Origin of the sequence: Congzhengia minquanensis (assembly GCF_014384785.1) — a bacterium.
GTDB classification, from domain to species: Bacteria; Bacillota; Clostridia; order UBA1381; family UBA9506; genus Congzhengia; species Congzhengia minquanensis.
This window is the reverse complement of sequence record NZ_JACRSU010000006.1, coordinates 1-56076: the sequence shown is the minus strand read 5'-3', so window position 1 is coordinate 56076 and position 56076 is coordinate 1. Positions and strand designations below refer to the sequence as shown.

63 protein-coding genes and 6 tRNA genes (1 of these 69 only partly in view) are annotated in these 56076 nt (G+C 45.9%); 45 read left to right on the top strand and 24 right to left on the bottom strand.

Annotated elements, in window-relative coordinates; translation table 11 throughout:
- The 3 genes in view from hydE to H8698_RS12760 are tightly spaced (each overlapping or abutting the next) and all read left to right on the top strand, a layout consistent with a single transcriptional unit that may run on beyond the window.
- On the top strand, positions 1 to 236 hold the 3' portion of the coding sequence (gene hydE, locus H8698_RS12770) for a [FeFe] hydrogenase H-cluster radical SAM maturase HydE (protein WP_249313835.1). Its footprint begins 835 nt before the window's first position; the window shows 236 of its 1071 coding nt (coding positions 836-1071); its start codon lies off the left edge, out of view; its stop codon occupies positions 234 to 236.
- Positions 233 to 760: a M48 family metallopeptidase gene (locus H8698_RS12765; protein ID WP_249313834.1), complete on the top strand. Its 528-nt coding sequence runs from the start codon at positions 233 to 235 to the stop codon at positions 758 to 760. The genes hydE and H8698_RS12765 overlap by 4 nt, the downstream gene beginning before the upstream one ends.
- Complete coding sequence (locus H8698_RS12760) at positions 757 to 1512, top strand: AAA family ATPase (protein ID WP_249313833.1); 756 nt, start codon at positions 757 to 759, stop codon at positions 1510 to 1512. Before H8698_RS12765 ends, H8698_RS12760 begins: the two co-directional genes overlap by 4 nt.
- A gap of 64 nt (positions 1513 to 1576) precedes the next feature.
- Here H8698_RS12760 and H8698_RS12755 read toward each other — a convergent pair whose 3' ends face one another.
- From H8698_RS12755 to H8698_RS12740, 4 genes are read right to left on the bottom strand one after another with little or no spacing between them, the layout of a single operon-like run.
- A complete protein-coding gene (locus H8698_RS12755) occupies positions 1577 to 2761 on the bottom strand; it encodes a galactokinase (RefSeq protein WP_249313832.1) in 1185 nt (394 codons plus the stop codon).
- Between the two features lie 17 nt (positions 2762 to 2778).
- Positions 2779 to 3177, bottom strand: coding sequence for a hypothetical protein (locus H8698_RS12750; RefSeq protein ID WP_249313831.1), 399 nt, complete (start codon positions 3175 to 3177; stop codon positions 2779 to 2781).
- On the bottom strand, positions 3134 to 3901 hold the full coding sequence (locus H8698_RS12745) for a pseudouridine synthase (protein ID WP_249313830.1): 768 nt from the start codon (positions 3899 to 3901) through the stop codon (positions 3134 to 3136). The genes H8698_RS12750 and H8698_RS12745 overlap by 44 nt, the downstream gene beginning before the upstream one ends.
- A 34-nt stretch (positions 3902 to 3935) precedes the next feature.
- Positions 3936 to 5075, bottom strand: a complete 1140-nt coding sequence (locus tag H8698_RS12740; protein WP_249313829.1) for a D-alanyl-D-alanine carboxypeptidase family protein — start codon at positions 5073 to 5075, stop codon at positions 3936 to 3938.
- A gap of 328 nt (positions 5076 to 5403) precedes the next feature.
- On the opposite strand from H8698_RS12740, the gene hpf reads away from it, so the two are divergent.
- The 3 genes from hpf to H8698_RS12725 all read left to right on the top strand — a co-directional run bounded on the left by hpf (position 5404) and on the right by H8698_RS12725 (position 7389).
- Positions 5404 to 5946, top strand: a complete 543-nt coding sequence (gene hpf / locus H8698_RS12735) for a ribosome hibernation-promoting factor, HPF/YfiA family (protein ID WP_249313828.1) — start codon at positions 5404 to 5406, stop codon at positions 5944 to 5946.
- Positions 5947 to 6018: 72 nt separating this feature from the next.
- Positions 6019 to 6483, top strand: a complete 465-nt coding sequence (gene smpB / locus H8698_RS12730) for an SsrA-binding protein SmpB (protein WP_249313827.1) — start codon at positions 6019 to 6021, stop codon at positions 6481 to 6483.
- A gap of 27 nt (positions 6484 to 6510) precedes the next feature.
- Positions 6511 to 7389, top strand: a complete 879-nt coding sequence (locus tag H8698_RS12725) for a sugar phosphate isomerase/epimerase family protein (protein WP_249313826.1) — start codon at positions 6511 to 6513, stop codon at positions 7387 to 7389.
- Positions 7390 to 7442: 53 nt separating this feature from the next.
- Here the strand turns inward: H8698_RS12725 and H8698_RS12720 are convergent, their stop codons facing one another.
- Positions 7443 to 8618 (bottom strand): S-layer homology domain-containing protein, encoded by a 1176-nt coding sequence (locus H8698_RS12720; protein ID WP_249313825.1) that lies wholly within the window; start codon positions 8616 to 8618, stop codon positions 7443 to 7445.
- Positions 8619 to 8838: 220 nt separating this feature from the next.
- Between H8698_RS12720 and H8698_RS12715 the strand changes: the two genes are divergently transcribed.
- The 20 genes from H8698_RS12715 to H8698_RS12620 all read left to right on the top strand — a co-directional run bounded on the left by H8698_RS12715 (position 8839) and on the right by H8698_RS12620 (position 23376).
- Positions 8839 to 8913, top strand: a tRNA-Gly gene (locus H8698_RS12715).
- Positions 8914 to 8922: 9 nt separating this feature from the next.
- Positions 8923 to 8999: transfer RNA gene (locus tag H8698_RS12710), tRNA-Arg, on the top strand.
- Between the two features lie 18 nt (positions 9000 to 9017).
- Positions 9018 to 9094 (top strand) — tRNA-His (locus H8698_RS12705).
- A gap of 62 nt (positions 9095 to 9156) precedes the next feature.
- Positions 9157 to 9233, top strand: a tRNA-Gln gene (locus H8698_RS12700).
- An 11-nt stretch (positions 9234 to 9244) separates the two neighbouring features.
- Positions 9245 to 9320, top strand: a tRNA-Gln gene (locus tag H8698_RS12695).
- Positions 9321 to 9343: 23 nt separating this feature from the next.
- Positions 9344 to 9419: transfer RNA gene (locus tag H8698_RS12690), tRNA-Lys, on the top strand.
- 315 nt (positions 9420 to 9734) lie between these two features.
- Positions 9735 to 10232 (top strand): phage neck terminator protein, encoded by a 498-nt coding sequence (locus H8698_RS12685; RefSeq protein ID WP_249313824.1) that lies wholly within the window; start codon positions 9735 to 9737, stop codon positions 10230 to 10232.
- Positions 10233 to 10277: 45 nt separating this feature from the next.
- The gene (locus H8698_RS12680; RefSeq protein ID WP_249313823.1) at positions 10278 to 11240 is read left to right on the top strand and encodes a DUF3383 family protein; all 963 of its coding nucleotides are present in this window, start codon (positions 10278 to 10280) and stop codon (positions 11238 to 11240) included.
- A 54-nt stretch (positions 11241 to 11294) separates the two neighbouring features.
- Positions 11295 to 11747 (top strand): phage structural protein, encoded by a 453-nt coding sequence (locus tag H8698_RS12675; protein WP_249313822.1) that lies wholly within the window; start codon positions 11295 to 11297, stop codon positions 11745 to 11747.
- A gap of 63 nt (positions 11748 to 11810) precedes the next feature.
- Positions 11811 to 12119, top strand: a complete 309-nt coding sequence (locus H8698_RS12670) for a hypothetical protein (RefSeq protein WP_249313821.1) — start codon at positions 11811 to 11813, stop codon at positions 12117 to 12119.
- A 178-nt stretch (positions 12120 to 12297) separates the two neighbouring features.
- A complete protein-coding gene (locus H8698_RS12665; protein WP_249313820.1) occupies positions 12298 to 15321 on the top strand; it encodes a phage tail protein in 3024 nt (1007 codons plus the stop codon).
- A 3-nt stretch (positions 15322 to 15324) separates the two neighbouring features.
- Entirely contained in the window at positions 15325 to 15972 is a 648-nt protein-coding gene (locus H8698_RS12660; protein ID WP_249313819.1) for a phage baseplate protein, read from the top strand.
- Between the two features lie 4 nt (positions 15973 to 15976).
- Positions 15977 to 16312 carry a phage baseplate plug family protein gene (locus tag H8698_RS12655; RefSeq protein WP_249313818.1) on the top strand — a complete coding sequence of 112 codons (336 nt, stop codon included), beginning with the start codon at positions 15977 to 15979 and terminating at the stop codon, positions 16310 to 16312.
- Positions 16305 to 17237 carry a phage protein gene (locus H8698_RS12650; protein ID WP_249313817.1) on the top strand — a complete coding sequence of 311 codons (933 nt, stop codon included), beginning with the start codon at positions 16305 to 16307 and terminating at the stop codon, positions 17235 to 17237. The genes H8698_RS12655 and H8698_RS12650 overlap by 8 nt, the downstream gene beginning before the upstream one ends.
- Positions 17237 to 17644 (top strand): hypothetical protein, encoded by a 408-nt coding sequence (locus H8698_RS12645; RefSeq protein ID WP_249313816.1) that lies wholly within the window; start codon positions 17237 to 17239, stop codon positions 17642 to 17644. Before H8698_RS12650 ends, H8698_RS12645 begins: the two co-directional genes overlap by 1 nt.
- 18 nt (positions 17645 to 17662) lie before the next feature.
- Positions 17663 to 18055 (top strand): contractile injection system sheath initiator, encoded by a 393-nt coding sequence (locus H8698_RS12640; RefSeq protein ID WP_249313815.1) that lies wholly within the window; start codon positions 17663 to 17665, stop codon positions 18053 to 18055.
- Positions 18046 to 19293: a baseplate J/gp47 family protein gene (locus tag H8698_RS12635; RefSeq protein WP_249313814.1), complete on the top strand. Its 1248-nt coding sequence runs from the start codon at positions 18046 to 18048 to the stop codon at positions 19291 to 19293. The genes H8698_RS12640 and H8698_RS12635 overlap by 10 nt, the downstream gene beginning before the upstream one ends.
- Entirely contained in the window at positions 19268 to 19903 is a 636-nt protein-coding gene (locus H8698_RS12630; RefSeq protein ID WP_249313813.1) for a hypothetical protein, read from the top strand. Before H8698_RS12635 ends, H8698_RS12630 begins: the two co-directional genes overlap by 26 nt.
- 15 nt (positions 19904 to 19918) lie before the next feature.
- On the top strand, positions 19919 to 21373 hold the full coding sequence (locus tag H8698_RS12625) for a hypothetical protein (protein WP_249313812.1): 1455 nt from the start codon (positions 19919 to 19921) through the stop codon (positions 21371 to 21373).
- Positions 21374 to 21459: 86 nt separating this feature from the next.
- Positions 21460 to 23376: a hypothetical protein gene (locus tag H8698_RS12620; RefSeq protein ID WP_249313811.1), complete on the top strand. Its 1917-nt coding sequence runs from the start codon at positions 21460 to 21462 to the stop codon at positions 23374 to 23376.
- Positions 23377 to 23538: 162 nt separating this feature from the next.
- On the opposite strand, the gene H8698_RS12615 is transcribed toward H8698_RS12620, so the two are convergent.
- Positions 23539 to 24195 carry a hypothetical protein gene (locus tag H8698_RS12615; protein WP_249313810.1) on the bottom strand — a complete coding sequence of 219 codons (657 nt, stop codon included), beginning with the start codon at positions 24193 to 24195 and terminating at the stop codon, positions 23539 to 23541.
- 43 nt (positions 24196 to 24238) lie between these two features.
- On the bottom strand, positions 24239 to 24676 hold the full coding sequence (locus tag H8698_RS12610; protein WP_177679116.1) for a helix-turn-helix domain-containing protein: 438 nt from the start codon (positions 24674 to 24676) through the stop codon (positions 24239 to 24241).
- 334 nt (positions 24677 to 25010) lie between these two features.
- On the opposite strand from H8698_RS12610, the gene H8698_RS12605 reads away from it, so the two are divergent.
- Together H8698_RS12605 and H8698_RS12600 are read left to right on the top strand one after the other, a co-directional pair.
- Positions 25011 to 25217, top strand: coding sequence for a hypothetical protein (locus H8698_RS12605; protein ID WP_249313809.1), 207 nt, complete (start codon positions 25011 to 25013; stop codon positions 25215 to 25217).
- A 13-nt stretch (positions 25218 to 25230) separates the two neighbouring features.
- Entirely contained in the window at positions 25231 to 25470 is a 240-nt protein-coding gene (locus tag H8698_RS12600; RefSeq protein WP_249313808.1) for a hypothetical protein, read from the top strand.
- Positions 25471 to 25506: 36 nt separating this feature from the next.
- Here H8698_RS12600 and H8698_RS12595 read toward each other — a convergent pair whose 3' ends face one another.
- Positions 25507 to 25692 carry a hypothetical protein gene (locus H8698_RS12595; protein ID WP_249313807.1) on the bottom strand — a complete coding sequence of 62 codons (186 nt, stop codon included), beginning with the start codon at positions 25690 to 25692 and terminating at the stop codon, positions 25507 to 25509.
- A gap of 84 nt (positions 25693 to 25776) precedes the next feature.
- On the opposite strand from H8698_RS12595, the gene H8698_RS12590 reads away from it, so the two are divergent.
- The 3 genes from H8698_RS12590 (at position 25777) to H8698_RS12580 (ending at position 26896) form a co-directional block, all read left to right on the top strand.
- Positions 25777 to 26229, top strand: a complete 453-nt coding sequence (locus H8698_RS12590) for a DUF1492 domain-containing protein (RefSeq protein WP_249313806.1) — start codon at positions 25777 to 25779, stop codon at positions 26227 to 26229.
- 45 nt (positions 26230 to 26274) lie between these two features.
- A complete protein-coding gene (locus H8698_RS12585) occupies positions 26275 to 26457 on the top strand; it encodes a hypothetical protein (protein ID WP_177679107.1) in 183 nt (60 codons plus the stop codon).
- A gap of 106 nt (positions 26458 to 26563) precedes the next feature.
- Positions 26564 to 26896 (top strand): hypothetical protein, encoded by a 333-nt coding sequence (locus H8698_RS12580; RefSeq protein ID WP_249313805.1) that lies wholly within the window; start codon positions 26564 to 26566, stop codon positions 26894 to 26896.
- A 42-nt stretch (positions 26897 to 26938) separates the two neighbouring features.
- On the opposite strand, the gene H8698_RS12575 is transcribed toward H8698_RS12580, so the two are convergent.
- The gene (locus H8698_RS12575) at positions 26939 to 27457 is read right to left on the bottom strand and encodes an ECF transporter S component (RefSeq protein ID WP_249313804.1); all 519 of its coding nucleotides are present in this window, start codon (positions 27455 to 27457) and stop codon (positions 26939 to 26941) included.
- A gap of 127 nt (positions 27458 to 27584) precedes the next feature.
- Between H8698_RS12575 and metF the strand changes: the two genes are divergently transcribed.
- From metF to H8698_RS12560, 3 genes are read left to right on the top strand one after another with little or no spacing between them, the layout of a single operon-like run.
- Entirely contained in the window at positions 27585 to 28445 is an 861-nt protein-coding gene (metF, locus tag H8698_RS12570; RefSeq protein WP_177679101.1) for a methylenetetrahydrofolate reductase [NAD(P)H], read from the top strand.
- Positions 28442 to 29119, top strand: coding sequence for a vitamin B12 dependent-methionine synthase activation domain-containing protein (locus H8698_RS12565; protein WP_249313803.1), 678 nt, complete (start codon positions 28442 to 28444; stop codon positions 29117 to 29119). The genes metF and H8698_RS12565 overlap by 4 nt, the downstream gene beginning before the upstream one ends.
- A gap of 5 nt (positions 29120 to 29124) precedes the next feature.
- Positions 29125 to 31530: a homocysteine S-methyltransferase family protein gene (locus H8698_RS12560; protein ID WP_346726849.1), complete on the top strand. Its 2406-nt coding sequence runs from the start codon at positions 29125 to 29127 to the stop codon at positions 31528 to 31530.
- Between the two features lie 38 nt (positions 31531 to 31568).
- Here H8698_RS12560 and H8698_RS12555 read toward each other — a convergent pair whose 3' ends face one another.
- Positions 31569 to 32702: a serine hydrolase domain-containing protein gene (locus H8698_RS12555; protein ID WP_249313802.1), complete on the bottom strand. Its 1134-nt coding sequence runs from the start codon at positions 32700 to 32702 to the stop codon at positions 31569 to 31571.
- Positions 32703 to 32826: 124 nt separating this feature from the next.
- Here H8698_RS12555 and serS point away from each other — a divergent pair, with 124 nt between their 5' ends.
- Genes serS through H8698_RS12540 form a run of 3 tightly spaced genes read left to right on the top strand, consistent with a single transcriptional unit; the run spans position 32827 to position 36908 of the window.
- Positions 32827 to 34122: a serine--tRNA ligase gene (serS, locus tag H8698_RS12550; protein ID WP_249313801.1), complete on the top strand. Its 1296-nt coding sequence runs from the start codon at positions 32827 to 32829 to the stop codon at positions 34120 to 34122.
- Between the two features lie 59 nt (positions 34123 to 34181).
- The gene (locus H8698_RS12545; protein WP_249313800.1) at positions 34182 to 36146 is read left to right on the top strand and encodes a stalk domain-containing protein; all 1965 of its coding nucleotides are present in this window, start codon (positions 34182 to 34184) and stop codon (positions 36144 to 36146) included.
- A 48-nt stretch (positions 36147 to 36194) separates the two neighbouring features.
- Positions 36195 to 36908, top strand: coding sequence for a carbon-nitrogen hydrolase family protein (locus H8698_RS12540; RefSeq protein WP_249313799.1), 714 nt, complete (start codon positions 36195 to 36197; stop codon positions 36906 to 36908).
- A gap of 112 nt (positions 36909 to 37020) precedes the next feature.
- Here H8698_RS12540 and H8698_RS12535 read toward each other — a convergent pair whose 3' ends face one another.
- The 12 genes from H8698_RS12535 to yabP all read right to left on the bottom strand — a co-directional run bounded on the left by H8698_RS12535 (position 37021) and on the right by yabP (position 44834).
- Positions 37021 to 38079, bottom strand: coding sequence for a uroporphyrinogen decarboxylase family protein (locus H8698_RS12535; RefSeq protein WP_249313798.1), 1059 nt, complete (start codon positions 38077 to 38079; stop codon positions 37021 to 37023).
- 36 nt (positions 38080 to 38115) lie between these two features.
- Complete coding sequence (locus H8698_RS12530) at positions 38116 to 39273, bottom strand: stalk domain-containing protein (RefSeq protein ID WP_249313797.1); 1158 nt, start codon at positions 39271 to 39273, stop codon at positions 38116 to 38118.
- An 8-nt stretch (positions 39274 to 39281) separates the two neighbouring features.
- A complete protein-coding gene (locus H8698_RS12525) occupies positions 39282 to 40043 on the bottom strand; it encodes a DUF6076 domain-containing protein (protein WP_177680078.1) in 762 nt (253 codons plus the stop codon).
- Positions 40044 to 40137: 94 nt separating this feature from the next.
- Positions 40138 to 40866 (bottom strand): SigB/SigF/SigG family RNA polymerase sigma factor, encoded by a 729-nt coding sequence (locus H8698_RS12520; protein WP_249313796.1) that lies wholly within the window; start codon positions 40864 to 40866, stop codon positions 40138 to 40140.
- A gap of 12 nt (positions 40867 to 40878) precedes the next feature.
- A complete protein-coding gene (gene spoIIAB, locus H8698_RS12515; protein WP_488153825.1) occupies positions 40879 to 41325 on the bottom strand; it encodes an anti-sigma F factor in 447 nt (148 codons plus the stop codon).
- Positions 41322 to 41672, bottom strand: coding sequence for an anti-sigma F factor antagonist (gene spoIIAA, locus H8698_RS12510; RefSeq protein ID WP_249313795.1), 351 nt, complete (start codon positions 41670 to 41672; stop codon positions 41322 to 41324). The genes spoIIAB and spoIIAA overlap by 4 nt, the downstream gene beginning before the upstream one ends.
- Before the next feature lie 180 nt (positions 41673 to 41852).
- On the bottom strand, positions 41853 to 42563 hold the full coding sequence (gene rsmG, locus H8698_RS12505; RefSeq protein ID WP_249313794.1) for a 16S rRNA (guanine(527)-N(7))-methyltransferase RsmG: 711 nt from the start codon (positions 42561 to 42563) through the stop codon (positions 41853 to 41855).
- Positions 42541 to 43125 (bottom strand): hypothetical protein, encoded by a 585-nt coding sequence (locus tag H8698_RS12500; protein ID WP_249313793.1) that lies wholly within the window; start codon positions 43123 to 43125, stop codon positions 42541 to 42543. Before H8698_RS12500 ends, rsmG begins: the two co-directional genes overlap by 23 nt.
- A 76-nt stretch (positions 43126 to 43201) precedes the next feature.
- Positions 43202 to 43645: a S1 RNA-binding domain-containing protein gene (locus H8698_RS12495; RefSeq protein ID WP_249313792.1), complete on the bottom strand. Its 444-nt coding sequence runs from the start codon at positions 43643 to 43645 to the stop codon at positions 43202 to 43204.
- 62 nt (positions 43646 to 43707) lie between these two features.
- Entirely contained in the window at positions 43708 to 44013 is a 306-nt protein-coding gene (locus H8698_RS12490) for an FtsB family cell division protein (RefSeq protein WP_249313791.1), read from the bottom strand.
- A 10-nt stretch (positions 44014 to 44023) separates the two neighbouring features.
- Positions 44024 to 44524, bottom strand: a complete 501-nt coding sequence (gene yabQ / locus H8698_RS12485; protein ID WP_249313790.1) for a spore cortex biosynthesis protein YabQ — start codon at positions 44522 to 44524, stop codon at positions 44024 to 44026.
- A gap of 28 nt (positions 44525 to 44552) precedes the next feature.
- Positions 44553 to 44834 carry a sporulation protein YabP gene (gene yabP / locus H8698_RS12480; protein ID WP_177678511.1) on the bottom strand — a complete coding sequence of 94 codons (282 nt, stop codon included), beginning with the start codon at positions 44832 to 44834 and terminating at the stop codon, positions 44553 to 44555.
- Positions 44835 to 44992: 158 nt separating this feature from the next.
- On the opposite strand from yabP, the gene H8698_RS12475 reads away from it, so the two are divergent.
- From H8698_RS12475 to metA, 8 genes are all read left to right on the top strand, one after another.
- Positions 44993 to 45865, top strand: coding sequence for a class I SAM-dependent methyltransferase (locus H8698_RS12475; RefSeq protein WP_249313789.1), 873 nt, complete (start codon positions 44993 to 44995; stop codon positions 45863 to 45865).
- Between the two features lie 20 nt (positions 45866 to 45885).
- On the top strand, positions 45886 to 46578 hold the full coding sequence (locus H8698_RS12470) for a response regulator transcription factor (protein WP_177678507.1): 693 nt from the start codon (positions 45886 to 45888) through the stop codon (positions 46576 to 46578).
- A 1-nt stretch (position 46579) separates the two neighbouring features.
- On the top strand, positions 46580 to 48031 hold the full coding sequence (locus tag H8698_RS12465) for a sensor histidine kinase (protein ID WP_177678505.1): 1452 nt from the start codon (positions 46580 to 46582) through the stop codon (positions 48029 to 48031).
- Positions 48031 to 49104, top strand: coding sequence for a metallophosphoesterase family protein (locus H8698_RS12460; protein ID WP_249313788.1), 1074 nt, complete (start codon positions 48031 to 48033; stop codon positions 49102 to 49104). Before H8698_RS12465 ends, H8698_RS12460 begins: the two co-directional genes overlap by 1 nt.
- Complete coding sequence (locus H8698_RS12455; protein ID WP_249313787.1) at positions 49094 to 51187, top strand: ATP-binding protein; 2094 nt, start codon at positions 49094 to 49096, stop codon at positions 51185 to 51187. The genes H8698_RS12460 and H8698_RS12455 overlap by 11 nt, the downstream gene beginning before the upstream one ends.
- Before the next feature lie 20 nt (positions 51188 to 51207).
- Positions 51208 to 52482 carry an O-acetylhomoserine aminocarboxypropyltransferase/cysteine synthase family protein gene (locus tag H8698_RS12450; RefSeq protein WP_249313786.1) on the top strand — a complete coding sequence of 425 codons (1275 nt, stop codon included), beginning with the start codon at positions 51208 to 51210 and terminating at the stop codon, positions 52480 to 52482.
- A 75-nt stretch (positions 52483 to 52557) separates the two neighbouring features.
- A complete protein-coding gene (gene tyrS, locus H8698_RS12445; protein ID WP_249313785.1) occupies positions 52558 to 53781 on the top strand; it encodes a tyrosine--tRNA ligase in 1224 nt (407 codons plus the stop codon).
- Between the two features lie 35 nt (positions 53782 to 53816).
- Complete coding sequence (metA, locus tag H8698_RS12440) at positions 53817 to 54734, top strand: homoserine O-acetyltransferase MetA (RefSeq protein WP_249313784.1); 918 nt, start codon at positions 53817 to 53819, stop codon at positions 54732 to 54734.
- 56 nt (positions 54735 to 54790) lie between these two features.
- Here the strand turns inward: metA and H8698_RS12435 are convergent, their stop codons facing one another.
- Positions 54791 to 55261, bottom strand: coding sequence for a hypothetical protein (locus tag H8698_RS12435; RefSeq protein ID WP_177679444.1), 471 nt, complete (start codon positions 55259 to 55261; stop codon positions 54791 to 54793).
- Between the two features lie 18 nt (positions 55262 to 55279).
- Positions 55280 to 56076 (bottom strand): RHS repeat-associated core domain-containing protein (locus H8698_RS12430; RefSeq protein WP_249313783.1); only part of this gene is annotated, 797 nt, incomplete at its 5' end.

The window sequence follows — 56076 nt, the reverse complement described above, 5'->3', positions numbered from 1 at the left end:
CTTTGGGCACGCTGGACGAAATGGGGCGGGAAAAAGCGGTTTTGGCTGGTGCTAACGTGGTAATGCCCAACCTTTCGCCGAAAAATGTGCGGGAAAAATATATGCTCTACGATAACAAAATCAGCACTGGGGACGAGGCGGCGGAATCTCTTGCTTCCCTTGCCCTGCGCATGGAAAAAATCGGATATGAAATTGTTTCCGCCCGGGGCGACTTTGCGGGTTTTAAACGCAAATGATGCGGACAGCGGCGGACGTTTCGTTTACTCTCACGCGGAAAAATGTGAAAAACATAAATCTCCGGGTGACGGAGCGGGGCGTGTTTGTGTCGGCAGGCAGGCATGTTCCGCTAGCTGCGGTTGACGGATTTGTTGCGCAAAAAGCGGACTGGATTCAAAAAGCCCTGCAAAGGATTGCAGCCCGGAAAAAGAACATAAATGCAGAGGCCGCGCCGCCGGCTTGCCAGTGCGAAGCAATTTTCGCACCTTTTGTTGCCCAGGTTTGGGAACTGTTTCATGACAGAATGGAGCAAAAACCGAAAATTAAAGTAAAGCATATAAAAAGCGCGTGGGGCATTTGCCATTTTAAGGATGGATATATTACGCTGGCCGCACGGCTGGCAAACATGCCGCCTGCAGCCATTGAATATGTGGTGCTGCACGAGTTTGTCCATTTTTTTGAGCCAAACCATGGGGCGGGATTTCATAAGATGATGGCGCAGTTTATGCCTGACTATCAAGCGCGGAGGAAACTGCTGAAATGAACGGAAGATTTATTGACAGCATTCAACTGAAAAGGGAAATTGGGCGGGGGTCCTATCTGAGAGAAATTCCTGCGGTACAGTTTTTAATGAGGAATCACACAGTTGTGTTTGACAGCGATGTGACGTTTTTTGTTGGAGAGAATGGAACGGGAAAGTCTACGCTTTTAGAAGCGATTGCCGTGGCTTTTGGTTTTAACGCCGAGGGCGGCACAAAAAACTTCAGTTTTTCTACGAATCAAACTCATTCAGAATTGTGCGACTGTCTGACTATTTCTCGGTCGAAATTTGCAAGGGACGGTTTTTTTCTTCGTGCAGAAAGTTTTTATAACGTTGCTACAAACATTGAGGAGATGGACCAAGAGCCTGCCGCTGCACCGCCTGTGATTGACAGCTACGGTGGCATATCTCTGCACAAACAGTCCCACGGGGAAAGTTTTCTGTCGCTGGTTCAAAACAGGTTTGGCGGTAACGGTGTGTATATTTTAGACGAGCCGGAAGCGGCCCTGTCGCCGGCAAAGCTTTTAACGCTGATTGCTGAAATTAATTTGCTGGTGAAGAAAAATTCGCAGTTTATCATTGCAACACATTCTCCCATGCTGATGACCTTTCCCAATGCGAAAATCTATCAGTTTTCAGAGGAGGGCATTCAGCCTGTTACATACAGCGAAACGGAGCATTTTCAGCTTACCAAACGGTTTTTAAACAGCCCTGGGCAAATGCTTGATATTTTGTTGGATGACGGGGACGGTTAAATTTGCAGTAAAAAAAGCGGCCTGTTTCATGAAACAGGCCGCTTTTTTTACTTTAAAAGAATAATTATTCAAACAATTCCCGTCCGCCGTCGCCAATGCCAAACCGGTAGAACGAGGGTGCATAACCGATTTTTTCAGTATATGCCGCGCCGACCTTTTCCATAAAGCTGTCAACCGCTTCATCTTTCACTAAAGATACGGTGCAGCCGCCAAAGCCTGCGCCGGTCATTCTTGAGCCGATTGTGCCGTCAATTTTGCGCGCTTCCTTTACTAAGGTGTCGAGTTCAATGCCGGTTACCGCATAATCGTCGCGCAGGGAGTCGTGAGAGGCGTTCATCAGCGCGCCGAACGCAATCAGGTCGCCTTTTGCCAAAACGTTCACGCTCTTTAGCACCCGGGCGTTTTCATTCACCACGTGACGCACGCGCTTTAATACGGTTTCGTCTGTAATGAGGTGTGCGTGCTTTTCAAACACCTCCGGCGTCAGCTCGCAAAGGAACTTTAAGTCGGCAAGTTCTGTCTTGAGCATGCTAAGGCCTTTTGCACACTCTTCGCACCGCTCGTTATATTTCGAGTCGGCCAGGCTCCTTTTTTTGTTGGTGTTGGAAATGACAATGGAATAGCCTTTCATGTCCAGCGGAATATGTTTAAATTCTAACGTGTCACACTTTAATAAAATTGCGCAGTCTTTTTTGCCCATGGCGGAAGCAAACTGGTCCATAATGCCGCAGCTTACGCCGACATATTCGTTTTCGGCCTTTTGAGAGTAACGCGCCATTTCTATCATATCTACAGGGACGGTAATACCCTTTTTTTCGTTCGACAGGGTGGCAAATGCCAAGGCCGTTGCAACCTCAATGCCAGCCGAGCTGGAAAGCCCGCCGCCGTGAGGAAGCGTGTCGTCAAACAACATGTCGCAGCCGGAAATAGCAAACCCATCCTGCTGCATCACATATGCCACGCCGGCCTGATAGTTTCCCCATTTTAAATTTTTATAGTCTGACAGATTCTTTATATCTAATGTCACCAATTCGTCTAAATCTGTTGCCTTTAAGCGGATAATGCCGTCGGTGCGTTCCCTTAATGCAATCACCGTGCCCTGGGTTAACGCCGCAGGAAAAACGAAGCCTCCGTTATAGTCAATGTGCTCGCCAATTAAGTTCACACGGCCGGGCGATGCAAAAAAACGAATGGTTCCGCCGTCTCCGTAGGTGCATGTGAACGCTTTTTTCAGTTCGTTTAATGTCATAAAATTCTCCTTATTATTTACTGTTCTTCGTTTTCGCAGGTAAAATACCCCTCAAGCGAAAGCTCGTACATCTTTTTTGCCTCGCCTGCGCTTTTTTTAAACCGCAGCATTTTATAAAGGTCAAACATAGCGGGGTTAGAGCCATAAACCGTTTTCATGCCGCGCAAATCAGCAAGGTTTAAAAGCGATTTCATAAGCCCCAGCACCAGATTTAAATCCTCCACATATTCGCCCGACACCACGATATGGTCTAAAAACACGCGGTAGTCTTTCATGGAGAGGGCGCCCAGGGCCAAAATCGTTCCGTTTTCCCGGGCGGTCATTACAATGGTGCCGGTTAAATCAATGTTTGCGCCCTGGGAGGACAAAAATTTATGAATGTCTGTTTTGTCTTCTTCCGTTTTTATCGTTATCATTTTTATCACCGCCGCAAAGTAGTTTTTGTTCTGCTTCTGTTAAATGACGCCATTTTCCCAAAGGCAGGTTTCCCAGTGCAACGCCGCCTACGCTTACACGCTTGAGCCGCAAAACAGGAAATCCGACAGCCTCGCACATTTTTCTTATCTGACGGTTTTTCCCCTCTGTTAACGTAATGTTAAGCTGCGCGGTACGTTCTTCGGTCTTTGCCAAATCCACCCGCGCCGGGGCGGTGACATATCCGCCGATGTCTACGCCTGCACGCAGTTTTTTTATGTCTTCAAACTCGGGAATACCCGAAACCACGACCTGATATTTTTTTGCAACGTGCTGGGCGGGGTGCGTAAGACGGTATGCAAAATCGCCGTCGTTGGTTAAAAACAAAAGCCCCTCGCTCAAATAGTCCAGCCGTCCAACGGGGTAGAGCCTTGCGTCAATGTCTGCCACAAGCTCTGTTACAGTCGAGCGGCCCCGCTCGTCTTTGGCAGTGGCAATGTAACCTTTGGGCTTGTTGAGCATGATGTAATACAGCTTTTTTTCTGGCAGCAAACGGGTTCCGTCTAAAAAAACCTTGTCGTTGTCGCTGTCTACCTTGGTGCCCAGCTCTGTTACGACCTGTTTGTTCACCCTGACGCGGCCGGACAAAATCAGTTCCTCCGCTGCCCTGCGGGACGCGGCCCCGCAGCGGGCGATATATTTTTGTAGTCTTTCAGGGCGTGCCATTGCCATCCTCCGTATTGTTTTCATTTGAATTTCATTATACACCAAATTTTACCTTGACGCAACCAGAAAGCAGTAATTTTTTAAAATATTTTAGAAACAAATCGTCTTTTTCTGCTTCTTTAAAGCCAACATCCGCCGCGGCAATTAAATTGATGGTGTCTAAAAGCGTATCCTGATAATAAATTTCCACAGCGCCGATGACCTCGCCTTTTGTTACCGGCGCTGTGATAGAGTCTGGCAGTTTGCAGGTAAGGCGTGCGTTTTTAAATTTGGTGTCGGGGCTTTCTGAAAGGTAAAAGTCCCGTTCGGCGGTAAGCTCTAAAGACTGGCTTGTGCCGTTTTTCACTGTGATGGAGTTCACCGTCATTCCAGCGGCAATTAAGGGAAAGCACACGGTGTTTTCAAAGGCGAAGTTAAGCATGTTGGTGTGGTCGTTCCAGTCGTCCGGTGCGTTTAACGTTACCGCCACCACCTGTTTTCCGTCCCGCTTGGCAGAGGAAACCAGACACCGTCCCGTCTTTTTCGTGAAACCTGTTTTCACGCCGACACAGCCTTGATACATGTTCAGCATTTTATTGTGGTTGGTTATGGTTTGCGTGCCGTCGCGAATGGTTTTCGATTTTGTTGCCACAATTTCTGCGAAGGTTTCGTTTTTTAATGCCTCCCGGGCGATTAAGGCCAAATCATAGGCCGTGGTGTAGTGGCCGTCTTCGTCCAGCCCATTTGGATTTTTAAAGCTGGTATTTTTCGCGCCGATTGTTTTGGCGCGGGCAGTCATTAATGCGGCAAACTCATCAACCGAGCCTGCCACGTGCTCGGCAATGGCAATGGCTGCGTCGTTTCCGGACTGGAGCATGAGCCCATAGAGCAAATCCCGCAGGGTTACCTTGTCGCCGGCTTTTAAGTAGAGGCTTGTTCCCTCCGTTCCGGCGGCGTTTTTGCTCACGGTAACCAAATCGTCCAGACCGCTGTTTTCCAGTGCGACCAAAGCGGTCATAATTTTCGTGGTGCTGGCCATGGAGTGGCGCTCCCGGGCATTTTTTTCGAATATGACACGGCCTGTCTGCGCGTCTAACACACAGGCATATTGGGCCGAAACAGACAGAGCCGAAACGGTTGGCTGTGAAAAAGAAAAACACAGCAGAAATGCAAAAAGAATACTTGATTTTTTCAAATAGAATACCCCCCGCTATAAACTAATTCAGTATATGAGGCCAAAAGATTAAATATTTGTTAATCCAGTAAAAAATACGTTGAATTTTTTCTATAATGTGGTATAATAAAATCAAACAACAGGGAAAGTTTTAGTATGAATAGTTAAATAATTTACAATCTGCTTGTAGAAAGTGCACAAAGGTGTAGATATAATATCTGTTTCAGATTTAGGAATGAATGGAACCTGAAGTGGATATTTATACTAAAGAAGCACGAGTAAATCGTGTTTTTACCGCTGCCGTGTTTTTTGCTGCGGTAAGCAAAAAATCAAAAAGGAGTGGATGGTAATGAAAATCACAATTACAGGAAAGCAAATCGGATTGACAGACGCCTTAAAGGCAAGAGTGGAAGACCGGTTTTCCAAACTCGACAGGTATTTTTACAAGGACACGGAGGCGTTTGTAACGCTCAGCGTGCAGCGTGAAGACCAGGTTGTGGAAGCCACAATTCATTCCGGCAGCCTTATGCTGAGGGTGGAGGAAACCACCACGGACATGTATACGTCAATCGACAATGCAGTAGACATTTTAGAGCGCCAACTCCGCAGAAATAAAACCAGGCTTGAAAAGAAAATGAAGAAGGAATATGTTGAAAACGTAGCGTTTGATAAGATTTTAGACTATCCTGAAAATTCTACAGAGCCTGAGGGTGACATTAAAATCGTAAGGTCGAAAAAAATTGAGAGCAAGCCTATGACACCGGAGGAAGCGGTTTTGCAGATGGAACTCATTGGCCACAACTTCTTTATTTTTACCAACGGCGAAACGGGAGAGGCCAACGTGGTTTACCGCCGGAAAAAAGGCGATTATGGTTTAATTGAAGTAGATTAAAAATAAAACGGTATACCGCCCGGACAAGGGCGGTATATTTTTGACAGGACTAAGATAAAAAGGGGGAGTTTCATGGAACATAAATCAAAGAAACTCATTAGCAATAACAAAAAGGCGTTTCACGACTATTTTGTTGACGAAAAAATTGAGGCCGGCATTGAGCTGTTTGGTACGGAGGTAAAGTCTGTCCGTGCGGGAAATGTGAATTTAAAAGACAGCTATGTTTCGCTGCGTACCGGAGAGGCTATTTTAATTGGTATGCACATCAGCCCCTACGAGCAAGGCAACATTTTTAACCGCGACCCCTTAAGGGACAGGCGGCTGCTGCTTCACAAAAAAGAGATTATGCGCCTGATTGGAAAAACGAAAGAAAAGGGATATTCGCTCATTCCTCTGTCGGTTTATTTTCTGGGCAGTAAGGTAAAAGTGGAATTGGGCCTTGCCCGGGGCAAAAAGGCCTATGACAAGCGGGAGTCTATTGCCGAGCGCGACGCAAAACGCAGCATGGACCGGGCCGTGAAAGCGCGCATGAATTAAAAAGACATTTTTGAGGAGGAACACAAGATGCACGACATAAAAATTGGAACACTGATTTCTGCCGACAAGGTGGAAAGTGTTATGCCAAAACTTATTTCCTATGGATTTGAGACTTTTTCCATTACCTTTTGGAAGACGCTGGGAGGCTGTGACCTAGTGAAACTGGCAGACAGTGTGAAACGCATTTTAGCGGACACGGACTGCACTATTTCCAGTATCGGCCTTTACGGGAACCCGCTGGTGAACACGGAAGAGGGCAGTCAGGCGAATGAGGGCTTAAAACAGCTGATTGACTGCGCGTCTCTTTTCGGGACAGACCTTGTGGCGGGGTTTGCCGGCAGGCTGCCGGACAGACCGGTTGAAGAATCTGTTCCGAAATTTCAAGAGGTGTTTGCGCCTCTTGCTCAACGGGCAGGGGAGAAAGGACTTAAAATTGCCTTTGAAAACTGCAATATGGACGGTGACTGGAATCGGGGAAGCTACAACATTGCGTTTTCCCCTGCGGCCTGGGAGCTGATGTTTGAGGCGGTGCCCTACGACAATGTAGGACTTCAGTGGGAGCCGTGTCACCAGATGGTGCAGCTTGTTGACCCCATTCCGCAGCTTCGTAAGTGGGTGAAGAAGATTTTTAACGTTCACGGAAAAGACGCCACCATAGCCTGGGACATTGTGAAAGAGCAAGGCATTTGCGGAAAAGAAAAGTTTGTTTGGCACAGAACGCCGGGCTTCGGCGACAGCAACTGGACAGATATCATCTCAATTTTGCGCATGAACGGTTATACTGGCAGCATCGACATAGAAGGGTTTCACGACCCGGTTTATAAGGGAGATTTGGAATATACCGGGCAGGTTTACGCCTTAAACTACTTAAAAAAATGCCGCGGCGGCGAGTTTGTTACACTTTAACGGCATGAAAAAAGCGCTCCGTGATTGGGGCGCTTTTTTGCATTTTAAGATAATTATTTAGTATTTTCCATAGGACGCAGAAGGTTTACTACAATACTGTAGCCATAGGTTACGTCGGGGGCCCACTTGCCGCCAAGCTGTTCCACGTTTTTCACCGTGCCGCGCCATGCCATTGAGTTTAAAACATAATAGCGGTCGTGAGGTTCGCCCACAGGAGCGATTCCAGTATATTGGGACATATGGTTAAAATGCGCCCGCACGCCGTCGTCTGGCGTGGCAAAAGTTTCGTGGTCTTCTGGTTTGTCACCGGAAGGATTTTTAATTTTAATTCCCGCCCAGTTGTTCTGTTCGGGCTTTACCTGGCCGGTATACTTTCCAAAAGCGGTTTCTTTAGCAGCTTGTCCATACAAAATCTCCGGCCGCATACCGGTAATTTCGCCGTATTTCCAATAATAATCTGCAATATCAATAAACCGTTGATGGGCGCCGTTGTTCTGTGCCCACTTTTTTGCCTGTTCTAAAGTTACTTTGCTTTCACCCACAATTGGTGTTTGGGTGATATAAAGGTTTTGAGAGTTGCGGTCTTTATAGTTGATTGCACGGTATAGAATTACTGCGGCTTCTGCTCTTGTAACATCGCCCTTGGGGCGGAGCAGGCCATCTGCCCCTTTTACAATTCCGCGCTCTGCAGCAATTGCCACCGGCGTGGTGAGGCTGGAGGTGATGTCGCTGCCGTCGGTAAAATTTGAGGAAATGATATTTTTATCCAAAAGGTTTTTTTCATCAGAACCGATTCCTAATGCCATTGAAACGGCATAGGCACATTTTTCACGGGTATAATTTTCTGCCGGGTTAAAATTGCCGGAACCAAAACTGTCGTCTGCCAAATAATTTTTTGCGGTGTTAATATAGCTGGCAGACCAACGGTCTTTTGCTACATCGCTGTAGCCTGTGTCGGCGCCCTCAATGAGTTCAATATCTAACGCTAAAACAAGCATTTTTGCAAATTGTTCTTTTGTTACAGCGGAAGACGGCGCAAAGGATTTGCCGTCCATTCCGGAAAGCACGCCGCGTTTCACCAATTCGTCAATGGCCTCTTCAGCCCACGAAAAGTTTGCGTCAATGTCTACAAAACTGTTGTTTTTTGAATTATTTCCAGCAATGGCGTGAAAATTCATGGTGATAAAAACAGTGATTACAAAACACAAATAAATTATTTTTTTCTGCATCGTCTTACCCTCTTTAACATAGTGTAATTTTTAAAGCCTGTACAATAAACTATATTCATAAAAACAAGATATATTCCATATACTAACGTTGTTTTCTTTAGTATACCATCATTTGGCGAAAAAAGCAACATGTGAAGTTTTTTTGGAAAAATTTAAAAAAGTACTTGACAACACATTGTTTTGCTGGTATAATAGTCAAGGTCGGTAAACGAAAGGAAATGCGGGTGTAGTTCAATGGCTAGAATCCCAGCCTTCCAAGCTGGTCGTGTGGGTTCGATTCCCATCACCCGCTCCACCAAATGATGCGCCTGTAGCTCAGTTGGATAGAGCAACTGCCTTCTAAGCAGTGGGTCAGGAGTTCGAATCTCTTCAGGCGCGCCACGTATAGCCGCTTGTCTGGTGGATATAGCTCAGTTGGTTAGAGCGCTAGATTGTGGCTCTAGAGGTCGTCGGTTCGACTCCGATTATCCACCCCATTCTTTTAGCAGCTCCGTATAAATTTTTATATATTCGGACAAGTTAAATCCGAGTAGTGGATTGGGATGTCGCCAAGTTGGTAAGGCACCGGATTCTGATTCCGGCATTTCGTAGGTTCGAGTCCTGCCATCCCAGCCAATCTTTTTTATTGGGCTGTAGCCAAGTGGTAAGGCACTAGATTTTGATTCTGGCATTTCGTAGGTTCGAGTCCTGCCAGCCCAGCCATATTTTTTACATAATTTCATAATGATCCATTAGCTCAGTTGGCAGAGCACTTGACTTTTAATCAAGGTGTCCGGAGTTCGAATCTCCGATGGATCACCACGAAGAAACCGCTTAACCAATAGGGTTAAGCGGTTTTTAATTTGTTTTTTTGAAATATTTGTACTACTTTCTTGTAGTTGCGGTTATATCTGTGCTATAGTGTAAACTGTAATGAAAGATGAAAAACAGAAACGGCTTGGGCCAGTATACTTCTAACCGTGTATTGCATCTTTTTGACTTTAAGCAACAGTCGTTAAACAGGCTTATTTTTTATACCTTCTAAACGGAGGCATTCTTTAGCTTTTCTATAAGGAAAGCAGACAAATTCTAAACGGATTTAAAACTACAAAGGAAAGCAGAAAGGCAGGCGATATTATGAGCGGCTTAAGCGCTTTGAAAGAAACAGTGGTGCAGGGGCTTTCAAGCTATTTGGAAATCCCTGTGGTAAGAAACAATCAGACAGGAGCACAAACAGCATATCCCTACTGTTCCTATTCCATTCCCAGCTTGTTGGAAGATAAGGGCGGGGCATGGGAGCAGTTTGACGACGGATATGACAGAAAACCTGCCACGCAGACCTGGACCGTTACCTTGCGGTCAGATGACATCGACGAAGCTGCGGCGCTTGCTGTTAAAGCCCGTAACTGGCTGGATCATTTGGGCACGGTATATTTGAGCGACAACGGCGTTACGGTGCTTTCGGTAGCAGAGATTGTCAGCGCAGACGGCGCTGAGGGAAACACAGAGGAAGTTCAGTATAGCTTTGACGTTGTGTTTTGGTTTTTGAACGAGGTTCAGTCTGCCATAGAAGAAACCGGCTATATTGAAGAAGCAGAAATTGGCGGCATATCCTTTTGCCGAAATCAGTTTTAGTTTCAATAACACAAATTGAATTTTAAAAATTAGGAGGTCACAAAAATGGGACTTGATGTAAAAGTAACAATTAATTTAAAAAAACCTTTGGGAAATGCGGGAACAGAGTTTCCGCTGATTGTCAGCACAGGAGAAACGGCAATTGAATTTACAGAATGCAGAACACTTGCAGAAGTAAAAGACAAATTTGCGACAACAACAAACACCTATAAGGCAGCAGAGCTGATATTTATGCAAACAAATGCACCGGACAAAATTGGTGTTGTGCAGTTTACCCTGGCGCAGGGTGAAACATTGAAAGAGAAACTGGAAGCCATTGCAGAAAAGGGTTGGAGACAGTTCATGATTGTGGACGGTGACACAAAGGCAGTTTCCATGAAGGACAAGCTGTGTTTTACATCTGTTGCAAACGAATCTGAATTAAAAAATTTCGAAGACTTAGAACGGATCGTTGGTTTTGTTCACACAAACCCGCTGGCTGCAGCAGCGCTAATTGGCGAAACAGCTGGCAGACCTGCCGGAAGCTTTACCTATAAGAATTTGATTTTAACCGGCATTCCTCCCATGGAGATTAGCGACACGAAAATTGATGCCATTCACACAGCCGGCGGCATTACCTTTGTAACAAAAGCAGGGGATAATGTGACATCGGAGGGCAAAACAACCAATGGTGAATATATCGATATTGTCGACAGCGGAGATTTCATTATCAAAAACATTGCTTACAAGACACAGAAACTGTTCAATAATTCTGCAAAGATTCCTTATGACAATACCGGAATTTCCATGCTGGAAAGCGCTACGGTTGAAGCTCTTAGAATGGGCTATAACAACGGCATGATTGCCACAAACGACGACGGCACACCAGCCTATGCAGCTTCTTTTGCATTGAGAAGCCAGACCACGGATGCGGACAGAAAAGCAAGGAAATATCCTTACGGCTGGTTTAAATTCATATTGGCAGGAGCTGTCCACGAAGCGGAAATTCAGGGCGACATTATTGTTTAATGAACAAAATGGTACAAAAATCAAAGGTTATATAATTTTAAGGAGGTTACTAAAATGGCAAATATTACAACATATAATGCAAAAGAATGTATTGTTACGATTAACGGCGTAAATATCACTGGACTGGGCGAAGACATGATAACATGGGAAAAGGAAGAGGCGTTTTTTGAGCCGGTTGTTGGGGCCCAGGGCGATGTTGTGAAAAGCGAAATTAATAACTCGCTTTACACCCTGACGATTGCGGTTCAGCCCACAAGCCCACAACTGGGACATTTAATCAACCTTCAGAACCAAAGCGAGGCGTTCCCTGTGTCGGTAATTAACAAGGCTTTAGGAGTTCGTCTGGGCGGTTCTATGGCTAACGTTTCAGAAGCACCGGAGTTTTCCCTGGGCGCGGAAGCCGAGGATTTGGAATTTGCTTTTATGGTTTTTGACGGTTACATTGAAAGCACAAGCGGTGCAAACGATATGCCTGAAAGCGGCACAGAAGAAGGCGGAGAGGAATAAAACCGGGAGCAGGGGCAGGGGGCCGAATGAAAACGCCCCCTGTCATTTTATAGGAGGAGAATAATGGTAAATTTTTATACAGCAAAAAAGAAAATTAACGGCAAGGAATATACCGCACAGTTTAACGGCATTTCCGCGGCATTAAAGGCGGTGGACGACAGCTACATTGAGGGAACAAACAATACAAGCGTCGAAAAGCTTTCCAAATATCTTTTTGAGCATGTGATTGTTGACCCCAAGGGGCTAACCCCCGACGACTTTGACAGCATGGATGAATTTAACGAGGTAATCACGTTTGCCCGTGAGGTAATGCAGGGCAATTTTCGAGAAAAGAAAGAGCAAAAGTCAAATACAAAAGCAAGTAAGGAATAACTGGGCCTGCTGGCGGCTGATTTTTAACGACATGTCGAGCTTTACCCACGACTACGTTTTTCATCACATGACGCCCCAGGAGGTTTATGAAGCGAATATTGCACTTGATATTGTAAATGACCAAATGAAAAGACAAAGTAAAAAGAAACATTAACCACCAAAAAGAGGAGGTGGGAATTTGGCAAAAGAAACACATGAAGAAATTTATAAAATAAGCTTTGAAGTAGGGAAAAATCCGTTTTCTCAAATCTTAAGCGACATTGACACACTAAAGGCATCTGTTAATTCCTTAAATGCGTCTGCTGTTTTAGACGATTTGGGCAAAAAGGCATCTGTTGCGGCGGCCGGAACAAAGGAACTGGCAACAGGCATTACTTCACTTCGGGGCGGCCAGCAGGCCATATATGGACTGTTGTTCGACATGCAGGAATTTGATTCAAAAACCAGTGGTGCAAAAAGCGCGTTGGATTCGTTTCAAAAATCAATGCAGACCTTAAGAGCAGAACCCATTGAAATGATTAAGGACAAGCTCGTTGCGGTTCAGCTTCAAAGTGCAGTTGTGGCCGGTGCGTTTCAAACAGTGGCAACACGCAATTTTTCAAATCTGACGAATAATTTAAAAACAGTAAAAGGTACGCTGTCAGAAGGCGAAACAGGGGCAAAGGGATTTACCAATATACTGAAAAATGCCGGAAAAGTGAGTGTTGTCCGAGTCGGAAAAGGTGTTCAAACGGTTAAAACACGTTTGACAGAAGGGGTGCAAAAGGCCAAAATATTTGGAACGTCGCTTAAAAATGCGGCAAAAACCAGCTTTACAAAAGTGGCGGGAGGATTAAAAACGGTTGGAAGCTTTATTGGCGGCGGAGTAAACGGCGCAAAAAAAGCGTTTAATTTGGTGAAAACCGGTTTCAATAAACTGCCGGCTCCGGTTACGGCGGGCTTTACTCAAGGGCTTGTGCCGGATATTCAATCCGTTATGGGTGGTTTAAACAGCGCATTTGAATCCGGCGGGCTGGAGGGTTATTTAAGTGCCATGCCAGAGGCGTTTGGCAATATTGCGGGACTCATTCAAACTCAGATTCCGGCCATTGCCCAGGATATTTCATCCTCGTTCCCCACAATATTTTCAACCATAGCGCAAACATTGCCGCAAATTTTGCCGGTGATTATCGACTCGCTGCTAAATGTTTTTTCCAGCCTGCTGAACGTTTTAAGCTCACAGGGACCAAGCATTTTAACGGCCCTTATTTCGGCTTTAAACCAGGCGGTTCAGGGCCTTTTGGCAATGCTGCCTCAACTGATAACAGTGGGCCTTCAGCTCATTATAGCGTTGGTGCAGGGGCTGGCAATGGCTGCTCCGACCTTAATCCCAGCCATTATGGATGCGGTTATGGGAATGCTTAATTCGCTGGTTGCCATGCTGCCCCAGCTCATTATTGCGGGACTTCAGCTTTTGTTGGGACTTGTGCAGGGCATTATGAATGCGCTGCCAATCCTGGTGTCAATGGTGCCGCAGATAATTACAAATCTGGTAAACGGTATATTGGCGAACTTGCCAACCATTCTTCAGCTGGGCGTGGAGCTTTTGGTTCAGCTTGCGCTGGGACTTGTGCAAGCAATTCCCATGCTGTTGGGGGCAGTTCCGAAAATCATTCAATCCTTGTGGGACGCCCTAACGCAGATTAACTGGCTGGAACTGGGTGGAAAAATTATAAAAGGAATTGGAACGGGCATTGTCAACGGCATTAAATCCATCTTTGGTAAGGGCGACAAGGAGAAAAGCTCCGACAGCGCAAGCTTTTCTGCCGGCATGTCTGCGGGGACAGGCAATGTTGCTGCCACGGCCAGCACACTGTCTAACACCGCGGCAAACAGCCTGGGCACGGGTTCCGTTGCAAGCATGACACAGGGGATGAATGTGGCGAACTCCTTTGGTCAGGGAATGAACATGAATGGCGCAGGGCTTGCCAACACGGCGACCCAAATTTCCGGAAACACGGTAGCTGCCTTTGGTGCCAACGGAGGCGCTTACCAGCAGGGTGCCGACATGGTTAACACGTTTTCAAACGGAATGACAGCACAAAACCCTGCGCTGCAAGCGCAAAGCATTTCAGCAGAGGCACAGAACGCTTTGGGGGCTGCAAAAGAGGCTATAACGGTGGCATCTGATGAAATTATTGCAAAACTCACTCAGATTAAGGTTTCCATCACAGAAGCAATGCTGGCCTGTCAGGTATCCATCGGTGAAAATATGGCCCAGAGTTTTATGAACCTGAGCCTGGCCATTACAAACGTTGTGATGGCATTTACCATGTTCCAGCAGGCGGCTATGGGCTCGTTTCTTGCGCTGACCATACTTGGCACTGTTGGTGTGGCCATATTTACAGCTTCCGTGACCATGGGATTTTTCACCATGCTGATGACGGTTACAATGATTATGGCAGCGTTGATTGCTGTGGTGGCTGCCAGCATGATGGCGCTGGCAGTTGTTTCGGCGGCAGGCGTGATAACGCTTTCTGCAGTGGCCGCTGCAGCAATGCTGAGCTTTGCGTCTATTATCGCGGCAGGTCTAGCGTTTTCTGTGGGCACCATGACTATGGTGGTGTCTGCGGCACTTGTGCAGATGACACTGTTTGCGGCGGCTTTTGGCGTCGCATGCGCGGCGATTGGTCTGCTCACCACTAATTGCGCCACACAGATTTTAGAGGCATTTAAAAAAGTGAATTTGTTAACAACCGGTATGCAGATGATAAACGGGCTGATTTTAGGCATGAACGCCCGCAAAGAAGCGGCTGTGGCAACTGCCCGTGCCATTGCTCAGGCAATTAATACGGAGTATGACAAAATACAGAAAATTAGTTCTCCGTCTAAGGTTTGGTATGAAAAGGGAGCAAACATGATTCAAGGCGGAATCGGCGGCATGGAGAGCCAAATGCCCAAGATGCAATCTGTGGCGCAGCAGGCCGGCAACATGTCTATGCCCTATACGGGCAGCTACTCGCCGGAGCAGGGCGCGGGAGCTGTTACTGCCCGTTCTCAAAGTACGGAATATAATTCCTATGCACCGCAGTTTAACATGACCATCAGCGGCTCCAACGACGACCGCATTTTGGCAAGAAAGGTAAAAGCCTGGATAAAAAGCTCCATGGACGAGGTGTTTGACAGCATGGCAAGAACAAATCCAAGATTGCGGGAGGTGTAACCAATGGCGCTGATTAACGGTATTTATGTATTTGTTGAGGATGAGAGCCTTGACATGAACTTAGAATGTACGGAGCATCCGGTAGAGGAGGGCACCGAGATAACAGACCACATACAGAGAAAATCGGTGGAAATAACGCTGAAAGGGAAAATTGTTGACTACGACGATACAGTTTCCTGGGAAGACAGCACCATTGTCCGCGTAAATGCAACCACGGCGCTGGATAAACTAAAGCAGCTGCAAAAGAGCGGGTCGCTGATCACATATGTCGGACGCAATGCGCAGTCGAACCTGCAAATTCAATCCTTCTCCACCACCCACCCGAACACGGTTTGGGGTGGGTGCGAGTTCGACATGACCTTAAAGGAGCTGAGAGTGGCACAGCCGGCGTATACAGAGGATTATTCCGCTGGCTGTGCCGGGACACAGCAGGTGGAACAAGGGGAAAACGGCGAAATATATCACATTGTGAAGCTTGGCGATAAGCTTTGGAATTTAGTTTCGGAAAACTATAAAATTTTAAAGCCGTTTTTTTCTTCAGTTTCGGAAAAATGCGCCTGGGTGATGGAGCAAAATCCCCATGCGTTCAGTGTACTAGGTGATATCGACTCTCTGATGGCCGGGGAAAAGATTTTAATGGGGTTGAGGTGAGAAAATGAAACGAGACAGAATTTTAATCAAAAAGGAGCTTGTGCCTTATTATTTTCACATATTGCTTGGCGGCGAACTGTTTGACCTTGCAGTGAGCTATAACGAAACCCACAATTTTTTTACGCTGGCAGTGAAAAAAAGCGGCGAAACCATATGTGCGGGGGAACCGCTTATTTATGGCATGCCGCTGTTCGGCGATGTTTATACAGCAGGGAAACACCCTGCTGTAACCATCGTCCCTTTTGACGAGAGCGGGAACAGCGACCGGGTAACGTTTGAGGCGCTGGGGGAAACAGTCTTTTTAACAGTTGATAATGCAGGCGGTGAGCGCATTGGATAACAGAAAATCAAAAATGCTGATACCGCCGCAGTATGTGAAGGACAGCAGACGGTCCCGCCTTGCAAAATCGGTGAAAAGCCTTATGGATCAGATTGAATATACCGAAGGTCAGCCGGAGGGTATGTTCGGCAGGGTTGCCATTGTGCAAATCGGTGAGGTGAAGCTGAACTCTGAAGCGTTAGATATTGAGTTTGAAGTGCCCTTTGACGACGACACCGAGGCAAATGAGGCAGAGATTACCCTTTATAACCTGTCAAAAAAAACCCGGGGTGAAATTGTTTACAACAAGCCTGTAACCATTACAGCAGGCTATCAAAACGACACGGGGGTAATTTTTACCGGGTTTGTCAGCAAGGTTGTGACAAAAGTAGAAGGTGTTGACAGGATAACCACCGTTTACGCCATTGACGATGAGGATTTAAAGGAGCGCGACCTTCCGAAAGAACTGGAATATGCCGAAGATACGAAGGCCAGCTTTATTTTAAATGAGCTTTTAAGCATGTTAAAGCTGCCGGTTGCCGTGTTTCAAATCCGGCGGGACTGGACGTATGAGGACAAGGTGAATGTAAGCGGCGGGCTGATGGACAATATTCGCAAATATGCGGAGGTATGCGGCATATCTGTGTATATTAACAAAGGAAAGATTTACGCCCGGCATATTTCCGAGGGGGACGACATTCAGTTCACGGTGCAGGCTTCAACGGGACTGTTAAACAGTCCTGAGGAATTTCAAGAGGAGATTACGGCAGAGGACTATCACGACGTTGTAACGGGATTTAAAATGAAGTCAATTCTGCAGCACAGAATAACCACCGGAGCCGTTGTTACTGTTAGAAGCGCAAACGTGTCGGGGAAGTTCAGAGTGCGCAGCGGAAAGCACATCTTTAACGAAAGTGAGAGCATTACGGAAATGGAGGTTATTTAATGGGAAGCGTCAACATTTTTAATGGAATGATTGAAGAGAAGCTTTTAAATTTAAGAACGGCCTATATCGGAAAGGTGTTGTCTTTTGACGGCACCTGCGCCGCCGTTCAGCCTCTGGGTGTAGTGAAGCAGTATGGAAAGCCGGCCGTAAAGCAGGCAATTGTCAGTGATGTTCCGGTGGTGGCAAGCGCAAGGTATAAAATCAGTACGGAAGAGCGCACGTGCAGGGTTGGCGACCTGGAGTCGGAAAAGAGGACGCATGTGGTATTAACGCCGCTTGATGTGGGAGATTTGGTGTTTTGCGTCTGTGCGGACCGCGACATTACCGAAGCGCGGCGCGGCCGCCTAAAAACGCCGCCAGCGGGGCACCACAGCATTTCAGACAGCGTTGTGGTAGGAATTTTATAAAGATTAGGAGATGTTGCAATGAAAGGGTTTCAGCTGGATAAAAACGGCGATGTTGCAATGGGCGCGCTGGACAATGAAGGCATTGCCCATAATTCGGCGGGGTGCAGAATTCGGATGATTGACGGTAACGCCCTGCTGACACAAACCGTTCAGACGGTAATCGCAACCAACAAGGGTGAATGGGCCTTTCAAAAGAACGAAGGAATCAGCTTTAAAAATCTGCTGGGCAAAAATGTGGATGAGGAAATGATGAAAAACGAAGTGTTTCAGGGACTGCTGCAGGTTGACAATTCCTTTGCGCTGACAAAGTTTTCTACAGAGCTGGACAAGGAAACCAGAAAAGTTGTAATTCATTTTACCGCCGTAAACGGCGGCGGTAAAGAAGTGGAAGGGGTGAGCACATGGGCTTAGACAACAATGGATATCAAAGACCAACCTATGACGATATTGTGAAAGCAAAAATTTTAAAGGCGCAGGAGCTTTTTGGTGCAGATATTGATACTGATGAAAAGACGGCGTTTGGAAAATTTATTCGAATTGGCGCATATGACCTTGCAAAGGCCTATGAAGACATTGAAAACGTGTATTATGCGCGGTTTCCCAACACGGCCACAGGCGACAGCTTAGACCGGCTGTGTGTGTTTGCAGGAATTACCCGAAACCCTGCGACCTATGCACAGCATACTGTAACGGTTTACGGCACGGCGGGAACTAAAGTGGAAATGGGAAAACTGGTTCTTCGTTCCGGCGACGTTACGTTCTATAACATTAAGGAATTTGAAATTAAGGCGCCAGCAACAACGAAAAACGGCGAAACAGCAGATCCTTGTGTCGAAGTGACGTTAGAGTGCAGCGAACCGGGAGAGGTTGGCAATATTGAAAAAATTAGCGAGTTGGTTAACACCATTGAGGGAGTTAAAGACGTGAAAAGCGGTGTGAAAAGCCTTACAAAAAATGGAGAAAATGCAGAAACAGACTTAGCGCTTAGAAAACGGTTTGCTGCCGCTATTGAGGGGGCGGGAAGCTCTAATGAAAACGCCATTCGGGCTGCTTTAATGCGTGTGCCGAAGGTGCAAAGCGCCGGAATTGTTGTAAACGCAACGGACGAAACTGTGGATGGAAGACCGCCAAGAACCTTTGAATGTTATGTGCATGTTCCGGGGTGGGAAAAAATTCCAAGTGTTGAAAAGAGCATATTAGAACAGGAAATTGCCGAAACAATTTTTGAAAAGGCTCCCGTCGGTATTAAAACATGCAAAACAGGAGCGTCAGGCGTAGAAAAAACGGTTTATGACCAGGGAGGGCACCCTCACATCATTCAATATTCAAAAACGGAAGAGGTTAAAGTTTTTGTTCAAATAGCTGTTGCGGCGGACGCCAGATTTGAAGAAAAGGGACCCGATCAAATTAAAAGCGCCATTATGACGTATATCAACGGCCTGGGCGTGGGAAACGACGTAGTGTTATCTGCCCTGTATGGCCACATCCATTCTATTAACGGCGTTGTGGAGGTAACTGGGTTAAAGCTGAAAACTGAGGGGGATTCTGAGTATAAAGCCGAAAGTATTACAATCGGCGAGGTTGCGATAGCGGTTACGACTGCGAATGAAATTGAGGTGACAATTGAAAATGAAACAGTTCAGCTTTAACAATTTTGCAGCGAATCTGCCGGACTGCTATAACAAACAACCGGAAAGCAACAACTTTAAAATTTTAGCAGTGGAGCAGGAGGCGGCAATGTCCCTGCGCAGGGACATTGCCGACACGGAAGAAATTTTAGACATTGATAAAGCAACCGGCAAAACCTTAAGCCTTTACGGCGATATGGTGGGGCAGGCGAGGGGGCTTGCTACAGAAAAACAGTTTTTAATTATGATTCGTTCCAAAATTATGCGAAACATTTCAGGCGGCGATTATAACAGTATTTTAAGAGCGATTTCCGCCACATTTGGTTGTAAGGAATCGGATATTTTCATTCAAGAGACAGCCGCGCCCCTAACAGTTGAAATTGTATCGCTGCCGCTTGATGTTTTGAATTCTGTCATTCTTTCCAACAAACAAACAGTGGAATTGATTAAGCATCTGTTTCCGGTTTGCGTTACGATTAAAACGGTGTATTTCGACGGCACCCTCATGTTTTCAGACAATGAAGGCGAAATAGACTTATCATCCGGTTTCGGCGACAGTGATAACAAGGATATTGGCGGCTATTTCGGTGATTTTTTCAGCGAAGAAAACGAAATTATTTTACCTATTTAACAAGGAGGTTTCATTATGGATTTTAAAAATATTTTTTCCGCCTGGGGCAATGACGGCAAAGAACCTTCAGAGGAACTGCAGCTGTCTGGCTTTAAGGGAGGGCAAAAGCCCGCTGCCTCTGTTTTTAACTGGTTTTGGAGCAAAGTGATGAAAGCGGTAACGGAGTTGCAAACGAAGTTAACAAGCGTGGATAACAATAAAGCGGAAAAATATAATTTTTCCGGCGGTTTTATCGGCGGAGATGAGGCGTCTGCGGAAAGCGGCGGCGCTGTGGGCCAGAACGCATATACCACAGCAGGCGGAGCGGTTGGGTCAGCAGCATTTTCTGGTTCGGGTTTTGCAGGTGGCGAGCTTGCAAAAGTAACCAAGCTTGAAAACAATGTTGAAGTTCCCAAAAATGGCGGGGCAGTGGGGTTCAGTGCTAAAACGGATGATGGATTTGCAGGAGGCAGCAAAGCAGAATCTAAAAACGGCGGCGGAGCGGCAGGGTCAAATGCAAAAACAAACGCTGGCGGCGCTGTGGGATTAAGTGCAATGGCTTATGATTACGGCGGCGCAGTTGGAAATGGTGCGATAGCAGGCTATGGTTTTTCCGGAGGGTATAACGCAAAGGTAAAGCTAATGGAGGGCTATTCACAAAAATATATTGACGCAATTCAACTTGGAAGCGGAACAAATAACAATAAGCAGACACTGCAGGTTTATAACCACACGCTCATGAACGCAGACGGCAAAATACCAGCTGCAAGAATTCCAGACTGCATGGTTGGAATTGAGATAAAAGGGATTGTGCCGAATTCAGAGGAGCTCCCTGCCGGCCCGGCGCCGGGCGACGCCTATATTATTGTGAGCAACGCTGTATTTTATACAGGGCCGGAAGATGAACTTTTGCATTTAGAGTCAGTAGACGGCACATCACGTGTGACCAGCCTTAAAATAACTCCTCCTGAGGGATGTATTGAACCAGAAGATAGGTATGTATGTGCATATGATATTCGAGGCAATAAAATTGGCAGCATCTCATACGAAGGCGGTATATCAGGTTATGGCTGGTATGAGGTTGAAAGTTTTGGCGTGGAATATCCCGATCTTCAAGCGTCGTTTTATTTGGGCGAGTTTCAAAATGGAAGTTTTCCGGAATCCTTAACAGACTCCTATGCAAGAGAAGACATCGCTTACTGGGATGGAACAGCTTGGAAAACACTTGATGAATCTGTTCCGGTAATGAACCAGTGCCGACGGCTGGAGACTTTTTTAACGGAGAGTGCGTCAGACCAGCTTAAAACAACGGGGTTGTATTATGTGGTTTCAGGAAGCGGAGACTCCTTTACACCTTATCTTCTCTTTCACAAGAACAGCGGATATCATCAATATCAAACGAAAATTGACGGAGAAAAAATTTATAAGCGGACGGCTGAAATTCAACGCTATGGCGAAGTTGTCTGGGTTACGGACTGGACTGAAATGTAAAAAAAGATTCCCTCTTTCTGATTGACATACCGTCATATTTATGGTAGACTCAAACTATAAATATAAACATCAGAGGGGGAATCTTTATGATGAGAAAAAAATCATTTTTTGGGTTTGTTTTTGCATTCATGTTTGCAATAATGAATTTGCAAGCCGTGACGGTGCATGCAGCTACGGTTCATGTTGTTGAGGAATGGAACGATTTAAATGGAACGGACGCGCCGATTTGGGCAGACTTTCAAAATGGCGACACCATAAGCCTTGAAAAACTTCCGCCAAGAAAAGAGAACAGTGTGAAGGTTGAAATTCCTTCTGAAATTCATGCTCTTACAATTCGCGGTTTACCGGAGGTAACATATGAATATATTGGATTTACCGCAGCTTCTTATGTTGCTATTACATTAGATAACTTTAATAAACATGATAATACTTCTGGCAGAGTGAGTGATTTATTTACGTTTTCTTCACCAACCGGAAATCAGCTGGTGTTAAAAGGAAAAAATAATGTTGTCGGAAATATTTACGGCAACTTTGAAGTGCTGGGAGACGGTAGTTTTAAACAAAGCTATACGGATGGATATTTTGACGGAATTTGGGGCAATGTTACCTTCAACCACACGGGTTCATTCGAGTCTGTAAGAATTACAGGAGATGTTACGGTGCTGAATTCCGGCACGGTTAAAATTGGCGGTGGGAGAAGCAACGAAAACACCGTGAGCTATGGAGTGGGAGGAAACGTGGTGTGTAAGGCAGGAAACACCACCATTATAGGAGGACAGGGCAAATATTATACCGACGGAGAAAGCGCAGTAAAAGGCAACGTAGTGTTGTACAATGACGCAGCATTAACTCTGATTGGTGGCGACGGTCTTGAGGATTTGGGTCACGGCGGCTACGGCGCCGGAAACGGATTAATTGGAAATCTATTTTTATATGATTCTTCCAGCGCTGTTGTTACCGGAGGAACGGGATCTGCTGGGACAGGCGGAACCGGAGTTGTTGGCAACGTTTATTGCCATGAAAATTCTGTTATAACATGCCGAGGCGGCAACGGAGCAACAATGGGAGATAGCACTTTTTATGGCGACGGGGGAGACGGAGGCACCGGCATTTGCGGCGAGCTTTTTCTCTATGATTTTGCAAAGGCGTCTGTTACAGGCGGCACAGGCGGATCTGTTAATGTTAAATATAACAATTATCAAAGTTATTCTGCCGGAAACGGCGGAATTGGCTTAGAGGGAAAAATCGGCGCTATAAACAGTCTTGTACACTTTACAGCCGCGGGAGGAGAAGGAGGAACAAGCTATTATTACAGCGACGGTGTTTCCGGCAGAGCCACCCGTTTGGAGGAACCTCCTGTGCTGAGCGCAGGCTATGTCAATGCAAATTTTTATGGAACTCGCCCTGTGAATGAAACTGGCGACCCGGTGTTTAAAACCGAACTGGCACTGTTTATTGACCATGAGCCTCTGGCAAATGCGCTTGTTTCGGTTAAGGGCGATAACATGCCGGACTACCGGGCGCATACCGACAGCGACGGCATGCTATATGCCTATCTGCCCCAGGGAACAAATTACACCGTGGTTCACGACCGTTATTCTGCGGAATTGCCCTTTCTCTGGGATAACGACACCAACCAGGCCGCGCTGGAGCTAACACCGGGCGGCGGGGTTTCTGATCCGCCTTACCGCATTCTGGGGCTTAAGTTGAAAGACCAGACAGGAGCAATTTTGTCCTCTGTGCCTGAAACGGGTACGTTTTTGGCGGAACTGGAAGCGGAGAAGTTAAACGACAGCAAGAATAAAGAATATTTCATCATTGCGGTATATGATGAAAACGGGATTTTGCTAAACCTAAGCTATATGTGGGGAGCGGTTCAAACAGGAAAAACTTCGTCATTTGGCTGCTCGGTCAGTATCCCGGCGGGCAGGCATGCAAAGAGTGTGAGGGCCTTTATCTGGGATGAAAATATGAATCCGTTATGCGAAAATGTTGTGATTTAAGTGTGATTTAAAACAAAAAACCTTGAAACAAAATCGTTTCAAGGTTTTTTGTTTATGCCGTGTTCTTGACTAACAAAATAACACAATAGCAGTCCCCTGTGTTATTTTAATATTTTACGAATTACATATTTTACAGGGCCTGTAATATTTTTCGGCCTGTGGTTATTTGATTTTAATTGCGTTGTCTGACTGTGCATACCTGCATTCAGGCGTGTGATAGCAATTTCCTGAAGGAGTAACGTAAACAAACACATTTTCATCTGCAATTTGTTCCTCGATCTGTTCAGCTGTGTTTGACAGCGCGCTTTCTATGGGTGCTGGTATAGCTGCAGCGGTGCTGCCAGAAATGGTTTCTGTCTTTTGAAAGACGAAAATTAAAATCATAGCAAAAATTAAAAGAATGATTGTAACCATCAGCAGCATTACACCGGAACGAGTCGTGTCCGGTGGGTTTAAAACCGCATATACAACAGCGTCTGCTTCAATTTCCGCGGCTACTTCATCCCGGCAATTAAACTCGTTTCCAATATGACCAAGTTCAATATGTGCCAATTCATGCAATATTAGTTTTATTTTGTCATTGTTGTGGCATTCAATGTCAACAAATACAATTTTCAAAGATGTGCATACAGTAAACGCTTTTTTCCCCTTTGCATAATCTAACAGTCCTAAATTTAATAACTGTTCGTTACCGTCATCAGACCCCATGTATAATAGAACATATCCGCGGCGGCTCAATGCTTCTGATAGTCGTTGAATGGTAATCTCCTTACCGAATTCTCTTAAAAATGTCTTGGCAGTTTTCTGTATAATTTTCAACTGATAAATCCCCTTTCAGAGACTACCATTGTGTTATTACTTCTTAAGTAAGCTGAGTTTTCTTGCTTTTAGGCTTACCTTTAAAATCGCCGCCGAAAGCAGCAAGCTGCATCGATTCGTCAGGTTCTAACAGTTTAACCCGTTCCTGTTCACTGAAAATTGTATTCAATACTTTATTTTTTCCTTTTAAATCTAATTTTTTATACTCTTCAATCAACTCGAAATACTCTTTATCAGCCTCGACTGTTGTTTGTTCTGTGCTCTGAGGGGAATATTCTTCCGTTCTGCCCAGCAGATAGTCGACGGAACAGCCGAGATAATCTGCAATTTTTGCAAGGTTGTCTGCTTTTGGCATTGAATTACGCATATTGGACATGGTGTTGAAACCGAGTCCAATGTCCGACAAAAGCTTTTTAACGGAAATACTTTTCTTCTGAGCAAGATTTTTAATTCGGTCAGCTACGTCTTGTGAAATATACACAATAATACACCCCTTATTTTATACATAACAACGAATATCTAAAAATAGAGATAAAATAGTTGACAATCTCTAAAATTAGATATATAATAAAGTTAAAGACAGAGAAATGCCTACCGACAGTTTCGGAATAGTTATATGAGAAGTATGGATAATCTTAATATAACACAGAGAAAAGACTTTGTCAATAATGGTTACAATGAAAAACAGGATAATGTGCCGAAATTTGTAAAAATATAAGACAGTTTGTCCTGGTGTGGTAACGACGCATTCTCCTGCTTTTGTGGCTAAGGAGATTAAAATTTACAAATGATTAAAAGGAGATGAGGACAGGCAGATGGGAAAAAAAATTAAACACAGGCTGCTGGAGCTTGAAAAAAAACAGGTCGACCTGCTATGTGAACTGCGGCGCCGCGGGCATGAGCGTGTGTCGCCCCAGGAATTGAGCTGTTTTATATCTGGCGTTGTCCAAACGCCGAAAAGTGCGGCAGTGCTAAAGTCGGTTTTGGACATTTTGAGTGATTGGGAAAAATTAAAATCATAACGGGAGGACGCATATGAAACTTAAGTTTAGAGAAAGAGCAATAAAAAACGCGGCGGCCCTATTTGTTTTTGCACTGCTGTTTGCGTTGTTTTCCAACCTATTGTCTGGATGCAGGAATAGTGAAATAAAAGTTTACGAGGTGAAAACTTCGTCCGCCGCCGGCAAAACTTTGCAGCCTGGAGGTGAAACGAATAAGCGGATAAAAGATCCTGCTTTAAATGAAACGGTTTACCTCATCATGAGCGAAAATTAAGTACAAGCACAAAGCGGCAGGAAAAAAGCAGGGGTCTTAAGACTCCTGCCTGGTAAGATTTTGAACGTAGTTATGCATTTCCTGTTTCGACTGGATGTTGTGGGTAGCGGTTATCACCGACTGCTTTTGTTCTTCGGTGAGGTTGGCAAAATAGGTCATTGCCTGCTCGTTTTGCGCCAGCGCCATGCCAAAACCCAAAGGTAAATCATCATGTTTTTCCATTTTTATCACCTCAATATTAGGATTTGCAAATTGTTTTATTTTATACAGGCTTGCCTGAAACCAACATGAAGGAGAGGACAACGTTTGGATACGAAAGAGTGGCTTGAAAGGGCCTGGAAAATTGACAACGAAATTGATGCGCTGAGCGACGAGCTGGTTTCAGCAAAAGAGCGTGTGCTGTCTGTTACCGCGCAGTGTGCCGGCGTTAAGGTGCAGACGTCGAAAACGAACCGGTCAGACGAAGCAGTTTTAAAATACATAGAATATAAAAACCGGCTGTCAAAGCGGTTAGATGAGCTTTATGCCGTAAAATCGGAAATTGCAGATGTGATTAGCAAGGTGGGAGACGCCACGTTAAGGACGCTTCTGGAACTGCGTTATTTACGGTATTTTACGTGGGAACAGATTGCAGAAAAGATGGACATGTCTGCCTATTGGATTCGGACATCCCTTCATGCAAAGGCTCTCGGAAAAATTTGTGTCGGCACTTGCTTGCAGCTGCGGCAGAACCCATGTTATGGTGTGAAAAGAGTTTAACGGTGTAGGGCCGGTTTTAAATTGCCGGCGGATGGGCGGCGGGATTTGTTTAAAAAGGATGATGGTGAAATGTGCGGACACGATTGGAGACAGGTAAACGATTGTTTCGTCTGCCTGCGGTGTGGATTGACAAGAACATTTGACGGAAAAATTTTGTTTGACAGAAAGCTGGCGGACATCAATAAAAACCACACAGGACGGCAGGCAAAACGCAGAAAAAAGAGGTGATTTTATGCCGGTTAGCATTATCATTACAATGATGGTTTGCATTACAGTCATTGCACTTGCGCTGATTGGAAGTGCTTCAAAATAAAATAAAATTGGGAGGATGGGTATGACAGCAGAACACACAAGCCCATTTTGGGGAAAGGAGCATCCTGAAAGCGGACAGCCGTCTGAGATTCCGCAGGCGCCAAAAGAGCTTGAACGTCTCATTCAGGCAAGGGCGGACAAAATTACCAGCAAACTGGGAAAAGAAAAGGCAGAGCTGAAAAGAAAGCTGGACCAAACAGAACAAGCTCGGCTGGCTGAAAGCCTGGCTATGCAGACGGAACTTTTGCAAAAAAGCCGCGAAATTGAGTTGCTGAAAGCGGCGCTCAACAGGGCTGAAAACCGCCTGTTTCGCAGACCGCGGCACAGGCGCGTGATAATCTTGAAACTGAAATGAATTTAAAAAAATTAAGACCGCTGTTTTCAGCGGCCTTTTTTGTTACAGCATTGTTTTTGCATACTTTTTAACCGCCATTACCAACGGGGGAATAAACACAAGCTGAATTACAATTCCCGGCACGCCGGACACAACGGCAGTCCAAACGGAAAGCACGGAAACTTTTTCAATGTGAAACAGGTAAACTGCCGCCAGCGTGCAGACAGCATTCACTGCCCGGCCGGCAATCTGCGCGCCGATGAGCGACAAATAAACACGGCCAACGCCGTTGCTGTTTTTTGAAAACAGCCCGGAAAACAGGCCATATGCTGCCAGTTCGAACAGCATAAACGGAAGCTTCACCGGAGCGGGCATGCCTGTAAACAAACAGGAAAGCACCGGCGAGACCACACCTGTAACCAAACCGCATACAGGGCCAATGATGAGGCCTGCCATAAGCACGGGAATGTGCATGGGCAAAAATGTCATTCCTGCGGCTGTGCCAAACATGTGAAACGCCTGGGGCAAAAGCACACCAATAGCACAAAACAGGCCGCACAGCACAATTTTTTTACTTTTCATAAGGATAACCTCCCAACTGTTACGGTTTCATGTTATCATATTCCAGTCTTTTTGTCAAACGTTTCCTGTTTTCATTGACAACCTCCCGGTTGAAATGGTAAAATAAACAATTAAGGATGTGATATATTTGAAACTGTCTGAACTTTTTAAACAGAAAAAAGCAACGCTGTCGTTCGAGGTTTTCCCGCCCAAAAGCTGGGATGCCTACAACAATGTGAAAACGGCAACGGAGGAAATTGCACGTCTATCGCCGGATTTTATGAGCGTAACCTACGGCGCAGGCGGGGGGGCAAGCGCAACATCTGCCTCAATTGCAGAAAATATTTTAAAAAACTTTGGCGTAACGCCTTTGGCGCATTTAACCTGCGTTTCTTCAACCAAACAGGCGGTGCGGGAATATCTTGCAGAGCTTTCAAAAAACGGCATTGAAAATATTTTGGCGCTTCGGGGCGACATTCCAAACGAAGGGCTAACGGTTCAAGAATACCGCTACGCCAGCGAACTGATTTTAGATATTAAGGCGGCGGGCAACTTTTGCATTGGCGGGGCCTGCTACCCGGAGGGACACACGGAGTCTAAAAATCAAAAAGAAGATATTCGTTTTTTAAAAGAAAAGGTGGACATGGGCTGCGACTTTTTAACGACGCAGATGTTTTTTGACAACAATATCTTATATAATTTCTTGTATAAAATTCGTGAAGCAGGCATCAACGTGCCGGTGGTGGCGGGCATTATGCCGGTTACAAACGGCAAGCAGATTCAGCGCATTGTAAAGCTTTCCGGCACCTATCTGCCCCAGCGGTTTAAATCGATTGTAGATCGGTTTGGGGACAATCCGTCTGCAATGAAGCAGGCGGGCATTGCCTATGCCACAGACCAGATTATTGACTTGGTGGCAAACGGCGTGGAAAACGTTCACGTTTACACCATGAACAAGCCGGACGTTGCAGCACAGATTCAAGCTAACTTATCGGAGATTTTAAAATGATTTATGTGCAAACCGCAGATGTCAAAGAAATTGAGATAAGGCACGGGGAAGTGCTGCGGTATTTGGGGTTTGGAAAAAGCAGCCCTGATGCACAAATGCAGCAGCAAATTGAAGCGGTGACGCAGGAGGTGTTTTTAAGCCTTTCCTGCCGGGCGTGCTTTACCCTGTGTGACATTAATGTGAATGGGCAAACAATTGATATCGGCACGTTTCGCGTAAACTCCGCCGGGCTTTCTAAGAACTTAAGAGGCTGTGCGCGTGCAGTTCTGTTCGGCGCGACAGTCGGAGCTGGAGCAGACCGGATCATTGCAAAATATAGCAAACTTTCGCCAGCGGCGGCAGTGATTGCCCAGGCGGCGGGCGCCGCGGCCATTGAAAGCTGGTGCGACCTGTTTTGTGCACGCTTGTCGGATAAACTGAAAGCTGAAACCGTATTTCTTCGTCCGCGGTTCAGCCCGGGATACGGCGATTTTGCTCTTTCCCATCAGCGCGATCTGTTTCGTGTGCTTGAGTGTCCAAAGCAAATTGGTGTGTCGTTAACAGACAGCTTAATGATGACGCCTTCGAAATCCGTTTCGGCGGTGATTGGCATCAGCAGTGAGGATACTCAATGCAATAAGAGCGGCTGTGAAGCCTGTGACAAACGGGAAGACTGTGCATATTCGAGAGGGTGAATTATTTGAACATAAAAGAAAAGATAGAAAACGGAATTGTATATTTTGACGGCGGTATGGGGACGCTTTTGCAGTCTATGGGACTTATGCCCGGCGAATTGCCGGAAATGTGGGGGCTGACCCATCCAGACAAAATTATCGCCGCTCATAAGGCTTATCTTGCGGCGGGATGTGATGTGATTGCAACCAACACCTTTGGCGCAAACAGCTTAAAGTTTAACGGAAAAGACCACATGCCCGACTTAAAAACCGTGGTGCAAATGGCGGTAATGTGTGCAAAAACTGCGGCAAACCAGGCCGGCGGAAAGCAGCGGTATGTTGCTTTGGACGTTGGCCCCACGGGAAAGCTCCTTGCGCCGCTGGGCGACTTGGGCTTTGAACAGGCCGTAAGCATTTTTTCTGAAACCATTCGCATTGGTGCAGAAAGCGGCGCAGACCTGATTTTAATTGAAACCATGAACGACAGCTTTGAAACAAAAGCGGCGGTGCTGGCAGCAAAAGAAACCTGCGATTTGCCGGTGTTTGTCACCAACACCTACGACGAGCAGGGCAAGCTCATGACCGGGGCGGACTGCGCCGCAATGGTTGCCATGCTGGAGGGTCTTAGAGTAGATGCTCTGGGCGTAAACTGCGGCCTGGGACCGGACAAGCTGGCGGCGGTAGTAAAGAGTTTGACGGAATTTGCTTCGGTTCCCGTTATTGTAAACCCCAATGCAGGGCTTCCTGCCTTTGACGGGGAAAAGACGGTTTACGACGTTGGGCCGGAGGAATTTGCCGGTGCCATGGCCGTCTTTTTGGATTTTGGCGTGCATGGTTTAGGCGGCTGCTGCGGCACAACGCCGGAGCATATTTCGGTATTAATTGAAAAAACAAAGGACAAAAAAGCGGTTCCGCTCATGGACAAAAACCGTTCTGTAATTTCTTCCTACACCCACGCAGTGGAGTTTGGAACGGTGCCGGTGTTAATCGGCGAGCGCATTAACCCCACGGGGAAAAGCGCGCTGAAAGCTGCCCTGCGGGAAAATAATTTAGAATATATTTTGAACGAGGGTATAGACCAAATGGAGCGCGGCGCACATGTGCTGGACGTGAATGCCGGCTTGCCGGACATTGACGAAACAGCCATGCTTTCCCGGGTGGTGTTCGAGCTGCAGTCTGTTTGCGGTTTGCCTTTGCAGATTGATACATCAATTCCCGAGGCCATGGAGGCGGCACTCCGCATTTATAACGGCAAGCCCATGATAAATTCCGTTTGTGGCAAGCGCGAGAGCATGGAGACGGTGTTCCCGCTTGCGGCAAAATATGGCGGGCTGATTGTTGGCCTTACGTTAGACGAAAACGGAATACCCGAAACGGCAGAGGGAAGGTTTCAAATTGCACAGAAAATTTATGACACTGCAAAAGAATATGGAATTCCCAAAAAAGATATTATTATCGACACGCTGGCAATGACCATCAGCTCAGACACCTCGTCAGCTTTAGCAACCCTGGGAGCCGTCAGCTTGGTGAAGAAAAACGGCGGACTGACCAGCCTGGGCGTTTCCAACGTTTCGTTTGGCCTTCCGCAAAGAGAACTTGTTAACACCACATTTTTTGCCATGGCGCTGGGCGCGGGACTTGACGCGGCAATTATGAACCCAAAAACCACAGGCATGATGAATGTTTATTTTAGTTTTAATGCGCTGCAAGACAAAGACCCCATGTGTGAAAAATACATTGCCTATGCTGCCCAATCGGACAAGCCAAAGCAGGAAGCAAAGGCAGAAAACAGCGGAAAACCTCTGACAGAGCAGCTAAAAGACGCGGTGATTAAGGGCTTAAAAGAGAATGCTGCTCAAATTACGGAAACGCTGTTAAAAGAGCAGGATTCTCTGTTTATCATTGACAACTGCATTATTCCCGCGCTGGATTTTGTTGGCATTGGGTTTGAGAAAAAGACCACGTTTTTGCCCCAGCTATTGATGAGCGCAGAGAGCGCAAAGGCCTCTTTCGACGTAATAAAACAAAGCATGAAGCCGGGAGCGGGACGGAAGAAAAAGTGTAAAATTGTAATTGCCACAGTTCGTGGCGACATTCACGATATTGGAAAAAACATTGTTAAGGTACTCCTGCAAAACTATGGGTTCGACGTAACGGATTTGGGCAAAGATGTGCCGCCGGAAACAATTGCGGCGGCAGTAGAGGAAACCGGCGCGGCTCTGGTTGGCTTAAGCGCGCTGATGACCACAACCGTTCCGGCAATGGAGGAAACCATTCAATTGTTGAAAACAAAAGCGCCCCATGTAAAAACCGTTGTGGGCGGTGCGGTGATGACCCAAAGTTATGCTGAGCAGATTCATGCAGATAAATATGCCCGAGACGCAATGGAAACCGTGCGGTATGCAGAGCAAATTGAACAGGAAATAGAATAAAATAAAACCATGCCGCAGCGAAACGCTGCGGCATGGTTTTATTTAATGGCTTCAAAAATTAAATCTTTTAGTTTGGGATGAATTTCGCGGGTTAAGCCGCCCAACACGTGCTGAGCATAGAAAAATGAAAGGTGGGTTTCGGGGTCGATAACAGCCAGAGCACCTGCCGCGCCGTCCCACCCAAATTCGCCCAAAGGGCTTATATTGTTGCCCGGAACATTTTTTATTTTTGTCCGCACGCCCAGACCATATCCATAGCCGGGCATGTGGCTAATGTTGGTTTTAAAATCCTTAGAAGAAGCGCCTTCTAAGCGGTTGGTGCGCATCTGGTCGATAGAATGCGGTGTTAAAACCCGGTATCCGTCTTTGGAAACGCCGCCGCAGGCCAAAGCATCTGTAAACAGCGCATAGTCGTCTACGGTAGAAATCAATGCAGCGCCGCCGCTTTCATAAACGTCTGAAATAAAAAAGAAATTTTCTTTTTCAATTTCTACCGGACGTTTGTGCAAAGCCTTGCCGTCATACTGGGCGGAAAGCCGCGCTGTTAAATCCGGCCGGCCGGTTCCCATAACGGAGTTTTTCATACCCAGCGGCGTAAAGATTTCATCCTGAATAAACGCGCTGAACTTTTTTGTGCTAATAACTTCACAAACCGCGGCCAGCACGTCGTGGCACAGGCTATAGTTAAAGTTTGTGCCTGGCTCAAACAACAATGGCTCCTGCGACAACGCGCAAATTGCCTCCCTGGTGGAAAGGTGCGGGTTGTTCGCCTTTGCTTTTTTTATGCTTTCACAGTTCGTGTCATAAGAAAAACCGCCCTGCATGGCAAACAGGTGCCAAATTTTTAACGTGTTTTTGGCTTTATGCAGCCCAGTCCCGTCGTTTACGGTGAGGTGGGCAAATTCCGGCAGAAAGTTTGACACAGGGGCATCTAAGTCCATTTTCCCCTGCTCAACCAGTCGCATGGCCGCGGTGCAGGTGATGACTTTGGTGGTGGAATACATAAAATATGTATCTGTGCCGTCAACTGTCTTTTCCCGTTTTGCATCTTTAAATCCGGCATAGCCGCGGTAAATTCTTTGATGGTTTTGATACACCGAAACTTCTGCCGCCGGAACAAAATAGTCTGTTTCCAAACGTTTTAAAAACACATCCACTTTTTCAAAATTCATTGTTACCCCTCCTTTGCCTTTTATCATACCGCGAAATAGCCCTGTTTGTCAATCAATTCTTGACAGGAACGTGGTTTTGGGGTAAAATAATATCAAGCAATTAACGAAAGAGGAGAAAGTCGATATGTTAGACATTAAATTCATCAAAGAAAACCCGGAACTTGTGAAAGAGAATATCCGCAAAAAGTTTGAAGACCACAAGCTGCCGCTGGTTGATGAAGTGATTGCGTTTTATGACAGAAAACGAGAAATTACAGGGAATGCGGACATGCTCCGCGCAAACCGCAATAAAATCAGCAAGGAAATCGGTGGGCTGATGGCGCAGGGAAAGCGAGACGAGGCTGAGGCGTTGAAACAAAAGGTAAGCGACCAAGCCGAGGAACTGAAAAGTCTTGCTCAGGAGGAATCTGAGCTGGAAGTGAAAATCAGAGAAATTATGATGAAAATTCCAAACATCATCGATGCTTCTGTTCCCATTGGTAAAAACGACGAGGAAAACGTGGAGGTGGAGCAGTTCGGCGCACAAACGAAGCCGGATTTTGAAGTTCCTTACCACATGGATATTATGGAAAAGTTCTCCGGCATTGACAAAGAGTCGGCCGGTCGCGTGGCAGGCGAAGGGTTTTATTACCTGATGGGCGACATTGCAAGGCTTCACAGCGCAGTGCTGGCCTATGCCCGGGATTTTATGATTGACAAAGGATTTGTTTACCACATTCCACCGTTTATGATTCGGAGCAACGTGGTGACGGGCGTTATGAGTTTTGAAGAAATGGACGCCATGATGTATAAAATAGAGGGCGAAGACCTTTATTTAATCGGCACCAGTGAACATTCCATGATCGGAAAGTTCATTGACACCATCACGCCGGAGGAAAAGCTGCCGCTTACGCTCACCAGCTATTCGCCCTGTTTTCGAAAGGAAAAGGGTGCACACGGCATTGAAGAGCGCGGCATTTACCGCATTCATCAGTTTGAAAAGCAGGAGATGATCGTGGTTTGCAAGCCGGAAGAAAGCATGGACTGGTTCCACAAAATGTGGAGCTACAGCGTTGAGCTGTTCCGCTCGCTGGACATTCCGGTGCGTACCTTAGAGTGCTGTTCCGGCGATTTGGCGGATTTAAAAGTGAAATCCTACGATGTGGAGGCGTGGTCGCCCAAACAGCAGAAATATTTTGAGGTGTGCTCCTGCTCAAATTTAGGCGACGCACAAGCCCGCCGTTTAGGAATTCGTGTTAAGGGTGAGGACGGGAAAAAATATTTGGCGCACACCTTGAACAACACGGTGGTGGCGCCGCCCAGAATGCTCATTGCATTTTTAGAAAATAACCTGCAGTTCGACGGCGTGCACTACAGCGTGAAAATTCCTGAGGCGCTGCGTCCTTACATGGGCGGCAAAGAACGGATTACCGAAGTTTAAAACACAGCAAGCGCGGAAGTAAACTTTCGCGCTTCAATTTTGAAAAAAGGAGATTTGAAATGAAAAAATTAACTGCACTCGTGCTTTCGGTTTTGCTTCTGTTTGGTACGGCGCCCCTCGCCTTTGCACAAGACCACGTGCAGGCATATTGGCCGCTGCACGACGAATATAACGCGGCGCTTTCCAGCGGCGACGCAGACAGGATTATTCAGGCGGTGAAAGCAATTGAGGCCCTTTATGCCCAGCCCCAGAACAAATCCCAGCGCTCCGCCGTTACATGGGGTCAGCAGAAATGCGCTCAGCTTTACGAGCAAAACGGCGACTTTGTAAACGCAAAAGCCTATTATGAAAAGTTTTTGGAAAACGTGACGTGGCTGAACAATAACGGCGAGAATTACGCTGACAGCATAAAAACCACAAAAGCCATTTTAAACCATTTGAGCCTTGCGCCCCAGGTGTATGTTGAAGCGGAGTATCCGGCGGACGTACCCCATTTCGGTGCAAAGCATGAGCCGGCAAACGGCGTGTTTTTCGGCACCTGTGACCCGTTCACACCGGATGAAACCGCTTTCCTTTTATATGTGGAATATTTTTCACAGACGGTGGAGATGTTTTCTTACCTCCTGCCGGGGGATAAATCCATTCCGGTGGAAATTGCCTGGAACGTGCCGGAAAATTTAGAGAGCTTAGAGCGTGTGGCAAGCGGTGAAAGCGACAGCTATATGATTGAAAACTTAAAATTCATTGCATCAGACGGCAGGCCGGTGCTTTTGCGGTTCGCCGCAGAGGCCAACTGCTGGGACATTCCGGAGGACGCAGAAAGCAGAAGATATTTTATTGAAACCTTTCAAAAGGCGTTTCGCAGGGTGTCAGATTTTGCGCGGCAATATGCGCCAAATGCGGCAATGCTGTTTTCGCCAAACGATATTTCCAACTGGAACACCAGCGCCCGGGAGTTTTATCCCGGTGACGAATATGTGGACTGGATTGGTCTTTCCATGTATGACAATTTAGACCCCAACGCAACCTTTGCGCCTGGAGACGGAGTAGACGCTTTTTATTGCCGGGGCCTGTTTGACAATCCCCTGGTTAAGGTGCGGGAAGTGATTGAAACGGTGAGCGCAAACAAGCCGATTTTAATCAGCGAGTGCGGTTTTGCCTATAATGACCCTGCTGGAAACCAGACGGAGGAGCATGCGGTTCGGAAACTGAAAGAATTTTATTCCTACGTCACCATGGTTTATCCCCAGGTAAAGGGCGTAATGTATTTTAACAAAGATATGGAGAAGGACTTTAGCCTGACAGGAAACGCCGCTTTGAGCGAGGCCTACAGGCAGGCGGTGGCTCAGAATGTGGCGCTTCAGTCTTCTGTTACGGGGAGCACACGGGGCTATACAAGATTTTCTACCATTAACGAATCGTTAGACAGCTTAAATCTTTCGGTATATGCGTCATATCCTACGCAGGAGCCGGTTTCTGTGTCTTACACCATCGACGGCGGGCACATTCCGTCAGAGGAAGCGCTTCCGTTTCGGGCGCGGGTAGATGTCGGCAGCCTTACGCCGGGAAAGCACACTCTGGGCGTGGCAATTTCCTGCGCGAACACCTATGAGACGTTTTTCTACGATTTTTATGTGGGGAAAAACGGTTTTGTGAGCACCGTTCCTTTTGAAAACGACATTGCGGTGACTGTAAACGGCGAAAGAGTGAAGTTTGACGCCCGCCCGCGGATTATTGACGATCGAACGCTGGTGCCGCTGAGAGCCATTTTTGAGGCGCTGGGCGCACAGGTTAACTGGAACGCGGACACAAAAACGGTTACTGCCGAGCGGCAGGAAACGCAGGTGAGCCTGACCATTGGAAGCAATGCCCTGTTTGTAAATGGAGAGCAAAAGACGCTGGATGTTCCGGCGCAAATTATACAGGACAGAACGCTGGTGCCTGTCCGTGCCATTGCAGAATCGTTTCGCTGCATCGTAGATTGGGACGGCGAGCGGCAAATGGTTATGGTAACTGAAAACTAATAAAAAAGACATGTAACTTTAGAGGAACGCCGATAAGGAGGTATCATTATGAAAATTGCACTTGCCTCGGCGCGTATGATTGACCGAGATATCAATTATAATTTGTCACAGTTGCAACGGTATATGAAAGAAGCCAAAGCAAACGGCGCAGACATCGTATGCTTTGGCGAAGCCTTTCTGCAAGGATTCAATGTGCTTTCGTGGCAGTATGAAGAAGATAGAAAAATAGCATTAACCACTTCGTCGCAGGTATTTATGCAAATTAAGGCGTTGACCAAGAAATTTGGCATTGACGTTTTATTTGGATATAACGAGCTTGAAGAAGATACCCTTTATTCATCCTGCGCTCTGATTGCAGACGGTGAAATCTTTCATAACTATCGTCGTATTTCAAGAGGATGGAAAGAATACTCTAAAACGGATGGACATTACAAAGAGGGTTCGACGGTTGAAGTCTTTGACTATAAAGGTAAAAAATGTGTCATTGGTTTGTGTGGTGATCTTTGGGATTACCCCGAAAGATTTGCGCTTGGAGAAGATCTTCTTTTGTGGCCCGTATATGTGTGCTGGACAAAAGAAGAATGGGAAAACGGCGGTAAACTCGAATATGCAGAGCAAGCGAAACTGTGTTGCGAGAATTCGCTATATATCAACTCCATTTGCGAGGGTGATGCCATCGGTGGTGCGGCTCAATTCTTCAGGGGAAACATTCCAAGAGAACTACCGATCCTCAAGGAAGGATTGATAGTCATAGATATTTAAGAGGTAGAACAACAAAGAAAAAGCAAAACGACATAGCTTTATGACTATGCCGCCCTGTGTGAATAGAATTACTTCCTTATGGGGTTGTAACTTTCGTTACATGTCTTTTTTATTATCGTTTGCTTAATTCTTCGTAAACTTCATTATAATAAAGCGCATTTTCCACAGGAGTGTTTGGCGGAATATGATTTCCCACCGCCATAAAAAAACCGGGACAGTTTTTGCCAATATCCATGCACCGTTTCACTTCGTTATAAATGTCCTCTTTTGTGCCGCCGAGCAAAATGCGGGTGTCCGCATTGCCGACAAAGGCATGGGTTTTGCCATATTTTTCGGCAATATAACGCATGTCTGTTGTGGGTTCCATGACGAAACCGTGAATGCCGCAGCCGGCAATGTCGTCGATAAACTCTGTATAAGTTCCATCGGACGTAAAAAGAATTTTCTTTCCGCTCTCAATTAAGGGAGCAAACATTTTTTTGTAATTGGGGAACACATATTTCCGATACCAGTCGGGATGAAGAAACGGGCCTTCCGTCCAGACAATGTCGTCGTGAATCATAACCACAGGCACGTTGCTGTTGGCAAGCGCCAAAAAATGCTGGCCGATCCAATCCGTATATCGGTTGGTGAGCTCGCCAAACGCTTTTGGGTCTGTCCCTGCGGCATATAAAAGCATTTCCCAACCGAACATTTCAATTAAACCAGAAATGCACGTGATATATATGCCGGTCATATGAACCCCGTCGGGATAATCGTTTACATTGTTCTGATAATGTTCTTCAAACTGCTTCGTCATTTCGCTGATTGAAATTTCACCGTATTCGTTTAATGGGTCAAAATTTAGAACGTCTTCAGGCTCGTGAAACGGACATGCCCTGTTATCAATGAAATCTGCACCTTCATCACGATAGGCTGCATGCCCCATGTTTGTTTTAAGCCCCGTCAAAAATCCGCTTCCGACTAAGGTAGACCACTTAAGGTCATAATTCCAGGCTTTCATAAAATTTCGTGAAGCGGTTTTCTTTTCTTCCTCGCCGCTTTTCTCTGTAACATTTGTGCCCAAAACCTTGTTAACCAAATCCCAATGAAACTCTGCGGAATATTCCGTTCTCGGCACCCGATCCGGCATTTCTAAGTTCAAAGCTGCCATTCCATCGCTGATAGACATTTGAATTCCTTCCCTTTCTTTTTACAATAACGGCGGTTATTCAACTACGCTGCTGTTCATGAGCGGCGCAACATACAGGTTAAAAATAAGTTCCTGTTCGGTAATTTCGCTTAAAGCAGGGAGGGGAAGCCGTTTAATGATATGGTACCCATACTCCGACTTTACAGGTTTGCTGATTTCTCCAATCTTTAAGGAATAAGCGGCTGTTTCAAAAGCGTCAATCATTTCCCCTTTTGAAAACACATATCCATCCGGATTGTTAATCACACCTGGATCTTCACCAAAGTCTTCAATCAGCTTGTCAAAATCCGCGACGGAGGCAGCTTGTTCATACGCCTTTGTTGCCGTGGCTTGCTGTTCGCTGTCTGTTCCGCTGCGGATTAAAATGTGTTTCGCGCAGATATAATCGGTTTCATAAGCATTTTGTACCTCACTTGCGCTGTAAACCGAGTCGATATACGCAAAGCCTTTTTCCTCGTTCTCCATTAAAAGGGCAAACGCGCCTATGGTAAAAGGAAGGTTTTCGTCATACTGTTCCAGCGCCAGGTTAATGGCCTGGTCGCTTTGCTGGGTCAGTCCCACTGAAGCCTTATCCGCGGCAACAGAAAGCACGGCGTTTTTTAAAAGATAAGCTTTGGTGCTGTTGGTTAAGTCCACGCCGGTTAGCTCGGGCGTTGCCAGAACATAGCGCATTGCTTCATATTCCGGATAGGTCACCGCCTTGCCGTTCACCGTCATGTAATCTGCGCGGTCGCAGACCAAAACGCTTCTCGTTCTGGGAACAAAATTTACGTTGTAGCCCAGGGCTTCAGAAACGAAGCGCACCGGAACAAACGTTGTGTCGCTTACAATGCAGGGCGCGGCGTCAAGAGCAGTTTCAGTTCCGTCTACATTTGCCGTGAGGCTGTCAATGGTAAGTTTAACCGTTTTGCTGTCTTTGCTAATGGTCACAGTCCTTGTATTTGGGTCCCAGGAAACAAGGCTGCCAAAGCTTTCCGAAACGGCACGGACGGGAATCATCGTCCTGTCATTTTGAATGAAGGGGGCAGCCAAAAGGGCATTGGTTTCCTTTTCATATTTGTCGATTGATGCATAGGTAGGTTTGTCAATAATAAATTCAACTGTTTTCGCATAGGCACAGGTGGAGAACATGAAAGTTACTGCTGAAAAAATAAGTGCAATTCGTTTAAACATAGTTCCTCCTAAAGCAGATAATCCGATATTTCATTTCGCTTAGGCGGCCGGCTTGCAGCCAAGTCTTCAGAAAGCCAGCTGATCAGCAAATCTTCTGAAAGCTCGCCGCGCTGAAACTGCGCATGCTTTAACGACGCTTCGGCCATCCAGCGTGCAAATTCGTTTTCCGAAAGCTGGCCTCTGCTCTTTAAATACCGGTTGTGTTTCGTAATTTTATCATATAGTTTCTTCACGCGGTCAGACCGGCTGTGTTTGCGGTATAGTCTGTGGGCACCAATTTTTTTGCAGGAAAAACCGTCTGCTCCCACTCTGTCGCAGTAGACCGAATCGCTTCTGCCTGAGGGGAAAAAATAACCGCCGCAGTGTTCACATTTTTTTAAAGGCTTACCGCGGCTCAACGCTGCCACAAGTTCTAAAGCCAGAAGATTTCGGGCAGATTCTAAATAAAACGCTAAAACTACTTCGCCGGAAACCGTTTCCAATGACATTTGAAACATTCTGTTTGTATACAGCTTGTCCGTTCTGCCTTTGTCAAGCGCACTGACTAAAGTTCGCGGCGAGTTGATATCCAATTCAAACAGCCTGTCCAGCTCTGTGCGGACCAGTGTTTGAAACGTGGATTCTTCAAAATCGTCAAAAAAAGTGTATGGGTTTATCATACTGCTCTTTTCACCGATTGTGGTAAGCGCCGCCCCAGCGGTAAACTCCGCCTTTTTCCTTCCTTCTGGAGCAAGAGTAATGACACCGTCTTTTAAGTACGCTTTTATCAAAATGTTTAGCCTTCTTTCAAAAAACTATATATAATAAAGATTACCATATTAAAAACGTACTTGTCAATAGTTTCGCAAAGAAAAAGCATTTTCATTACATTTCACATTTTAACCGATTTCGGAAACCATTTAATATTTTCTTTTCCAGTCTTGACACCTGCACCTGGGAGATTCCCAGCTTTTTTGCCACGTCGGACTGGGTTTTTTCAAGAAAATACCGCATAATGATAATGGTTTGTTCCCTTTGGGGCAAATCGGCCACTGCAGATTTTAAATCCAGCCTGTCTAGTAAATCGCTTTCGTTTTCTTTGCTGGGCAAAAAGTCTGCCAGGGTTTTGTTTCCATCTGCGCGGACAGCAAAAAAAGACTCCGGCGGCACAGAGGCCTCCCGTGCCTGAACAACCTCCTCCGGTGGAACGCCTAACGCTTGTGCAATTTCCAACACGCCCGGAACCCTGCCTTCTTTTTGCTGCACCTCCTCAATGACGCGGGCAGCCTCAGCGGCGGTGTGCTTTATCGTTCGGCTGACCTTCACCGGGCCGTCGTCGCGCAAAAACCGTTTAATCTCTCCCATAATCAGAGGAACGGCATAGGTGGAGAAGCGCAGGTTAAACGAAATGTCAAATTTTTCAATAGCTTTTAAAAGGCCAATGGCGCCCACTTGGTTTAAATCCTCGTCGTCGTAGCCTCTGCCGTAGAACCTGCGTGCAACGCTGTAAACAAGCCCCATGTTATCCTCAGCCAGCTTGTTTTTTGCCTTCTCGTCCCCAGACTGGGCCTTTTCAATTAGCTCATATGTTTGTTTGCTTCCATACTGTTCCACGTTTGCACCCCGCTAAACGCATACGGGGAGCTCGCCTGCGAGGCCGACTTTTTTTTGCATGGTAACAACGGTGCCTTTTCCCGGCGTGCTTAATACTTCAATGCTGTCCATAAAGGTTTCCATTACCGTAAAGCCCAGGCCAGACCGCTCTCCTTCCTCTGCGCTGGTATAAAGCGGCGTTCTCGCTAAGTCGATATTTTCAATTCCGCGCCCCATGTCGGCAACGGATATGATGGTGTTATTTTCGTTTAAAACGCAGGTAATATGTACGGTTCCCAAACCTCCCGCATAGCCGTGAACTATGGCGTTTGTAACCGCCTCAGAAACTGCGGTTTTAATGTCGTCTAATTCGTCCAGCGTGGGGTTTAACTGCGCGATAAATGCTGCAACAGCAGCCCGGGCAAATCCTTCGTTTTCCGATATGCTTAAAAATTCCAGTTTCATGCTGTTGTTCATCACGATATTTCCTCCTGAATTGTTTTAAGTGCGCCCTTTAACGAGTCGTAAGTGGCAATGAGTTTTGTAATTCCCGACATTTTTAAAAGCCTGTCGATGTTTCGGCTGCAGCTGACAATTGCTACGTTTCCGCCCATTGCAGTGATTAGCTTGTAACGCCCGATAACCACCCCAATGCCGGAACTGTCCATAAACGACAGCTTTGAAAAATCGAAAATTAAATTTTTTACGCCTCTGTTTTTAATCACTTCTTCCACCATGTCTTTTACCTCTTTGGCACTGTGGTGGTCGAGCTCGCCTGTCAGCGACACAATCAGCGTTTTGTTTTTTATTAATACTGAAATTTCCAATGTCTTTCCTCCTTTGATTGTATATCATCCTTTGAAAAAAGGAAATTTTTTACATATATACTTATTCTATCCATAGTATAAACAATCCTTTGCAAATTTATACAAACATTTGTCGAAAGGGAACAACTTTTCGACTTATTTAAACACAAAAAAATACCGCAGAATAATCTGCGGTAACCGTTAGAGGGGCTGTTTTGAAATTTTGCCCTGGAGCCTGGGGTATTTCTCCGGCGTGGGGCGCATTTTTTTTATCACGATTATGGAATGGGCAATGTCCGTTTGAGGAATGGTGTAGCGGAAAACGTCATTTATTTCACCGCCCAAAAGAGATATGGCATTTTTTGCGGCATCAAGCTCTTCTTTTATGTCGCCGCCCTTATAGGCCAGAAATACGCCGCCTACCTTTACATAGGGCAGGCAATATTCCGACAGTACATTTAACTGCGACACCGCCCGGGAAACGCTGACGTCAAACCTCTCCCGCAGGGGACTTTTTTTTGCCGCCCCGTCCTCTGCCCGGGAGTGGATTGTTGTGGTGTCGGAAAGTTTCAGCTCAGCAACAACGGCGTTTAGAAAGGTTAAGCGTTTGTTTAATGCGTCTAAAAGCGTTAAAGAAATTCCGGGGCAGGCAATTTTTAATGGAATTCCGGGAAAACCTGCGCCGGTACCTACGTCAATTACGCTTGCGTGTTTGCCGATGAACGAAAGTCCAAACAGGCTGTCGGCAAAATGTTTGGCTGCCACCTCAAAAGGCTCTGTGATGGCAGTTAAGTTCATTTTCTGGTTCCATTCTGAAAGCATGTCCGCATAGTCTGAAAATTGTGAAAGCTGTTCTTCCGACAACGGATATCCGGCTGTTTTCGCACACTTAGATAAAGTCGTCCGTATCATGTTTGGCCTTCTTTCTGTTTTTCTTTGCCCGTTTAATCACTTTTTTCACCTGCTCGGGACTATGAATGGCAGTAAACGCCGACGATTCTTTAACAAAGTTATGAAAAAACACATCAAGCCCCAGGCCATATACAATATCGCCGCCCAAAAACTTGCCGGATAGAAATAAATCGTTTTGAAAAGCCTCCGGCTCAACATCATTAATCGGAATGTCCACCGTTACCTTGTCCCGCAGGGTGTTAAACACAAAGCAGCGGTCGCTGGTCACAAAATATAAATTTCTGCTCAGACGCTTGTGCCTGTACCAAATCCGGCCAAAAATCAGATACAGCCCGATTAACAAAAACGTAATGCCGGACAGGGCAAAGGCCACGCTTTGGCCGCGGATCATCAGCATCATAGAGGAGTAGGCATAAGAGAGCAGGAACCCGCCGATGATTACCGTAAGCGGAATTAAAATAAAATCCGTCCGCATAAAGAAACGTAACGTGTCCGCCGTGCCGGACCAGAGAACTTCTTCGTCTTCTGCGAAATATTTGTTTTGAATTTCTTCTTTTGTCATAATGAAAACCTTTCGTTATTTATTTTTAAAACAAAAAGCGGCACGGAAAAACTCCATGCCGTAACTGTCAAACCGATTAAAAGGAACCCGACGAACGCTTATATCCCGAACCGCGCTTGGAGTCTAACCCTTTTTTCATGTCGGAAAGTTTTTCGTCGCTGTCCTGCTTGAACTTGGCCATCATATCCTCAAAGTTTGCGGGCCTGCTTTTTTTGGACCAGTCAATGTCATCCGGCTTTTTGGGTGGCTGATTCCGGGCGTTTTTCCTGGCTGCTGCGCGCTCTTCTAAAATCGCCTGCTTAATCGACAGGCTGATTTTTCCGCTGACGTCAACAGACAAAACTTTTGCCTTAATCATGTCGTTTTCTTTCAGGTGGTCGCGAATGTTCTTTACATATTCCAGCGCAATTTCACTGATGTGCACCAGCCCTGTTTTTCCATCACCAAACGAAACAAAGGCGCCGAAAGGCGTAATCCCCGTCACCTTTCCTTCGATAATCGTTCCCGGTTCTACCTGCATCTTAGAAGCTTCCTCCTTAATAAATTGTCTATCGTAAAAAATTATTTTAAACTGCTACCGCGTTATTTTGATGCGTCCACAAAGACCTTTTCGTTTGGCTTTGTAAATCCGAGTTTTTCTCTGATAACACGGCGGAGGTAGTCCTCTTGGTCAATGGATTCAAGCTCGGAATTTAAGTTTTTCTGTTCCTTTTGAGCGGCCTCAATTTTCGCGTCTACCGCGGCATTTTCCTCTTTCAGCTTTGCAAATTTAAACTGCTGAGAAATTAAAAGACACAACAGATAGACAAATAAAAGACAGACTAATATTCGTTTAAAAAATATTTTAAAATTTATTTTTTTCCCTGATGTTTTTAAACTACTTCCCATTCATTCGCACCTACGTTTTTTTTATTGCTTTCCGGGCTGTTCGAATTGATGTATGCATTTTAAAAGAGAGATGAGAAAACAGTTTTCGAAACACATAAACAACCGGGTGAAACAATGCTACTATACACTTATTAACCATTTTATACATAATTGCCAGCGGTGTCAATAGTATTTTGAAAAAAAGTTTAAAAAAAGCGGCAATAGCGTCTGTAATTTTCTTTAAAAAAGCAGAAATCAGGCGGGAAAGGGTCAGCTTGTAAAGAATCGCGCCCAAAATCGTGCCCAAAAATTCAAAACTCCTTACAATGCCGTTGCTGACGGTGAAGTTCACAAACACCATAATGGCGCAGGCAACAATGATGAAAATGCCGTCGCAGACGTTTAAAAGAAACACCGGACATTCTTTTTTTTTCCCCGCAATGGATAAAATGTCGTAAAACAGCATGATCAACCCGCCGGAAAGGGCGGAGTATAAGAACACATACACTTCATCGGTCATGGAAAAAACCATTTGGCATTACCTCGCAGTTTTGTTTTGCTTATTTGAGCATTTTTTTAAAAAAGCCCTTGTTGGCCCTGGCCGTTGAGCCGTCGCCTGTGTATTGAATTGCGTAAATCGTTCCCTCAATGATAAGCTCTCCATTTGCAACGTCCAGCTTTTGAATGTGGAGCTCCTCGCCCTCGACGATCAGAGTGTCGTCCTCAGTGAACAGAATGATTTTCCCCTCGTCAAAGGTATCAACGTCGGAAACGCCGGAAATCGACAATTTTTCCTTGTTTTCTAATATGAGATTGTGAATGGTATTTTGTTCCGCAGCCATGACAGCCTCCTAAATTAACATATTTTGTGTTAAAGTGTATGAAAATTCTGAACATATTATGACAGGTACAAATTATGGATTGACGGCACTTTCAATTAATGGTAAAATAATATGTATAAAAAAAGGAAATTAGAATGGAATAAAGAAAGGCAAAATTTATGTGGATTTGCGATAAATGGGAGGACTATCAGGTTTTAGACATTGCCTGCGGCCAAAAGGCTGAGGACTGGAACGGATATTTGCTTATCCGGCCGGACCCGCAGGTGATTTGGAACGAAAAACAAAAGCCCGGGCTTTGGGGCAAAGCACATGCCGTTTACCACCGGAAGAACACCGGGGGCGGCTTTTGGGACGTGAAAAAAAAGCTTCCCGAGAAATGGAGCGTGGCTTTTCCGCCTTTAGGCTTAAAGTTTTATATCAAGCCTATGGGCTTTAAGCACACGGGGCTGTTTCCAGAGCAGGCGGCCAACTGGATGTGGTTTTCTAATCTCATTCAAAACGCAGGCCGGCCGGTTAAGGTTTTAAACCTGTTTGCTTATACCGGCGGGGCCACGGCCGCCGCGGCGGCGGCCGGAGCATCCGTTGCCCATGTGGACTCGTCAAAGGGAATGGTTTCCTGGGCAAAAGAAAATTTAACGCTGTCAGGGCTTAAAGATAGGCCTGTGCGCTATTTGGTAGATGACGCGATTAAATTTGTGGACCGGGAAAACCGGCGCGGCAACCGTTATGACGCAGTGATCATGGATCCGCCGTCTTACGGCAGGGGGCCGGGCGGTGAGGTGTGGAAGTTAGAAGATGAGCTTTATATGCTGGTGCAAAAGTGTGTAAGCCTTTTGTCCGACAGCCCGCTGTTTTTCTTAATCAATTCCTACACAACGGGACTGCAGCCAGCGGTGCTGTCTGACATTTTAAAGCTAACGCTGGTGAAAAAGCACGGCGGAACGGTTTCGTCAGACGAAATCGGCCTGCCGGTTTCCGACAGTGATTTAATACTTCCATGCGGAGCGTCTGGCCGCTGGAGTGCAATTTAGAGAAAAGGGGAGAACGAAACATGTTAAACAATCAAAGAGTGCTGGTAGTGGACGACGATAAGAATATTTGCGAAATTGTTCGATTGTATTTGGACAAGGAGGGGTTTGAAGTTGTTATTGCAAACGATGGGCAGACGGCCATCGATTTGTTCAAGCAAAAGACTCCCTCTGTTGTGGTTTTAGACGTAATGCTTCCGAAAATGGACGGGTTCCAGGTGTGCCGAGAAATCCGTCGTGTGAGCAACATTCCCATCATTATGCTTACGGCAAAGGGTGAAACTTTTGACAAGGTGTTAGGCTTAGAGCTGGGCGCGGACGACTATATGGTTAAACCCTTTGAAAACAAGGAACTGGTTGCAAGAATTAAGGCGATTTTAAGACGGTATGACCCAAAAGATAATTCTGATAAAGAGGTTGTCTATCCCAATATTATCATCAATCTAACAAACTACGAGTTAAAAATTAACGGCGCATCGGTGGACATTCCCCCCAAAGAGCTGGAGCTTTTATATTTCCTTGCCACAAACCCTAACAAGGTGTTCACCCGTGAACAGCTTTTGGAAACCGTGTGGGGGTTCGACTATTTCGGCGACTCCAGAACCGTGGACGTGCACGTAAAACGTCTTCGGGAAAAATTAGAAAAGGCCGGCGAGAACGTGAACTGGCAATTAAAAACCGTGTGGGGTGTTGGGTATAAATTCGAGGTGAAATAATTTGAGACGCAGAAGCATTTACATACAGCTGTTCACGGTGACTATGGCGCTGTTTTTGGTGAGCTTCATCATTACGGGTACACTTTTGTTCAGCTTTATGGGAACCTACCTTACCTCCCGGCACGAAAAGGAATTAGATAACATTGCCCGGCAGGTGGTGAACATTACGGTATACATTGCCAGTACCAACGGCCAGCTGACGGCAGAGGCCTACCGCCTAAACATTAACGCGGTGGCTCAGTCTACCGACACGGAGATTTTTGTGCTGGATGAAAAGGGTGAGCTGGTGACAACCAGCATTGAAAATTTTGACGATAAAATAAAAGAAGAATATACCCAGGACATATTAGAGGGAAACGGCGCAACCTACCGCGGCTCTTTGGGCGGCATTTTTAAAGGAGAGGTGCTCACCGTTGCACGCCCAATTAAATATATGGGTTCCGTTGTAGGCGGCGTTTTGGTTAGCATCCCTACGCCGGAGGTCACAAGAATGCGCATTGAGGTGCTGAAAATTTTTGTTTTTAATGTGGCGTTTGTGGCGGTGTTTGTGGCAATTTTTGTTTACCTCATTTCAAAACGGATTACGAAGCCGCTTTCGGAGCTTACCTCTGCCGCAAAAAGCATTGCAGGAGGCGACTTTAAACGCCGGGTGAATATTGACACGGAAAACGAGTTCAGCGAGCTGGGCGACACCTTTAACAACATGGCAGACTCAATTGAGCAGCTTGAAAATATGCGCTCGAGCTTTATTGCCAACGTGTCTCACGATTTAAGAACGCCCATGACCACGATTATCGGTTTTGTGGAGGGCATTATGGACGGCACTATTCCGGAGGAAAAGCGCCAGTGGTATTTGTCTATTGTGCTGGACGAGAGCAGGCGGCTTTCGCGGATTGTGACCGACTTGCTGGACCTGAGCAAATTGGAGCAAGGCAGCTTTAACATTGAGCCGCGTGAATTTGATATTAATGAGCTTATGCGCCTGAGCATTATTAAGTTTGAAAAACGGATTACGGAGAAAAACATAAGCTTAACCGTTGGTTTCGAAACGGAAAATATGCGGGTAGACGCCGATAAAGACGCCATTCAGCGCGTGATTACCAACCTGTTTGACAACGCCATTAAATTTACACCAGAGGGCGGATTTATCGACGTGAACACCGGTGTAAAAGACGGCAGCGCCTATGTAAGCATTCAAAACTCAGGACTGGGCATTGAAAAGAAAGACTTAATGCACATTTTCGACCGGTTTTATAAATCCGACAAGTCCAGAAGTCTGGACAAAAACGGCGCAGGGCTTGGGCTTTATATTGTAAAAAGCATTATCCAGGCTCACGGCGAACGGGTGTGGGCGGAAAGCGAGCCGGGCGAGTTTACGCGGTTTAGCTTTACCCTTGCAAAGGCAAATGAAAAAAAGAAGAACGACGATAAGAAATTAATTGAGGAAGTATAATGGATTTAAAAATAATTCACACGGCCGACGTGCATTTCGACACGCCGTTTTCAGGGCTTTCGGAAACAGAGAAAGCAGCGGTGCGGCGGCAGGATTTGCGCACCACGTTTTCAACAATTATTTCTATGGCCCAAAACGCTGACATGCTGTTTATCTCCGGCGACTTGTTCGACGGCAGAACCGTAAGCCGCACCACACTGGATTTTCTAAAGCGGGAGTTTTTTAAAATAAAACATGTAAAAGTGTTTATCGCGGCGGGAAATCATGATTGCTTTCATGCAGACAGCGTTTACGCCACTTTCGATTTTGGCGAAAACGTTCACGTGTTTGGAACCGAACCCGAGGTGGTGGAAACGGAAAGCGCGGACATTTACGGCATATCGTTTCAAACTGCCAACGAGTTTCGGGAATTGCTGCCGCGGTTTCAGGTTAAAAATCCTGCTAAAATGAATTTGCTGGTGATGCACGGAAACTTAATGGGAGAAGGGTATAACCCCGTTCAGCTGTCTGACATAGAAACCTGCGGAATGGACTATGTGGCCTTAGGCCACGTTCACGCAGCAAGCGGTCTTAAGGTGCGCGGCACCTGTTTTTATGCATATCCCGGCTGTCCGGAGGGACGCGGGTTTGATGAAACAGGGGAAAAGGGTGTTTTGGCGCTGACTGTGAGTAAAGGACATGTGACGGCAGAGTTCGTTCCGGTTCAGCAAAAAATGTATGTAAGCACGTCTGTTGACGTAAGCAAAGCCGAATGTATGGAAGACATTGCAAAGCAGCTAAACGGCGCTTTGAAAGAACCGCAGAACATGTATCGGTTCCGCTTGACAGGAAGCAGCAGCTTTCCCATAGATACAGAAGTTTTAAAGAGCGGCATTGATGCCTTCGATGTTTCGGTAATTGATGAAACCGTTCCCGCTGTGGATTTAGAACAGCTGAGCAGAGAGTTTTCGCTGAAAGGCTTATTTACGAAATTTGCTTTAGAAGACAGGGCAAACATGGAGGCCGAAGCGTTTGAGCTTGCCTTTAAAACAGGATTTTCTATTTTAGAAAAAGAGGAACGCAATGAGAATTGATAAAATCGAAATCGACGGTTTTGGAAAATTGAATGATTTTTCGTTAACGCTCAGTGATGGCTTTAACCTGATTTTTGGCGAAAATGAAAGCGGAAAGAGCACGCTGTGTGCATTTTTGCTCTCTATGTTTTACGATATGCCAAACGACGGTAAACGGCTGGAGCTTTCTGAATCAATTCGGCGCAAATATAAGCCCTGGAACACAGATCGGTTTGGCGGCAGGGTGTACTTTACGCACGGCGGAAAACAATATATTTTAGAAAAAAATTTTGGCGCCACAAAACGGTCTGACAGGGCGCGGCTGATGGATGCCGCCAGCTGGGACGAGTGCGGAAGCCCGGAGAACGCCGGCGAGCGGTTTTTTGGTCTGGGACGGGAGGGCTTTTTAAAAACCCTTTACATTACCGCGCTGGGTGCTGACGTAAAAAGCACAGGAAACGAGGAGATTTTAACCCGGCTTTCCAATTTAGAAACCAGCGGCGACGAAGATATTTCATATGGAAACATTAAAAACGCTCTGGAAAAGGAGCAGTTTGCAATCCTAACCAAAACGGGCAAGGGCGGAAAGCTGGCGGCGTTAAGGGAACAGGAACGAAAGCTTCAGTCGGAGCTTAACACCGCTCAGCGATTTTATGAAAGCGTGAAAGATGAGGAGCGCCAAAGAACTGAACTTAAGGCGCAAATTGCCGAACTTCAGATAAAAATTCAGACTGCGGAACAAGCATATCAAACCGCCGCAGACCACGAAGCCTATCTTTCTCAAAAGCAAACAGCGGAAAACCGAAGCATGCTATTGGACAGACTCAGCAAGGAAAATGAGCGACTTTTAAAGCTGCAGCAGGCCGGGGCGGAATTGCTTGAAAAAACAAGGGCAGAAGTGACCTCTGAGGATATAAATCAGGCAAAAATTTTAGAAAAACAGCTGATTATTTTTGAAAATAAAAAAGAGGAATTGGAAACGCAAATGCAGGAGCTTTCCGAAAAAATGCAGTTGGGAACTGCAAAGAAAAAGCGCAGCGCCGGTATTGTTTCCGCTCTTGTTTTCCTCATTTTTGCCGTGGCGGCAATTGTGCTAAAAAATTGGCTGCATCCCATAATATTGCCGTTGGCTGGTCTGGCGCTTGCAGGTGTTTTCTTCTTTTTCATGACAAGCCGTGGAAAATGGGGCGGAGAGCTTGAAACCGCTCAGCAGGAGCTGGAAAAAGCAGACGGGCAAAGGAAAGAGTTGCAGTTGGCAGTTTCAGCGCTGTGCAAAAAATATGAAACAGACGGATTAAGCGCGCTATTTAACCGGGCTGCAGAGGATAACAGCAACACCGAGCGGTTAAAGGAAACGCAGCGCCAAATGAAATCCTGCGAAACAGAAATAAAGTCGTTAACTGAAAGCTTGTCGCGCCTTCCTGGGCAGGAGAAACGAGAATTCCCCCCGGAGGTTATCAATTATTCGGGCAGTTCGGCGTTAGAAATTGCGTCGCAGACGAAAGCGTTAAAGACGAGGCTCGAAGTGCTGACCCAAAAACATTACGACCTGTCTGTAAATTTGGCAAAACAGACGGCGGCAGACCGGACTGTTCCTGACATAGAGTCTGACCTTTTGGCGGTGTCGGAGCAGATAGAAGGCTTAACAAAACGCCATGCCGCTTTAGAAAAGGCGTCTGAATGGCTCGAACGCGCCCACGGAGAAATTAAACAGAATTACGCGCCGCGGCTGAATCAGAAAATGGCTGAAATTTTCTCGCGCCTCACCTTTGATAAATATTGCGGAGTGAAGCTGGGTGAAGCGTTTCGCTTAAACTATCAGAATGAAAACAACGAAATTGTGGACGCGTCGTATTTAAGCGGCGGCACCTACGATTTATTATATATTGCGCTGCGTTTTGCGGCGCTGAGCGTTTTGTTCGGCGAAACAATTCCGCCTGTTATTTTAGATGACGCGCTGCTGCAATTAGACGATTCGCGGCTTAAGGCGGCGGCAGATTTTCTAATCAACAGCGGCGGGTTCGACCAGGTAATTTACTTTACCTGCCACAAAACAAGCGCTAAGCTTTTTCAAAACGAGAGCATTCACAGAATGGAACTTTAACATATAGGAGGATGTATAAAATGGATTACAAAATTGAAACGAACTGCGTGCAGGCCGGCTATGAGCCAAAAAATGGCGAGCCGAGGGTGCTCCCCATTTACCAGAGCACAACCTATAAATATGACTCAGCCCAATATCTGGGCGATTTGTTTGATTTAAAAGTGGAGGGGCACATGTATACCCGCCTTTCTAACCCCACCATTGAGTGTGTGGAGAAAAAAATTGCGGCGTTGGAGGGCGGCGTTGGTGCGCTGTGCCTGTCTTCCGGTCAGGCGGCAAATTTGTTTGCGCTTTTAAACATTGCACAGTCTGGCGATAATTTCGTCAGTGCATCTGAAATTTACGGCGGAACGGTAAATTTGTTTGCTGTTACCATGAAAAAAATGGGCATTGAAGTGCGGTTTGCAAGCCCGAAAGACAGCGACGAGGAAATTGAAAAACTTTTTGACGAGCGCACCCGTGCGGTGTTTGGCGAAACTGTGTCAAACCCAGCGCTGGATGTGTTAGACATTGAACGGTTTGCACGTTTGGCCCACAGCCACGGCGTTCCGCTTATTATTGACAACACGTTTGCAACGCCTATCAACTGCCGACCCTTTGAATTTGGCGCAGACATTGTAACGCATTCCACCACCAAATATATGGACGGTCACGCAACCTGTGTTGGCGGTGCAATTGTGGACAGCGGAAATTTCGACTGGGCAGGCGGAAAATATCCTGAGCTTTCCGAGCCGGACGAATCTTACCACGGTGTAACCTACACCAAGGAGTTCGGCAAAGCGGCCTACATCGTGAAAGCCCGGGCGCAGCTTATGCGCGACTTGGGCTCTCAAATGAGTCCTATAGCGGCGTTTATATTGAATTTGGGGCTTGAGACGCTGCACCTCAGGGTAGAACGTCACTGTGAAAATGCAATGAAAGTGGCTAAGTTTTTAGAGGACTGTGACGACATTTCCTGGGTGAACTATCCGGGCCTTGCCTCCAGTCCCCAATATGAGCTTGCCAAGAAATATATGCCCCACGGCATTTGCGGCGTTATTTCCTTTGGCATTAAGGGCGGCAAGGAAGCGGCTGTGAAGTTTATGGAGAGTCTTAAGCTGGCCCAAATGGTGGTGCATGTGGCAGACGCCAGAACCAGCGTTCTGCACCCGGCCTCTACCACCCACAGGCAGCTCAGCGATGAGCAGCTAATCTCCTGCGGCGTGCCTGCCGACATGATTCGTATGTCCGTTGGCATTGAAAACTGTGACGACATCATCGGTGACATTCAGCAGGCTCTTTTCAATGCAAAATAAAGTTTTATTTGCAAACAGGCGGCTTTTGTGATAAAATAACAAGAAAAGTTTTTATTATAATAAGGGGAGTTTAACTTGGAAAACGTATTTGACATATTAAAAGAGCGCGGGCTGATTGCCCAAACCACCCATGAAGACGAAATTCGTGAGCTTCTCGGGAAAGAAAAGGTTACGTTTTATATCGGCTTCGACCCCACGGCAGACAGCCTTCATGTGGGACATTTTCTGCAAATGGTGGTTATGCGCCACATGCAGAACGCAGGCCACAGGCCAATCGCCTTAGTGGGCGGCGGCACAGGCATGGTGGGCGACCCGTCGGGCAGAACGGATATGCGCCAGATGATGACGGTGGAAACCATTAATCACAACTGCGAGTGCTTTAAAAAACAGCTTTCCTCCATTGTAGATTTTTCTGAGGGCAAGGCCATTATGGTGAACAACGCAGATTGGCTGAGAGACTTAAACTACATTGAATTTTTGCGGGACATTGGCTCCTGTTTTTCCGTAAACGAAATGCTGCGGGCAAAGTGTTTTCAAACGCGTCTGGAAAAGGGGCTTTCGTTTATTGAATTTAACTATATGCTTATGCAAAGCTACGACTTTTTGCAGCTTTATAAAAATTATGGCTGTAAGCTGGAGCTGGGAGGAGATGACCAGTGGAGCAACATTTTAGGCGGCATTGACCTGGTGCGACGCAAAGAGAACCAGCAGGTTTATGGCATGACGTTTACCCTCCTTACCACCAGCGACGGCAAAAAGATGGGCAAAACAGCGAAAGGCGCTCTGTGGCTTGACCCGGAAAAGGTTTCGCCATATGACTTTTATCAATATTGGAGAAACGTAGACGACGCTGACGTTTGCAGGCTTTTAAAAATGGTGACGTTCGTCCCAATGGATGAGATTCGTGAAATGGAAACATGGGAAGGCGCTGAATTAAACAAGGCCAAAGCGCGGCTGGCCTTCGAGGTAACAAAGCTTGTTCACGGCGAGGCAGAGGCGCTTAAGGCAAAACAAACTGCCGAGGGCATTTTCGGCGGCGCAGGCAGCGCCGGGGATATGCCGTCTACTGAGTTAAGCCTTTCCGAACTCGCAGACGAAACATCGCTGTTAGACATAATGGTTGCCGCGAAACTGATTCCGTCAAAGGGCGAGGGGAGAAGGCTCATTACCCAGGGCGGCGTGTCGGTGGACGATGTGAAGATTGCAGAGCCAACGCACACCATTTCAAAAGAAAGTCTTGAAAAAGGAATCGTAATAAAAAAAGGAAAGAAAGTATATCATAAAGTAACGGCGAAATAACTGATTTTAAATTAACACGGCAAGGGAGTGGTGAAATGCCGATTAAAATCCCGAACGACCTGCCGGCAACGGCGGTTTTGGAAAAAGAAAATATATTTGTGATAACGGAAACCAGGGCCATTACCCAGGACATCCGCCCATTAAAAATAGCAATTTTGAATTTGATGCCCACAAAGGTGGAAACAGAAACGCAGTTTGTAAGGCTTTTGGGCAACACACCGCTGCAAGTGGAGCTGGAGCTTTTGCACACCAAAACCCACAAGTCGAAAAACACGTCCCAGGAACACCTGTTAACGTTTTATAAGACCTTTGAAGAGGTGAAGGATAAAAAGTTCGACGGGCTGGTAATTACCGGCGCGCCGGTGGAACTGATGGATTTTGAAGAGGTGGAATATTGGGAAGAACTCAAGGAAATTATGGAGTGGAGCAAAACTAACGTTACCAGCACGCTGCACATTTGCTGGGGCGCTCAGGCGGGGCTTTACTATCACTATGGAATTCCGAAATATACCTTAGATAAAAAGCTGTTCGGCGTATACAAGCACAAGCTGGACAGAAAAACCGCAATTTTGTTCCGCGGTTTTGACGACGAATTCTACGTTCCCCATTCCCGTCATACAGACGTGAAACGGGAGGACGTGGAAGCCGTTTCTGACTTGAAAATTCTTGCCTCATCTGACGAAGCAGGCCTTTATGTGGCAGCCACAGATTTGGGCAGGCAGATTTATGTGATGGGGCATTCGGAATATGATGCGGACACGCTGAAAAAGGAATATTTCCGGGACAAGGAAGCGGGAAAAAAAATCGACTTGCCGGTGAACTATTTTGAAAACGACGATCCGTCGCTTCCCCCTAGGGTTACGTGGCGGTCCTGCGCCAATTTGTTTTATTCAAACTGGCTGAACTATTTTGTTTATCAAACAACCCCTTATGACTTAAATAAAATAAAATAAAAAACTTTAGGGTAGTCGAATGGCTACCCTAAAATTTTGTAAGTGATTTCATTATTTTAGTCAAAATCATGTTCAAAAATGTTCAATCCATAAGGCGGATACCACATTATATTCATCGGCCTTTCAATTTTCCCCACGGTATACCATTTCTCAACGATAAATACATGAGAATCTTCCTCGTCAAATTTTCCAATAAACAGAAAATCTACATCATAAAAATCGTCAACCTGTGTTTTCAGCCAATCATCTGGTACATTTCCTTCTATGGCAATATCACGTGGGCAATTATCAATTCCAGCATATTCGATGACGTCCCAATTATATAATGTAGCATTAATATCATTGGCGCGAATTGCGACATCACCATATTTTTGCACGTAATTATTAATATTAAAATCTTTTTCTTTTATTCCCTGTTTGAATGGAATTATCCATAAAAGCACAATTTCAACAACCAATACAAGTAAAATCACCAAAAAATATTTTACTATTCGTTTAATAAATGACGTCATTTCAAAGTTATTCATCGTTTAAATCCCCCATTTTTAATAAAATTTAATCCAGGAAACACCTTTGCTTGCAACCGGATATTTATATTTGTGGGAAGCACTAAGCGGCGTGCTTTGTCGCCCTATTGCATTAATATATTTTCCTGAGACATTAGCATATTCCGTTCTTCCATTAACAGCAAATGCTACACCGCCAACAGCATCTACCCATTTTTGCGCAAAATTATTACCCCATTCTCCATTAACGTCTGTTCCGGTATTACACGCGTAAAACGTAGCTGTAGTAGAATAAAATGCAGCAGGGATTAATCCACCTATCCAATTATAATCTAATGAAAACCTAGAACGGTCTGCATTACCATAGCCAAGTTCAACACTTCCAATAAATCCATGTGAAAACATGGTTACCGTTCTAACTTTATCATTTTTTCTCGCTTGAGTCAGCTCCCAGACGGTTGTTGATTTTGAATTTAAATAATTTTGTAATTGATCTGAATTGTGAATCATAACCAATCTTACGTCCAAATCTTTAGCAGCGCTTCTAATTAAATTAATGTCTTCATTCGAATAACCTATATCGCTAACAATCCAGGTTATACTTTCATTAGTATTCGCTTGCATATCTTGAATTTGTTTAACAGCAGAAGCAATGAATTCAAATGGCCAAGGATCATCAGAGCCATATGCACCACCTGAAATTACGATTTCTTCCAGCCCCCACGGATCCACAAACTTCAATGGATTATTCTCACAATAAACATACCAGTTAGAGCCGCTCTTTGCCGGGTCCTCACTGATAAACCTGCCGAGCTTGGGGTCGTAATACCGGTTTC

What these genes read in the sequence shown, in the direction of transcription:
- H8698_RS12765 (WP_249313834.1), top strand. Translation starts at nt 233, where the DNA reads ATGATGCGGACAGCGGCGGACGTTTCGTTTACTCTCACGCGGAAAAAT.
- H8698_RS12760 (WP_249313833.1), top strand. Translation starts at nt 757, where the DNA reads ATGAACGGAAGATTTATTGACAGCATTCAACTGAAAAGGGAAATTGGG.
- H8698_RS12755 (WP_249313832.1), bottom strand. Translation starts at nt 2,761, where the DNA reads ATGACATTAAACGAACTGAAAAAAGCGTTCACATGCACCTACGGAGAC.
- H8698_RS12750 (WP_249313831.1), bottom strand. Translation starts at nt 3,177, where the DNA reads ATGATAACGATAAAAACGGAAGAAGACAAAACAGACATTCATAAATTT.
- H8698_RS12745 (WP_249313830.1), bottom strand. Translation starts at nt 3,901, where the DNA reads ATGGCACGCCCTGAAAGACTACAAAAATATATCGCCCGCTGCGGGGCC.
- hpf (WP_249313828.1), top strand. Translation starts at nt 5,404, where the DNA reads ATGAAAATCACAATTACAGGAAAGCAAATCGGATTGACAGACGCCTTA.
- smpB (WP_249313827.1), top strand. Translation starts at nt 6,019, where the DNA reads ATGGAACATAAATCAAAGAAACTCATTAGCAATAACAAAAAGGCGTTT.
- H8698_RS12725 (WP_249313826.1), top strand. Translation starts at nt 6,511, where the DNA reads ATGCACGACATAAAAATTGGAACACTGATTTCTGCCGACAAGGTGGAA.
- H8698_RS12720 (WP_249313825.1), bottom strand. Translation starts at nt 8,618, where the DNA reads ATGCAGAAAAAAATAATTTATTTGTGTTTTGTAATCACTGTTTTTATC.
- H8698_RS12685 (WP_249313824.1), top strand. Translation starts at nt 9,735, where the DNA reads ATGAGCGGCTTAAGCGCTTTGAAAGAAACAGTGGTGCAGGGGCTTTCA.
- H8698_RS12680 (WP_249313823.1), top strand. Translation starts at nt 10,278, where the DNA reads ATGGGACTTGATGTAAAAGTAACAATTAATTTAAAAAAACCTTTGGGA.
- H8698_RS12675 (WP_249313822.1), top strand. Translation starts at nt 11,295, where the DNA reads ATGGCAAATATTACAACATATAATGCAAAAGAATGTATTGTTACGATT.
- H8698_RS12670 (WP_249313821.1), top strand. Translation starts at nt 11,811, where the DNA reads ATGGTAAATTTTTATACAGCAAAAAAGAAAATTAACGGCAAGGAATAT.
- H8698_RS12660 (WP_249313819.1), top strand. Translation starts at nt 15,325, where the DNA reads ATGGCGCTGATTAACGGTATTTATGTATTTGTTGAGGATGAGAGCCTT.
- H8698_RS12655 (WP_249313818.1), top strand. Translation starts at nt 15,977, where the DNA reads ATGAAACGAGACAGAATTTTAATCAAAAAGGAGCTTGTGCCTTATTAT.
- H8698_RS12645 (WP_249313816.1), top strand. Translation starts at nt 17,237, where the DNA reads ATGGGAAGCGTCAACATTTTTAATGGAATGATTGAAGAGAAGCTTTTA.
- H8698_RS12640 (WP_249313815.1), top strand. Translation starts at nt 17,663, where the DNA reads ATGAAAGGGTTTCAGCTGGATAAAAACGGCGATGTTGCAATGGGCGCG.
- H8698_RS12635 (WP_249313814.1), top strand. Translation starts at nt 18,046, where the DNA reads ATGGGCTTAGACAACAATGGATATCAAAGACCAACCTATGACGATATT.
- H8698_RS12625 (WP_249313812.1), top strand. Translation starts at nt 19,919, where the DNA reads ATGGATTTTAAAAATATTTTTTCCGCCTGGGGCAATGACGGCAAAGAA.
- H8698_RS12620 (WP_249313811.1), top strand. Translation starts at nt 21,460, where the DNA reads ATGATGAGAAAAAAATCATTTTTTGGGTTTGTTTTTGCATTCATGTTT.
- H8698_RS12605 (WP_249313809.1), top strand. Translation starts at nt 25,011, where the DNA reads ATGGGAAAAAAAATTAAACACAGGCTGCTGGAGCTTGAAAAAAAACAG.
- H8698_RS12600 (WP_249313808.1), top strand. Translation starts at nt 25,231, where the DNA reads ATGAAACTTAAGTTTAGAGAAAGAGCAATAAAAAACGCGGCGGCCCTA.
- H8698_RS12595 (WP_249313807.1), bottom strand. Translation starts at nt 25,692, where the DNA reads ATGGAAAAACATGATGATTTACCTTTGGGTTTTGGCATGGCGCTGGCG.
- H8698_RS12580 (WP_249313805.1), top strand. Translation starts at nt 26,564, where the DNA reads ATGACAGCAGAACACACAAGCCCATTTTGGGGAAAGGAGCATCCTGAA.
- H8698_RS12575 (WP_249313804.1), bottom strand. Translation starts at nt 27,457, where the DNA reads ATGAAAAGTAAAAAAATTGTGCTGTGCGGCCTGTTTTGTGCTATTGGT.
- H8698_RS12565 (WP_249313803.1), top strand. Translation starts at nt 28,442, where the DNA reads ATGATTTATGTGCAAACCGCAGATGTCAAAGAAATTGAGATAAGGCAC.
- H8698_RS12555 (WP_249313802.1), bottom strand. Translation starts at nt 32,702, where the DNA reads ATGAATTTTGAAAAAGTGGATGTGTTTTTAAAACGTTTGGAAACAGAC.
- serS (WP_249313801.1), top strand. Translation starts at nt 32,827, where the DNA reads ATGTTAGACATTAAATTCATCAAAGAAAACCCGGAACTTGTGAAAGAG.
- H8698_RS12545 (WP_249313800.1), top strand. Translation starts at nt 34,182, where the DNA reads ATGAAAAAATTAACTGCACTCGTGCTTTCGGTTTTGCTTCTGTTTGGT.
- H8698_RS12540 (WP_249313799.1), top strand. Translation starts at nt 36,195, where the DNA reads ATGAAAATTGCACTTGCCTCGGCGCGTATGATTGACCGAGATATCAAT.
- H8698_RS12535 (WP_249313798.1), bottom strand. Translation starts at nt 38,079, where the DNA reads ATGTCTATCAGCGATGGAATGGCAGCTTTGAACTTAGAAATGCCGGAT.
- H8698_RS12530 (WP_249313797.1), bottom strand. Translation starts at nt 39,273, where the DNA reads ATGTTTAAACGAATTGCACTTATTTTTTCAGCAGTAACTTTCATGTTC.
- rsmG (WP_249313794.1), bottom strand. Translation starts at nt 42,563, where the DNA reads ATGATACGGACGACTTTATCTAAGTGTGCGAAAACAGCCGGATATCCG.
- H8698_RS12500 (WP_249313793.1), bottom strand. Translation starts at nt 43,125, where the DNA reads ATGACAAAAGAAGAAATTCAAAACAAATATTTCGCAGAAGACGAAGAA.
- H8698_RS12495 (WP_249313792.1), bottom strand. Translation starts at nt 43,645, where the DNA reads ATGCAGGTAGAACCGGGAACGATTATCGAAGGAAAGGTGACGGGGATT.
- H8698_RS12490 (WP_249313791.1), bottom strand. Translation starts at nt 44,013, where the DNA reads ATGGGAAGTAGTTTAAAAACATCAGGGAAAAAAATAAATTTTAAAATA.
- yabQ (WP_249313790.1), bottom strand. Translation starts at nt 44,524, where the DNA reads ATGGTTTTTTCCATGACCGATGAAGTGTATGTGTTCTTATACTCCGCC.
- yabP (WP_177678511.1), bottom strand. Translation starts at nt 44,834, where the DNA reads ATGGCTGCGGAACAAAATACCATTCACAATCTCATATTAGAAAACAAG.
- H8698_RS12475 (WP_249313789.1), top strand. Translation starts at nt 44,993, where the DNA reads ATGTGGATTTGCGATAAATGGGAGGACTATCAGGTTTTAGACATTGCC.
- H8698_RS12470 (WP_177678507.1), top strand. Translation starts at nt 45,886, where the DNA reads ATGTTAAACAATCAAAGAGTGCTGGTAGTGGACGACGATAAGAATATT.
- H8698_RS12460 (WP_249313788.1), top strand. Translation starts at nt 48,031, where the DNA reads ATGGATTTAAAAATAATTCACACGGCCGACGTGCATTTCGACACGCCG.
- H8698_RS12455 (WP_249313787.1), top strand. Translation starts at nt 49,094, where the DNA reads ATGAGAATTGATAAAATCGAAATCGACGGTTTTGGAAAATTGAATGAT.
- H8698_RS12450 (WP_249313786.1), top strand. Translation starts at nt 51,208, where the DNA reads ATGGATTACAAAATTGAAACGAACTGCGTGCAGGCCGGCTATGAGCCA.
- metA (WP_249313784.1), top strand. Translation starts at nt 53,817, where the DNA reads ATGCCGATTAAAATCCCGAACGACCTGCCGGCAACGGCGGTTTTGGAA.
- H8698_RS12435 (WP_177679444.1), bottom strand. Translation starts at nt 55,261, where the DNA reads ATGAATAACTTTGAAATGACGTCATTTATTAAACGAATAGTAAAATAT.